52 protein-coding genes and 1 pseudogene (2 of these 53 only partly in view) are annotated in these 57,671 nt (G+C 53.7%); 17 read left to right on the top strand and 36 right to left on the bottom strand.

All coding sequences use genetic code 11. The features are described from left to right. On the bottom strand, positions 1-2,925 hold the 5' portion of the coding sequence (locus D5085_08905; GenBank protein ID QEP45112.1) for a glutamate synthase large subunit. The gene continues 1,560 nt to the left of window position 1, outside the view; the window shows 2,925 of its 4,485 coding nt (coding positions 1-2,925); its start codon is at positions 2,923-2,925; its stop codon lies beyond the left edge, outside the window. 315 nt (positions 2,926-3,240) lie between these two features. On the opposite strand from D5085_08905, the gene D5085_08910 reads away from it, so the two are divergent. The 3 genes from D5085_08910 to D5085_08920 all read left to right on the top strand — a co-directional run bounded on the left by D5085_08910 (position 3,241) and on the right by D5085_08920 (position 6,241). Further along, positions 3,241-4,968, top strand: coding sequence for a SulP family inorganic anion transporter (locus tag D5085_08910; GenBank protein QEP43224.1), 1,728 nt, complete (start codon positions 3,241-3,243; stop codon positions 4,966-4,968). 81 nt (positions 4,969-5,049) lie between these two features. Continuing rightward, positions 5,050-5,664 carry a BMC domain-containing protein gene (locus tag D5085_08915; GenBank protein ID QEP43225.1) on the top strand — a complete coding sequence of 205 codons (615 nt, stop codon included), beginning with the start codon at positions 5,050-5,052 and terminating at the stop codon, positions 5,662-5,664. A gap of 4 nt (positions 5,665-5,668) precedes the next feature. After that, the gene (locus D5085_08920) at positions 5,669-6,241 is read left to right on the top strand and encodes an NUDIX domain-containing protein (protein QEP43226.1); all 573 of its coding nucleotides are present in this window, start codon (positions 5,669-5,671) and stop codon (positions 6,239-6,241) included. On the opposite strand, the gene D5085_08925 is transcribed toward D5085_08920, so the two are convergent. The 7 genes from D5085_08925 to D5085_08955 all read right to left on the bottom strand — a co-directional run bounded on the left by D5085_08925 (position 6,234) and on the right by D5085_08955 (position 14,565). Beyond that, complete coding sequence (locus tag D5085_08925; protein ID QEP43227.1) at positions 6,234-8,585, bottom strand: VWA domain-containing protein; 2,352 nt, start codon at positions 8,583-8,585, stop codon at positions 6,234-6,236. The two genes, D5085_08920 and D5085_08925, sit on opposite strands and share 8 nt — an antisense overlap. 46 nt (positions 8,586-8,631) lie before the next feature. Next, on the bottom strand, positions 8,632-9,447 hold the full coding sequence (locus D5085_08930) for a CbbQ/NirQ/NorQ/GpvN family protein (GenBank protein ID QEP43228.1): 816 nt from the start codon (positions 9,445-9,447) through the stop codon (positions 8,632-8,634). A 31-nt stretch (positions 9,448-9,478) separates the two neighbouring features. Continuing rightward, entirely contained in the window at positions 9,479-9,787 is a 309-nt protein-coding gene (locus D5085_08935; protein QEP43229.1) for a hypothetical protein, read from the bottom strand. Between the two features lie 139 nt (positions 9,788-9,926). Then, complete coding sequence (locus D5085_08940; GenBank protein QEP43230.1) at positions 9,927-10,283, bottom strand: ribulose bisphosphate carboxylase small subunit; 357 nt, start codon at positions 10,281-10,283, stop codon at positions 9,927-9,929. Positions 10,284-10,355: 72 nt separating this feature from the next. Next, positions 10,356-11,774, bottom strand: a complete 1,419-nt coding sequence (locus D5085_08945; protein ID QEP43231.1) for a form I ribulose bisphosphate carboxylase large subunit — start codon at positions 11,772-11,774, stop codon at positions 10,356-10,358. A 282-nt stretch (positions 11,775-12,056) separates the two neighbouring features. Next, on the bottom strand, positions 12,057-13,448 hold the full coding sequence (locus tag D5085_08950; protein ID QEP43232.1) for a sigma-54-dependent Fis family transcriptional regulator: 1,392 nt from the start codon (positions 13,446-13,448) through the stop codon (positions 12,057-12,059). Further along, on the bottom strand, positions 13,441-14,565 hold the full coding sequence (locus D5085_08955) for a hypothetical protein (protein ID QEP43233.1): 1,125 nt from the start codon (positions 14,563-14,565) through the stop codon (positions 13,441-13,443). The genes D5085_08950 and D5085_08955 overlap by 8 nt, the downstream gene beginning before the upstream one ends. Before the next feature lie 204 nt (positions 14,566-14,769). On the opposite strand from D5085_08955, the gene D5085_08960 reads away from it, so the two are divergent. Next, on the top strand, positions 14,770-16,758 hold the full coding sequence (locus tag D5085_08960; protein QEP43234.1) for an SLC13 family permease: 1,989 nt from the start codon (positions 14,770-14,772) through the stop codon (positions 16,756-16,758). 18 nt (positions 16,759-16,776) lie between these two features. Then, on the top strand, positions 16,777-18,201 hold the full coding sequence (locus tag D5085_08965) for a sodium:proton antiporter (GenBank protein ID QEP43235.1): 1,425 nt from the start codon (positions 16,777-16,779) through the stop codon (positions 18,199-18,201). On the opposite strand, the gene D5085_08970 is transcribed toward D5085_08965, so the two are convergent. From D5085_08970 to D5085_09025, 12 genes are all read right to left on the bottom strand, one after another. Beyond that, positions 18,182-19,225 (bottom strand): LysR family transcriptional regulator, encoded by a 1,044-nt coding sequence (locus D5085_08970; protein ID QEP43236.1) that lies wholly within the window; start codon positions 19,223-19,225, stop codon positions 18,182-18,184. The genes D5085_08965 and D5085_08970 overlap by 20 nt on opposite strands. A 33-nt stretch (positions 19,226-19,258) precedes the next feature. After that, a complete protein-coding gene (locus D5085_08975) occupies positions 19,259-19,453 on the bottom strand; it encodes a hypothetical protein (protein ID QEP43237.1) in 195 nt (64 codons plus the stop codon). 31 nt (positions 19,454-19,484) lie between these two features. Further along, entirely contained in the window at positions 19,485-19,748 is a 264-nt protein-coding gene (locus tag D5085_08980; GenBank protein QEP43238.1) for a pterin-4-alpha-carbinolamine dehydratase, read from the bottom strand. Positions 19,749-19,823: 75 nt separating this feature from the next. Next, the gene (locus D5085_08985) at positions 19,824-20,273 is read right to left on the bottom strand and encodes a bacterioferritin (protein QEP45113.1); all 450 of its coding nucleotides are present in this window, start codon (positions 20,271-20,273) and stop codon (positions 19,824-19,826) included. 64 nt (positions 20,274-20,337) lie between these two features. Then, entirely contained in the window at positions 20,338-20,652 is a 315-nt protein-coding gene (locus D5085_08990; protein ID QEP43239.1) for a BMC domain-containing protein, read from the bottom strand. Positions 20,653-20,691: 39 nt separating this feature from the next. Next, positions 20,692-20,985, bottom strand: a complete 294-nt coding sequence (locus D5085_08995) for a BMC domain-containing protein (protein QEP43240.1) — start codon at positions 20,983-20,985, stop codon at positions 20,692-20,694. A 53-nt stretch (positions 20,986-21,038) separates the two neighbouring features. Then, the gene (locus D5085_09000) at positions 21,039-21,284 is read right to left on the bottom strand and encodes a carboxysome peptide B (GenBank protein ID QEP43241.1); all 246 of its coding nucleotides are present in this window, start codon (positions 21,282-21,284) and stop codon (positions 21,039-21,041) included. Positions 21,285-21,286: 2 nt separating this feature from the next. Beyond that, complete coding sequence (locus tag D5085_09005) at positions 21,287-21,556, bottom strand: carboxysome peptide A (GenBank protein QEP43242.1); 270 nt, start codon at positions 21,554-21,556, stop codon at positions 21,287-21,289. Further along, positions 21,557-23,029, bottom strand: coding sequence for a carboxysome shell carbonic anhydrase (locus tag D5085_09010; protein ID QEP43243.1), 1,473 nt, complete (start codon positions 23,027-23,029; stop codon positions 21,557-21,559). A gap of 11 nt (positions 23,030-23,040) precedes the next feature. Beyond that, positions 23,041-25,428: a carboxysome shell protein gene (locus D5085_09015; GenBank protein QEP43244.1), complete on the bottom strand. Its 2,388-nt coding sequence runs from the start codon at positions 25,426-25,428 to the stop codon at positions 23,041-23,043. Between the two features lie 106 nt (positions 25,429-25,534). Further along, positions 25,535-25,879, bottom strand: coding sequence for a ribulose bisphosphate carboxylase small subunit (locus tag D5085_09020; GenBank protein QEP43245.1), 345 nt, complete (start codon positions 25,877-25,879; stop codon positions 25,535-25,537). A 60-nt stretch (positions 25,880-25,939) separates the two neighbouring features. Beyond that, entirely contained in the window at positions 25,940-27,355 is a 1,416-nt protein-coding gene (locus D5085_09025; protein QEP43246.1) for a form I ribulose bisphosphate carboxylase large subunit, read from the bottom strand. A gap of 327 nt (positions 27,356-27,682) precedes the next feature. On the opposite strand from D5085_09025, the gene D5085_09030 reads away from it, so the two are divergent. Genes D5085_09030 through D5085_09040 form a run of 3 tightly spaced genes read left to right on the top strand, consistent with a single transcriptional unit; the run spans position 27,683 to position 31,610 of the window. After that, a complete protein-coding gene (locus tag D5085_09030) occupies positions 27,683-29,710 on the top strand; it encodes a methyl-accepting chemotaxis protein (GenBank protein QEP43247.1) in 2,028 nt (675 codons plus the stop codon). Between the two features lie 5 nt (positions 29,711-29,715). Next, the gene (locus tag D5085_09035; protein QEP43248.1) at positions 29,716-30,603 is read left to right on the top strand and encodes an ABC transporter ATP-binding protein; all 888 of its coding nucleotides are present in this window, start codon (positions 29,716-29,718) and stop codon (positions 30,601-30,603) included. Further along, entirely contained in the window at positions 30,603-31,610 is a 1,008-nt protein-coding gene (locus D5085_09040) for an ABC transporter permease (protein ID QEP43249.1), read from the top strand. The genes D5085_09035 and D5085_09040 overlap by 1 nt, the downstream gene beginning before the upstream one ends. Here the strand turns inward: D5085_09040 and D5085_09045 are convergent, their stop codons facing one another. Together D5085_09045 and D5085_09050 are read right to left on the bottom strand one after the other, a co-directional pair. Then, positions 31,611-32,168, bottom strand: a complete 558-nt coding sequence (locus D5085_09045; protein ID QEP43250.1) for a DUF2058 domain-containing protein — start codon at positions 32,166-32,168, stop codon at positions 31,611-31,613. Then, positions 32,138-32,566, bottom strand: a complete 429-nt coding sequence (locus D5085_09050) for a hypothetical protein (GenBank protein QEP43251.1) — start codon at positions 32,564-32,566, stop codon at positions 32,138-32,140. The genes D5085_09045 and D5085_09050 overlap by 31 nt, the downstream gene beginning before the upstream one ends. Before the next feature lie 1,118 nt (positions 32,567-33,684). Here D5085_09050 and D5085_09055 point away from each other — a divergent pair. Together D5085_09055 and D5085_09060 are read left to right on the top strand one after the other, a co-directional pair. Then, positions 33,685-33,948, top strand: coding sequence for a hypothetical protein (locus tag D5085_09055; protein ID QEP43252.1), 264 nt, complete (start codon positions 33,685-33,687; stop codon positions 33,946-33,948). Positions 33,949-34,344: 396 nt separating this feature from the next. Then, positions 34,345-34,710 carry a type II toxin-antitoxin system VapC family toxin gene (locus tag D5085_09060; protein QEP43253.1) on the top strand — a complete coding sequence of 122 codons (366 nt, stop codon included), beginning with the start codon at positions 34,345-34,347 and terminating at the stop codon, positions 34,708-34,710. A 230-nt stretch (positions 34,711-34,940) separates the two neighbouring features. On the opposite strand, the pseudogene D5085_09065 reads toward D5085_09060, so the two are convergent. Further along, a pseudogene (locus D5085_09065) lies at positions 34,941-35,603 on the bottom strand (transposase). Between the two features lie 45 nt (positions 35,604-35,648). Beyond that, positions 35,649-36,011, bottom strand: a complete 363-nt coding sequence (locus D5085_09070) for a hypothetical protein (GenBank protein QEP43254.1) — start codon at positions 36,009-36,011, stop codon at positions 35,649-35,651. Between the two features lie 5 nt (positions 36,012-36,016). Between D5085_09070 and D5085_09075 the strand changes: the two genes are divergently transcribed. Further along, positions 36,017-36,421 (top strand): hypothetical protein, encoded by a 405-nt coding sequence (locus D5085_09075; GenBank protein QEP43255.1) that lies wholly within the window; start codon positions 36,017-36,019, stop codon positions 36,419-36,421. After that, positions 36,418-37,467, top strand: a complete 1,050-nt coding sequence (locus D5085_09080) for an IS3 family transposase (GenBank protein ID QEP43256.1) — start codon at positions 36,418-36,420, stop codon at positions 37,465-37,467. Before D5085_09075 ends, D5085_09080 begins: the two co-directional genes overlap by 4 nt. 307 nt (positions 37,468-37,774) lie before the next feature. Here the strand turns inward: D5085_09080 and D5085_09085 are convergent, their stop codons facing one another. Then, positions 37,775-37,999 (bottom strand): hypothetical protein, encoded by a 225-nt coding sequence (locus D5085_09085; GenBank protein QEP43257.1) that lies wholly within the window; start codon positions 37,997-37,999, stop codon positions 37,775-37,777. A 280-nt stretch (positions 38,000-38,279) separates the two neighbouring features. Here D5085_09085 and D5085_09090 point away from each other — a divergent pair, with 280 nt between their 5' ends. Genes D5085_09090 through D5085_09100 form a run of 3 tightly spaced genes read left to right on the top strand, consistent with a single transcriptional unit; the run spans position 38,280 to position 42,877 of the window. After that, positions 38,280-40,874, top strand: a complete 2,595-nt coding sequence (locus tag D5085_09090; protein QEP43258.1) for a hypothetical protein — start codon at positions 38,280-38,282, stop codon at positions 40,872-40,874. Continuing rightward, positions 40,864-41,403: an NADP oxidoreductase gene (locus D5085_09095; GenBank protein ID QEP43259.1), complete on the top strand. Its 540-nt coding sequence runs from the start codon at positions 40,864-40,866 to the stop codon at positions 41,401-41,403. The genes D5085_09090 and D5085_09095 overlap by 11 nt, the downstream gene beginning before the upstream one ends. Before the next feature lie 28 nt (positions 41,404-41,431). Next, positions 41,432-42,877: a Ni/Fe hydrogenase subunit alpha gene (locus D5085_09100; protein QEP43260.1), complete on the top strand. Its 1,446-nt coding sequence runs from the start codon at positions 41,432-41,434 to the stop codon at positions 42,875-42,877. On the opposite strand, the gene D5085_09105 is transcribed toward D5085_09100, so the two are convergent. From D5085_09105 to D5085_09150, 10 genes are all read right to left on the bottom strand, one after another. After that, a complete protein-coding gene (locus D5085_09105) occupies positions 42,828-43,946 on the bottom strand; it encodes an undecaprenyl-phosphate alpha-N-acetylglucosaminyl 1-phosphate transferase (protein QEP43261.1) in 1,119 nt (372 codons plus the stop codon). The two genes, D5085_09100 and D5085_09105, sit on opposite strands and share 50 nt — an antisense overlap. 12 nt (positions 43,947-43,958) lie before the next feature. Continuing rightward, positions 43,959-44,699: a mechanosensitive ion channel family protein gene (locus D5085_09110; GenBank protein QEP43262.1), complete on the bottom strand. Its 741-nt coding sequence runs from the start codon at positions 44,697-44,699 to the stop codon at positions 43,959-43,961. Then, positions 44,700-46,292 carry a hypothetical protein gene (locus D5085_09115; protein ID QEP43263.1) on the bottom strand — a complete coding sequence of 531 codons (1,593 nt, stop codon included), beginning with the start codon at positions 46,290-46,292 and terminating at the stop codon, positions 44,700-44,702. It lies immediately after the preceding gene. Then, a complete protein-coding gene (locus D5085_09120; protein QEP43264.1) occupies positions 46,273-46,635 on the bottom strand; it encodes a transcriptional regulator in 363 nt (120 codons plus the stop codon). Before D5085_09120 ends, D5085_09115 begins: the two co-directional genes overlap by 20 nt. Positions 46,636-46,651: 16 nt before the next feature. Continuing rightward, complete coding sequence (locus D5085_09125) at positions 46,652-47,380, bottom strand: hypothetical protein (protein QEP43265.1); 729 nt, start codon at positions 47,378-47,380, stop codon at positions 46,652-46,654. Next, positions 47,281-48,771 (bottom strand): 4-hydroxy-3-polyprenylbenzoate decarboxylase, encoded by a 1,491-nt coding sequence (locus D5085_09130; GenBank protein QEP43266.1) that lies wholly within the window; start codon positions 48,769-48,771, stop codon positions 47,281-47,283. The genes D5085_09125 and D5085_09130 overlap by 100 nt, the downstream gene beginning before the upstream one ends. 60 nt (positions 48,772-48,831) lie before the next feature. After that, positions 48,832-49,437, bottom strand: coding sequence for a peroxiredoxin (locus D5085_09135; GenBank protein ID QEP43267.1), 606 nt, complete (start codon positions 49,435-49,437; stop codon positions 48,832-48,834). A 77-nt stretch (positions 49,438-49,514) separates the two neighbouring features. After that, complete coding sequence (gene ppk2, locus D5085_09140) at positions 49,515-50,366, bottom strand: polyphosphate kinase 2 (protein ID QEP43268.1); 852 nt, start codon at positions 50,364-50,366, stop codon at positions 49,515-49,517. A 65-nt stretch (positions 50,367-50,431) separates the two neighbouring features. Next, positions 50,432-52,465, bottom strand: a complete 2,034-nt coding sequence (locus D5085_09145) for a methyl-accepting chemotaxis protein (protein QEP43269.1) — start codon at positions 52,463-52,465, stop codon at positions 50,432-50,434. A gap of 124 nt (positions 52,466-52,589) precedes the next feature. Then, entirely contained in the window at positions 52,590-53,180 is a 591-nt protein-coding gene (locus tag D5085_09150) for a CBS domain-containing protein (GenBank protein QEP43270.1), read from the bottom strand. A 237-nt stretch (positions 53,181-53,417) separates the two neighbouring features. On the opposite strand from D5085_09150, the gene D5085_09155 reads away from it, so the two are divergent. Together D5085_09155 and D5085_09160 are read left to right on the top strand one after the other, a co-directional pair. Then, positions 53,418-55,010: a PAS domain S-box protein gene (locus D5085_09155; protein QEP43271.1), complete on the top strand. Its 1,593-nt coding sequence runs from the start codon at positions 53,418-53,420 to the stop codon at positions 55,008-55,010. A 4-nt stretch (positions 55,011-55,014) separates the two neighbouring features. After that, complete coding sequence (locus D5085_09160; protein QEP43272.1) at positions 55,015-57,183, top strand: ATP-binding cassette domain-containing protein; 2,169 nt, start codon at positions 55,015-55,017, stop codon at positions 57,181-57,183. Position 57,184: 1 nt separating this feature from the next. Here D5085_09160 and hemW read toward each other — a convergent pair whose 3' ends face one another. Then, positions 57,185-57,671 carry the 3' end of a radical SAM family heme chaperone HemW gene (hemW, locus tag D5085_09165; GenBank protein ID QEP43273.1) on the bottom strand. The gene runs 653 nt beyond the window's last position, so only the last 487 of its 1,140 coding nucleotides appear in the window; its start codon lies beyond the right edge, outside the window; its stop codon occupies positions 57,185-57,187.

Raw genomic sequence — 57,671 nt, forward strand, 5'->3', positions numbered from 1 at the left:
CAGCTTGGCGATCATATCGTTGACTTTATGACCGGGGAGCTGTCCCCCTTCGCCCGGTTTGGCCCCTTGGGCGACCTTAATCTGGAGCACTTCGGCGTTAACCAGATAGCCGGGGGTGACGCCGAAGCGGCCCGAGGCGACCTGTTTGATTTTGGAGCGGCGGCTCTTATCGATATAGCGGGCTGGATCTTCGCCGCCTTCACCGGAGTTAGAGCGCCCGCCGAGCCGGTTCATGGCAATCGCTAGCGCCTCGTGAGCCTCAGGGGAGAGGGCTCCGAGCGACATCGCCGCCGTATCAAAGCGCTTAAAGAGTTCTGTTTCAGGCTCGACCTCATCGAGTGGGATGGCGGGGAGATCTTGGCGTACTTTTAATAGATCTCGCAGTACCATCGGTGAGCGACCATTGACTAGGTTGGCAAATTTGAGATAGTCCTCCCACTCTCCGCTCTGTACTGCGGTGTGGATCGCTTTAACAACATCGGGCTCGTAGGCGTGCTGTTCGCCTCCGTGGACAAATTTGAGCAGACCGCCTTGATCGAGCGGTTTGTGTCGATTCCATGCCATGGCGACTAAGGTCGCTATATCTTGCTGTAGTTCGCTAAAGCCGGCCCCTTCGATGCGGGAGGTGGTATCTTTAAAGCAGAGCTCGACCACTTCGCTCGCAAGGCCGACTATCTCAAAGAGCTGTGCGCCGCGATAGGAGGCGACCGAGGAGATGCCCATTTTCGACATCACCTTAAACAGCCCTTTATCGATCCCCTTACGGTAGTTGGCGCTAGCGGTGACGCTATCGACTTTGGTTATCTCGCCATGAGTGACCATATCGTGTAGCACTTCATAGGCGAGATAGGGGTAGATTGCGGTGGCACCGTAACCGAGTAGTACCGCGAAGTGGTGCGGATCGCGAGCCGTGGCGGTCTCGACTACGATGTTGGCGTTACAGCGAACCCCTTTAGCAATGAGGTGATGGTGGAGTGCGCCGGTAGCAAGCGCGGCGTGGATCGGCATTTGACCTACAGCAGGGTCACGATCAGAGAGAATGAGCACTGTTTGACCACGATTGACCGCCGCTAGCCCTTGGGCGGCAATCTCGTTCACTGCCTGCTTTAGATCGCTCCCTAGCGGATAGTTAAGGCTAATTCGCTGGTGCAAAAAGGCGGGGTCTTGCTGCTGTTGTAGCTGCTCAAATTGGCTCTGTGAGATGATCGGTGAGGGGATAATCAGCCGATTGGCGTGTTCGGGAGTCTCGTCAAAGAGGTTCTTCTCTCGCCCAAGTAGGGTCTCTAGTGACATCACTACCTGTTCGCGAATCGGATCAATCGGTGGGTTGGTCACTTGGGCGAACTGTTGGCGGAAGTTATCGAACAGCGACCGAATCTGGCGTGACATCACCGGATAGGGGGCGTCATCTCCCATCGACCCTATCGCCTCTTGGCCCGCTTCAGCCATCGGCCGCAGTACCTGATCCCGCTCCTCAAACGAGAGTTGAAACAGCTTCTGGTTTCGATTCAGAGCCTCGCTCGTCATGGGGGTGAGTGTGAGTGGCTCACCCTCTTGTGGGGGGAGTTTGTGGGCAGAGGCCATCCACTGGCGATAGGGTTGGGCGACTTTGAGTCGGTTGTCGATATCATCCGGGAGAATCAGCGTACCGGTTTCGGTATCGGCCGCAATCATCTGCCCTGGCTTGAGTCGGCCTTTGCAGAGAACATCTTCGGGGGCGTAGTCCCATACTCCCATCTCTGAGGCGAGGGTAATGACACAGCCGCTGTAGTCGTTAGGTGCAGCCGTGGCCGCGCCACCTTGTTTGGTGATCAGATAACGCGCCGGACGCAGGCCGTTACGATCAAGAGTACAGGCGGCGTAGCGGCCATCGGTCAAGACGATGCCGGCGGGGCCATCCCACGGCTCCATGTGCATTGAGTTATATTCGTAAAAGGCTTTTAGGTCGGCATCCATGTGGGCGACATTTTGCCACGCGGGGGGGATGAGTAGCCGCATGGCGCGAAAGATATCGACTCCACCTGCGACCAGCGCCTCAAGCATATTGTCGAGGCTGGAGGAGTCGGAGCCCTCCATGTTAACCCACGGCCGAATCGATTCCATATCGCCAATCTGAGCGCTCTTAAAGGTGAAGGAGCGGGCGCGAGACCAGTTACGGTTGCCGCGAATGGTGTTAATTTCGCCATTATGGGCCAGATAGCGAAACGGCTGCGCCAGACGCCACTGCGGTAGGGTGTTGGTGGCAAAGCGCTGGTGGAAGACGCAGATAGAGCTCTCTAGCCGCTCATCGCCGAGATCGGGGTAGAGTTGCGGCAGAAATTGCGGCATGACCATCCCTTTGTAGGCGATCACTTTGGAGGAGAGGGTAGGAAGATAGAGCACGGTATCTCCCTGAGCCTCAGCCCACTTTTCGGTACGGCGACGGGCGATATAGAGGCCGGCTTCAAAGGCGGTTTCGCAGCTTCCATCGGGGCAGTTGACAAAAATCTGTTCAATTTGGGGTTGAGTAGCGCGAGCGGCAGCACCACAGGCGCTGCTGTCGGTCGGCACTACCCGCCAACCGGCGACGAGAAAGCCCTCCTGCTGGAGCTCCTGTTCTAGCTGCTGCCGTGCCGCCTTAGCCTGCTTATCCTCTTGGCTCAGAAAGACGACGCCCACGGCAAAGCGCTCGGCTAGCTCAATCCCCGCATCGGCCGCAACGGTGCGCATAAAGGGGGTCGGCATTTTTAGTAGCAGACCGCAGCCGTCGCCGCTCTTACCATCGGCGGCAATCGCACCGCGATGGGTCATGCGGTTAAGCGCTCCAATCGCCGTGGCCACCAGCCAATGGCTGCTAGTGCCATCCATGTGGGCCATTAATCCAAAACCGCAGTTATCCCGCTCAAATTGGGGATGATACAGACCTTGACTCTTCTCTTTCACAATATGCAATTCCACCTGAATTTTTATAAAACGGGTCAGCTTGGCGTTGCCAGAACGGACGGGCAAATGGCCAAGTAGTATATAGTCGATAGGTAGTGGCTGCAAATTTAAGTTCAGCGAAGGGGGCGGAGCGGGGGCACAAAAGCGCCCGTTTTGTGGCTCGTAGTGTGGTGACAGTGTGGCGGTGGTTTATGGATTAATGGTTTTACTATCGATAATTATCTATGGATTGCATTGAAATAATCACTTTTAAAAGAGGGGTGACTTGGTTTATAAAGCGCTATCAGCAGCTAGAGATAACTTGATAGGGCGATAGCCGTGCAGCTAATTAACGAAATACGCTTTGATAACCTTCGTGGCGATCTCTTTGGCGGAGTTACCGCCGCCATTATCGCGCTGCCGATGGCGCTCGCCTTCGGGGTCGCTTCGGGAGCGGGTCCTGCGGCCGGTCTCTATGGGGCGGTGTTGGTGGGACTCTTTGCGGCTCTGTTCGGTAGTACGCCGACGCTCATCTCTGAACCGACTGGGCCGATGACGGTGGTGATGACCGCTGTGATCGCCAGCCTGATGGCGGCTAATCCCGATAATGGCATGGCGATGGCTTTTACGGTGGTGATGTTGGCGGGGCTGTTTCAGATGCTGTTCGGGGTGTTGCGGCTCGGGCGCTATGTCACCATGATGCCCTATACGGTTGTCTCCGGCTTTATGACTGGGATCGGGATTATCTTGATTATTTTACAGTTAGGGCCACTTCTCGGACAGGCACCGCCGCCCGGCGGCGTGGTGGGGAGTGTGACCTCGCTGCCGGAGCTAATAGCGGCCATTAAGCCGGCCGAAACTCTACTGGCTGTGATGACCTTTGCACTGATTCTGTTCTTTCCTAACGCTTGGCGCCGCTATCTGCCACCGCAGCTCGTCGCCTTGGTGGCGGGGACTTTCATTGCGGTCTGGTTCCTTTCTGAGAGCGATATTCGTCAAATTGGCCCGATTCCGATGGGCTTACCGCAGCTACAGCTACCCCACTTTACTGCCGCACAGTGGCAGGCGATGGTGATGGATGGGGTGGTGTTGGCGGTGCTAGGGAGTATCGATGCGCTGTTAACTTCGGTGATTGCTGAAAATTTAACCCGCAAGCAGTGTAGCTCCGATAAGGAGCTCATTGGCCAAGGGATAGGTAATCTCGCCTCTGGCCTCTTCGGTGGGATTCCGGGGGCGGGGGCGACGATGGGCACGGTAGTCAATATTCAGACCGGTGCGAAGACAGCGCTGTCGGGGGTGACTCGGGCGCTACTGCTGCTGGTGGTCGTGTTGTGGGCCGCCGACTTAACCGCTCATATCCCGCTGGCGGTGTTAGCCGGAATTGCGATTAAGGTCGGTATCGATATTATCGACTGGTCGTTTTTGAGGCGAGCTCACCGAGTATCGACTAAAGCGGCGGTTATTATGTATGGGGTGATTCTGTTAACGGTATTTGTTGATCTGATCACGGCGGTAGTGATTGGAGTCTTTATCGCTAATCTGTTGACGATTGAGCGGATGGCGAAGATTCAGAGTCGTTCACTGGAGGCGATTCAACATGCTGATGGTTCAGGCAGCATGAGTCAGGATGAGCAGATGTTAATGGAGCGGGCTCAGGGCAAGATTTTGGTCTTTGTGCTTGGAGGGGCGCTCATCTTTGGCGTGGCCAAGGCGATTTCGAGAAAACGGGCGGTACTGGCCGATCACCAAGTGCTAGTGCTAGACTTCACTCAGGTGCCGATGTTGGGGGTCTCCTCATCCCTAGCGATAGAGCAGATGATCTTGGAAGATAGGGCCAACAATAAGCCGGTCTATCTTGTCGGTATGCAGCAGAGCATTCATAAAAGATTGGCCAATATGGGTGTGTTGCAACAGGTGGGGGAGGAGAATATTCTTCAAACTCGGCAGGAGGCGCTAGAGCGTGCTAATCGTTACCTTGATCAGAAACAGCTTGAGGATGCCGAAGTGGCGGTGGCGATAGTGGCTAAAAGTGGTCGTAGTGATATTCGGCTCTTTGGAGGGCGTTAGCGGGGAGCCATTAACAGCCTTGTTGAGCGCTATGGTTATCGTGGCGCTGTTGTTCTAATAGATGGATTAAGATAAAACGGTATGATTAGTTTGCGAACTTATGTCTATATTGATGCGTTGCAGCCGCAGTTAGCGGCCTATATCGCGACTGCCTCGCAGGGGTTTTTACCGGTACCGGGCGATGCCTGCCTCTGGGTTGAGGTCTCCCCGGGGATGGCAGTCCACCGCCTAACCGACAGGGCGCTCAAGGCGACTCGGGTCCATTTAGCGCAGCAGGTGGTTGAACGGGCCTATGGGTCGATGGTGATTCACCAACGGGATCAGAGCGATGTGATTGAGGCCGGTCGGGCTATTTTAGCCACCATGGGGGCGAAACAGAGCGATAGGCAGCAGTGCAAAATCGCTTGGCAAGAGACTATTCGCGGCATGAGCCCCGATCATACGGTACTCATTAATCGTCAAGATCGGCGCGGTAATATGATTTTGCCGGGTCAAAGTATGTTTATTCTTGAGACTGAGCCGGCGGGCTATATCGTCTATGCGGCCAATCAGGCGGAGAAGGCGGCCGATATTTCGTTAATTGATGTACGGGCGGTCGGGGCTTATGGACGATTGATCCTCTCGGGGCGGGAGGGGGCGATCGACGAGGCGGCACAGGCGGCCATTACGGCGGTTAATAATCCCTCTGGAACTTAAATAGATGCACCGACTGCAACTGTTAACGCTGTTAAGTCACTACACGACCCGCTTTATGGATGAGGCGGCCTTTGTCAAAAATACGCTCGACTTTGTCCAACAGCACGAAAACTGCTTTGACAGAGAGCTACAGATAGGCCATGTGACCGGTTCAGCTTGGGTTGTCAGTCGTGATCGGCAGCAGGTACTGCTGCTGCACCATAAAAAGCTGGATCAGTGGTTTCAACCCGGCGGCCACGCCGATGGTGAGGCTGATATCGTTCATGTCGCCTTAAAGGAGACTGCCGAGGAGAGCGGCCTGCCTGAGGAGGCGATTCACTTGGTGAGCGACGCGCTGTTTGATGTCGATATCCATACGATTGCAGCTAATTTGCATGATAATCGCCATCTTCACTTCGATATTCGTTTTCTAGTCGAGGTCGATGAGAGGCTGCCGGTGCCTGGTAATGATGAGTCGCACCAAATTCTATGGGTGCCGCTCTATCGGACACTACAATTTAACAATAACCGCTCCACCTATCGGATGCTAGAGAAGACTCGGCGACTGCAGCTACATCATTTTGCTCGGTCTATTTAGTCAAACTGGCAAATAGGAGCGGCAGCTTCTCTGGTAGCCTATCGACATGGTCGATAATGGTGTAGTTGTTATCGCCAAAAATTCGTCTGACATAGTGATCTGCGTGTGGATCAAGGGTTAGACAGTAGGTGAGGATCCCGCTGCTATAGAGCTCTTCAACCGCCTTTTTGGTGTCGTGTCGCAGGTGTTGTGGATCTCGTTCATCGATATCGGCCGGCTCGCCATCGGTCACCAATAGGATTAGTTTGCGCTGCTCTGGCTGTTTGCTTAGGTGGTAGCCTGCGTGGCGCAGAGCGGCCCCCATGCGGGTTGATAGCCCCCCTCTCATTCCTGCGAGTCGCGATTTGACCTCGTCATCAAACTTTTGGCCGATATCTTTAAAACGGTAGTAGTGGACATCGTGGCGTCCATCGGAGGCGAAGCCGTGCAGGGCGAAAGGATCGCCAATCCCCTGAATGGCGATTGAGACTAAAGTGGCCGCCTCGCGGGTTAACTGTAGTACCGTCTTATCGGTACCGGCCATCGTCTCGTTGGTCGATTCGGAGAGATCCATCAGCACCACTACCGCTAAATCGCGGCTTTTGATCACATTACGCATGGTGATACGGGGGCTCGGCTGCTCTCCCATCCGAATGGCAACCATGGCATCGACGGCGGCATTAATATCGATTTCGTCGCCATCTTCCATATTGCGCACCCGCTGTACCCCCTCTGGGGTGAGCAGATCGATAATCTGCTTAATGCGGTGGGCTATCGGCCGGTACTCCAGTAGAATTTGGTCGATATCTGCTGGGTTAGCACGCAGTGGGCGTCGCTCATAGAGGGTGACCCAGTCGGGGCGGGCGAGCTGTATCTGGTAGTCCCACTCCGGATAGTGGAATGGATCGGAGATTGGCTCTTTACCCCACATCTCATTAAAGCTTTTGGTGGTGGTGAGATCATCTTCGTAGGGGAACATCTCATCGGGACAGCTCCAGATCTCCTGCGCATCATCACCGGCGAGTTCGCAATCGACCTCGTTGGCCATCTCCATAATCGTCATGACCCGCCGAACTTGGCGTTGGCTAGCGGGAAGATAGTGGTTACCACTGCTTTGCCACATTAGCTCGTCAAACTCCCAGATATAGCGGTTATCGTCGCGATAGGGGATACGAATGCGCTCTAAAATTCTCAGGCTTGGTACCGCCTTGCGTTGACTGAAAATAGTAAATAGCTCCAGTCCCATCTGCCAAGAGAACCGATTATCATCCCGTTTTGTATCAATATTGGCATGAAAACGGGCCGCGAAGCGGTTGAGCTGCTCATCATCGCACTGCACTTCGCTATCGAGCAGCATAAGCGCCATAGACTCTAAGATTGGCATGGTTTCATGCTCTGCTCTCTCGGTCTGTGGTAGTCGTAGCAGCGTCTGCCACAGCTTTTTTAGACCGGGAAATTCGGTGGCGGCTCGATACTCAACGCGGGCATCCTCTAATAGACCGATAAAGAAGAGTTGGGCTGGGCTTAGCTGCTCTGCCGAGAGGGGGGAGGTGGTGTAGCAGAGATGCGAGGCCATGTGTGCCGCTGTGGCGCGATAGAGCTCTAGCCCTAAAATGGGGTTCTCGCTGCTACCGATATCATCTACGGCATCGGGTAGGTGCAGAATGTGGTGTTCAATGTAGGGCCTAAAGTCGGTATAGTCGGCCCCCGTTGGGCGCAGAAAGAAGTCCCGACCCCACAGTGCCCGTAGGTAGAAGTTGAGTTTGCGCTGAGTTTTGACGAACAGTACCCCGCGCCGCTCTCTTTGCAGTACGGCTTTAGAGTCGGCCGACTCTAGGTTAAAGTAGGCGGTCAGGTTGTTAAAGTCTCGTCGATAGGCTTGGGCGCCAAAATTGGCCCAGCGCCGCAGGCCGCTTAGGGTCAGTTTGGAGAGCAGCTCATCGATATGGTTTAGCATCGGCCGCACACCACGGGCGGCGGTGGAGGAGAGTTGATGCATCAGTGTGAGATAGCCGCGCAGTAACTCGGCATCCCCTAAATGTCGTGCCGCTGAAGGGAGGCTGCTTAATAGTAGGGTAATGACCTCGCCTGAGACCATGGAGGAGAGTTTCATCGCCGCTGTTAGGCAGTCGTTGATAATATCCTCGCCACACTCCTTGACAACCAGTGGCATCTCTTGCAGGTAGGTAATGACCAGATCATTCCCTCGTCCTAGCTTGCATAGCGCTTTGGCTCCCTCCAGATAGTCTCGTAGTCCGGTGGGGGACATCAGTCGTGCCGCCTCATGGAAGGTACCCTCTAGCACCTCTCTTATCGCCGGTACACTATCAAGAAACTCTCGGTACTCTTCGAGCTGAATACTCATCGAACGACTCCCCTATCACTGACTACCATCGAACCCTCATGCTGTTCTAACCAAAAAATGTCTGTACCGCAGCCTTAAGGGTATCTCGCATATCGGGATCGTCAGTGAGTGGTGTCACCATCGTCATGCTACAGGCCGAGGCCGGTTCGATACCTTTGTGAATCAGTTGACCGGCATAGACTAGCAGCCGTGTCGAAATCCCCTCATCCAGACCGTGACCCTTCAGATTTCGGGCGCGATGGGCAATTTGTACCAGTTTGGCGGCCGTTGTGCTATCAACCCCCGACTCTTTTGCAACAATCGCTACCTCTTTCTCTTCACATGGGTAGTCAAAGTCGAGACCGCCAAAGCGCTGTTTGGTGGACTGCTTCAGATCTTTCATGAGACTCTGATAGCCAGGATTGTAAGAGATGACGAGCTGAAAATCGGGGTGGGCGACGACTAACTCCCCCTTCTTATCTAATGGGAGGGTGCGGCGGTGATCGGTTAAGGGGTGGATCACCACGGTGGTATCTTGACGCGCCTCAACGATCTCATCGAGATAGCAGATAGCGCCGAGGCGAGCGGCGGTGGTGAGCGGGCCATCTTGCCATTTGGTGCCATCTTTATCGAGTAGAAAGCGACCGACCAGATCAGAGGCGGTCATATCTTCGTTACAGGCAACGGTAATGAGTGGCCGCTGCAATTTCCAAGCCATATACTCTACAAAGCGTGACTTACCACATCCGGTAGGCCCTTTTAACATCATTGGCATACGGACATTGTAGGCGGCCTCGTAGAGGGCGACCTCATCTGCGACCGACTCATAGTAGGGCTCAGTGTTGACTATATATTGCTGTGAGTCAATTGTGTGTTCCAACATAATAGATCCTTCAAATGCTACTTAAATAGTTTCAATCGCTATAGGTCTCATATTCACCGCTCCACCCCTTCTCTCTGGCAATTTTTACCGCTTCGGCGTGAATTTTTTTATGCCGCTGCTGTAGTTCAGGGGGAAGCAGGCTGACTAGGCAACCATATTTATCCCACTCTCTGTTGACTTTATCTTGTAGGTTATTGATGCCACCTAGATTCCACCCCTCACAGGTCTCATCTTCGGATAGCAGGCCGAAGACCCAAGCATCACGAATGGTTTTACCAATGGCGGTCATCCCGCCAAACATATCACTGTGGATGCCGACATATCTATCCGATCTACTCATGGTTACCTCTGCAATATAGATTAAAAAAGAGCAGTGAAATAGGTCACTGTTGTGGCTATTTTCCCAAAACGCAGTCGAATAAAAAAGCCCCTGTCCGTATCAGTCGGGCAGGGGCCACTGTGGTCGCTACCCTCGCAGCTTAAACCGCAGTGCCGTGATAGACAACCATCGAGGCACCGGGGCACTGGGCAAAGTTATCTAAGCCAAGCAGGCGGACATGGTTATTCGGGTGCGCTTGATGGCACGCATCGCACTCGGCTAAAATGGTATCGACATTGGTTTCGCCAAACATCGGTAACTTCCACATATACCAGTAACTACCACGCGCATTCTCAGGCTCGGTATGTTCAATAGATGGGTTCCAGCCTTTAGAGACAATATACTCGATCTGGCTGCGGATACGGGCACTATCCATCGGCTCCAGATAGGAAAATGTCTCAAATTTACGACTGCTGATATCGCTCAGGCTTGAGTTGTAGTCTTGCATCTCACTCATGTGAATCTCTCCAAAATGTTCGGTAGGGCATCGCTGCCCTACGGTTAAAGCGGTTGACTAGGATTAGGGTGCCTATTTGTGCGACACATCGAGCTTATCGACGGTGTCAAACTCGAATTTAATCTCTTTCCAAGTCTCCATGGCGGCACCGAGCTCAGGGCTATGCTTAGCCGCTGCGGTGAGAATCTCTTTGCCCTCTTTCTCCAGCACTCGACCTTGGTTACGCGCCTCAACACACGCCTCAACTGCAACGCGATTGGCCGCAGCGCCCGCCGCGTTACCCCAAGGGTGTCCGAGGGTACCCCCACCGAACTGTAGTACCGAGTCATCCCCAAAGATGCTCACCAGTGCCGGCATGTGCCAGACATGGATGCCGCCAGAGGCGACCGGAATCACCCCAGGCATGGAGCCCCAATCTTGATCGAAGAAGATGCCACGGGAGCGATCCTCTTTGATGAAGGAGTCACGCATAATATCGATCCAGCCTAAAGTGGCCTCACGATCACCTTCGAGTTTCCCGACAACGGTACCTGAGTGGAGATGGTCACCGCCGGAGAGGCGCAGACACTTAGTCAGGACGCGAAAGTGGATCCCGTGGTGAGGGTTACGGTCGAGCACCGCATGCATGGCGCGGTGGATGTGGAGTAGCATACCGTTATCACGACACCAGCGAGCGAGCTGGGTGTTGGCCGCAAAGCCACTGGTTAAAAAGTCGTGCATAATGATGGGGGCACCAATCTCTTTAGCATACTCAGCCCGTTTCATCATCTCATCGGCTGTCGGCGCGGTCACATTCAGATAGTGGCCTTTGCGCTCGCCGGTCTCAGCTTCCGCCTTGACGATAGCCTCCATAACGAAGTCAAAGCGGTGCTTCCAGCGCATAAAGGGCTGAGAGTTGACATTTTCGTCATCTTTAGTGAAGTCGAGGCCACCGCGCAGCCCCTCATAACAGGCGCGGCCATAGTTTTTAGCCGATAGACCGAGCTTGGGTTTAATCGTACAGCCGAGCATGGGGCGGCCATATTTGTTCATAATGTCGCGCTCAACTTGAATCCCTTGGGGCGGGCCGTTGCAGCTCATGACATAGGCGACTGGGAAGCGGATATCCTCCAGACGCAGGGCTCGTAGCGCTTTAAAACCAAAGACATTACCCACCAGTGAGGTCAGGACATTAACCACCGAGCCCTCTTCAAACAGATCGATGGGGTAGGCGATAAAGGCGTAGAAGCAGGTATCATCTCCGGGGACATCTTCGATGGCGTAGGCGCGGCCTTTATAGTAGTCAAGATCGGTTAACAGATCAGTCCAGACGGTTGTCCATGTTCCGGTAGAAGATTCAGCCGCAACGGCTGCCGCCACCTCTTCCCGAGGGACACCGGGCTGAGGCGTCACTTTAAAACATGCCAAAATATCGGTATCGACGGGAGTGTACTCCGGCATCCAATAGGTTTCGCGGTACTCTTTGACACCGGCATCATACTTCTTAGCCATACGGCCTCCTGTTGGGTTTCAGCAACAAAAAATAGGTAGTTTTAGGGGTATCCTTGGATTTCAGTCGGGAGTCTGCTGTTAGCCAGTTGATGCAATCGTTCCTGACCGAAAGTCGGCAGTATAGTGAGCTTAATTGATAAATACAACACAAAGATTTTCTCTCAATGTATAGTCAATAGGCTATTGATTAAGTAAATATATTCATTTTTAATAACTTACAGGCAATGGTAACGATAGTCTTTCTTCTATACATCGCCTTTGGCCATGGATAAATTGTGGTCTTTAGTGCTGGGTTGAAGAGGGATCGTCATGGCCGTTATCGAGTTGGTAGCGCCTCATTTTGCGCCATAGGGAGACTCTATCGATGCCGAGAATTTTGGCAGCTTGGGTGCGGTTATGGCCGACTCGCTGTAAGACTTCGGTAATATATTGCGCTTCTCGTTCGGCGAGGGTCGTTAAGGGGGGGAGGGGGGAGCGACGTAAGTGCGGTGAATTCTGCACCTCTGGCTGTAGGTGAGGGGGGAGTTCGGTGAAGCAGATCTCTCTCCCTCGGGCGAGAGCGACCGCCCGTTCGATAATATTCTCTAGTTCACGAATGTTGCCGGGGAAGGGGTAGTGGGTTAGGTAGTCGAGCACTTCTGGCGCTATTGTGTCGATATTGCGCTCCATGCGCCGAGTATGTTTGCGTAAAAAGTGGAGCGCTAGCAGTGGGATATCGCCTTGGCGCTGTCGCAGTGGCGGCAGCGTTAGCTCTACTACATTGAGACGATAGTAGAGATCTTGGCGAAATTCGCCGTTCGCGACCCTATGCGACATATTGCGATGGGTCGCCGATAAGATACGCACATCGACCGGTGTGACTGAGGTGGAGCCTAGTGGCTGTATCTCGTGCTCTTGCAGTACCCGCAGTAGCTTTACTTGCATCGATAGTGACATTTCACCAATCTCATCGAGGAGTAGGGTACTGCCGTTAGCCGCTTCAATCAGTCCGGTTTTGCGCTGTGCCGCGCCGGTAAATGCCCCTTTTTCGTGGCCGAAGAGTTCGTTCGCTAGCAGCTCCTCCTGTAGCGCACCGCAGTTAATCGCCATAAAGGGGCGGCGGTGGCGACCACTGTGGGCGTGAATATAGCGGGCTAGTAGCTCTTTACCGGTACCGCTCTCGCCACTAATGAGTACGCTGGTGGTGGCGGTGGCTAGCTGTCGTGCCATCTGTAGTAGCTGCTCCATGGTCGAATCTTGGGTGATAATGAGCGGGATAGTGTGGCGTTTTTCGAGCTGCTGTTTCAGTTGCTGGTTCTCTTGTTTGAGATCGACAACATTGAGGGCGTTACGAATAATTTGTCTAACTTCATTCAGATGAAAGGGTTTGGCGATATAGTGAAATGCGCCCGCTTTCATCGCCGCTACCGCCGATTCGAGCGTGGCAAAGCCGGTAATCATAATGACTGCACTATCGGGTTGGTAGCGACCGCTTAGCTCTAGTAGTGTCATGCCATCAGTGTGATCGATATGCAGATCGGTAAGGATGAGATCGAATCTTTGCTGCTGGATGAGCTGTTTCGCCTCTGCGCCGCTAGTGGTGGTCGTGACCCGATACCCCTCTTTACGGCAGAGGTGGGCGAGATTGGTGACTGCGTTAGGTTCGTCATCGACAATTAAGATCTCTCTACTCATTATCGAGTCGTCTCGGTGGGGGGAAGAGTAGCGTCACTGCGGTGCCGTGTCCTGGGGGGGAGTGGATGGCAATCATTCCGTCGTGCTCTTTAACTATCTCCTGCACAATCCAGAGTCCAAGCCCGCTCCCCTCTGAGGGGGGTTTGGTGGTGAAGAAGGGATCAAAGAGTTGTGGTTGGTGCTGGGGCGAGATCCCGCTGCCGTTATCGTTAACCACTATCTCGATAAAGGGGCCGCTATCGTCACTAGCTGAGGGGAGGTAACCGGCCATCGTGGCGTTGTTCGGTAGTAGCGGCCTGTCGCTGTAAGTGGCGCTAATGGAGAGGCGCTGGCTACCGGCCTGGCTTGCGTTTTGAATTAAGTTAATGAGTAGCTGTTGGAGTCGCTGTCTGTCGGCGCTTAGCTCTAGGTGTGGTGGAATATTGAGGACTAGCTCGGTACCTGTCCGTTGCAGTGTCTTGGTGATGAGTGGTCGTAGTCGCTCTATGAGCTGCTTTAGGTTTAAAGTTTGGCGCTGAAAGTGGCGCTGAGAGCCGAAGTCGAGCAGTGTCCGCACGATGTTGCGCCCCCGATCACTCTCAGCGGCAATTTGTGCTAACCATGTTTGTAGTTGCTCCGGTTCCGCTTCGGTCAGCTCCTCTTGCAGTAGCTGGTTGGCTATTGAGATGTTAGAGAGCGGGTTATTGAGTTCATGGGCGACACCTGCGGCGAGAACGCCGATGGAGGCGAGCTTCTCTGTCTGCATGATTAAGCGTTGGCGCTGCTCTAGCTCATGTATGATGCGGTTAACGGCGCTGGTGAGTGTCGCTAGCTCCCGTAGGGCAGCCGCCTCTTTCAGGGGGGTGAAGTGGCCGTTGCTCATCTGTGTAAGCTGCTCTTCTAATTGATTGAATGGCCTAAAGAGCGTGGTATGCAGCGTTCTACCGATCCTGATGAGAATAACGAGGGTCAGTAGGGTTAGGCATACTCGCTGCGCTAAGTGGGGGAGCGAGGGTACCGCGAGCAGTAACAGTAGCACGATGAGTGTGAGCAGCATGAGGTAGCAGTGGCTGATCTCTCTTTGCACACTAGGAGGGTGGCGGGGGGAGGGCATAACAGAACGCAATAGGTGTTTCATAATGCAACACTATAGCACAACGGCTTGATAAAAGCATTACTGGCCGAACTGGCGTGTGAGGGCGTTGCAAATAGCAACGGTTGCGCGCTAATGCAAAGCAGTAATGTTAGAAAAATCAACAAATTAAACTTTTGGCATACCGATTGCTTCGGCCAGTGCTCTCTATTTTTTCTCTAAATGGCAGTGATCTTGATAGGAGTTTATATGAAAAAAATGGCCGATGAAGAGCGGCAGGTGATTCAACCCGGTGTGATTAGCGTCAAACAGGCGGTTGCGGCGGTTATCTTTGCGCTAGTGGCGATATGGTTGACGACGCTCGTGCCGAGCGTTGAAATTGCGTGGGTGAGCGCGATTCTATTGCTCACCATCTACCTCTTTGCCTTTGAGGTAGTCGGCGTCGATGTGGCTGCTACGAGCATTATGGTTCTCTTAGGTCTCACCTCACTACTAGCACCGGTGATGGGGCTAGAGCAGGGGTTGGTCGATAATCGGCACCTATTCGACGGCTTTTCGTCAAATGCGGTTATCTCCATTATCGCGGTGATGATTATCGGCGCGGGGCTGGATCGAACCGGTATTATGGCTCGGGTGGCGGCATTTATTCTCAAAGTGGGGGGGACGACCGAAAAGCGGGTGATTCCGATTATCTCGGCAACGGTCGGTTTTATCTCATCGTTTATGCAAAATGTGGGGGCGGCAGCGCTGTTTCTACCGGTGGTATCGCGGATTTCGGCCCGCTCCGGCCTACCGATGTCGCGGCTGTTAATGCCGATGGGCTTTACCGCTATCTTAGGGGGAACTATGACGATGGTCGGTTCTAGCCCACTGATTTTGTTAAACGATCTTATCTTAACCTCCAATCAGGCACTCCCTACCGAACAGCAGATGGAGACCTGGGGCCTGTTTTCGGTCACCCCCATTGGGATCGCTCTAGTGGTAACGGGAATTATCTATTTTGTCCTTGCCGGGCGCTTTGTGTTGCCTAAGAGTAAAACCGAGAGTAGCACCGTCGGAACCGATTCGATGTCCTATTTTAACGAAGTCTATGGGGTCGATTACACCATTAACGAAGTCGTTATCACCGATGGTAGTGATCTTATCGGCAAAAAGCTAGACGATGTCGAGACGAGCTATCGGGTGCGAATTATCGGCTCTAAGCGTGCCGGTGATGAGGTTAGAGTTGGGCCTGGAACGGTGGCGCGAGATACCGAATTTGTTGCCGGTATGGTGCTCGGTATGGTGGCTGATCCGGCCGATTTAGCCCACTTTGTCGAAAAATACCAACTAAAACAGCGCAGTGAACTGCGAACCTTTGCCGAATCGCTCTCATCGGTTAAGTCGGGGATTGCCGAGGTAGTGATTCCGCCGGGATCGAGCCTAATCGGCAAGAGCGCCCGCGATGTCTGGATGCGCAAAACCTATGGTCTGGCGCTTATTGGTCTGCATCGTGACGGTAAAACGATGCGTGAGGGGGAGGATATTCGGAATATGCCGTTCCACCCTGGCGACACGCTCGTGGTGCATACCCCATGGAATGTCCTGGAGAGGATTGAGAAGAGTCGTGATTTTGTCGTGGTCACCACCGAATACCCACGAGAAGAGGAGCTGCGGCCACATAAAATTGTCCCCGCGCTGCTCTTTTTCGGAATAGCGCTATTTATGGTGCTCTTTACCGATATTCGCCTCTCGGTAGCGCTACTGACCGGCGCGATGGGGATGGTGCTCGCTGGGGTGCTAAAAATAGAGGAGGCGTATGAGGCGGTGAGCTGGAAAACGGTGTTTTTGCTAGCGTCACTGATCCCGTTGGGGCTGGCGGTTGAGACGAGTGGGACGGCTAAATGGATCGCAGAACAGGTGCTCTCGGTTGTGGGAGAGATGCCGATTTGGGTCATTCAAGCCTCCATCGCCGTGCTAGCGACCTTCTTTACTCTGGTCATGTCGAATGTTGGAGCGACGGTGCTGTTAGTTCCGCTTGCGGTCAATATCGCCATTGGCGCGGGAGCAAATCCAGCTGTCTTTGCTCTAACTGTCGCAATTGCTACCTCTAACTCCTTTCTCATTCCGACCCACCAGGTGAATGCGCTCATTATGGGGCCGGCGGGTTATCGAGTCGCCGACTTTATGAAGGCTGGAGGGATTATGACGATTCTGTTTTTAGTCGTCATGATGGTCATGATGTCGTTGGTCTTTTAATCAAGGAACTGAGTATATATGTCAAAGTTATTGTTATCCCTTGCGTTACTGCTCCCTAGCTTGGTGTGGGGTGCTACCGGCGGGGAGCGGCTCGATCTGACGACTCACTGGGTGGGGTTTACCGCGCTCGCTATCTTTTTTATCGCCTACTTGCTAGTGATGGCGGAGGAGTTTACCCACCTGCGGAAGTCGAAGCCGGTGATTTTAGCCGCCGGTCTGATTTGGGGACTGATCGGCTGGATCTATGTGAGCTATGGTATTGAGCATGAAGCGGAGCTGGCGGTACGCCACAATCTGCTTGAGTATGCCGAGCTGATGCTGTTTCTGCTGGTGGCGATGACCTATATTAATACCCTAGAAGAGCGGCAGGTATTTGATGCGCTACGAGCCTATCTGATTCGTAGTGGCTTCGGTTTTCGGGCGCTATTTTGGATTACCGGTATGCTCGCCTTTTTTATCTCACCTATCGCCGATAATTTGACCACCGCGCTGCTCATGTGCGCGGTAGTGATGGCAGTGGGGGGGGATAACGGTAAATTTATCCTCCTAGCGTGCATTAACATTGTGGTGGCGGCTAACGCAGGGGGAGCTTTCTCCCCCTTTGGCGATATCACCACGCTGATGGTGTGGCAGAAGGGGATGGTGGAGTTTTGGACCTTTTTTGCACTGTTTGTGCCGGCAGCGGTTAACTTTTTGGTGCCAGCTACGGTGATGCACTTTGCGGTGCCTGATGTCAAACCTCTAGCGACTAACGAAGTGGTGTCGATGCGGCGCGGTGCGAAGCGCATTTTGGTGCTCTTTTTGGCGACCATTGTGACCGCAGTCTCGTTTCATAACTTCCTCCACCTCCCCCCGGTGGTCGGGATGTTGACGGGGCTGGCCTATCTGCAGCTATTTGGTTTTTATATGAAAAAGACGGCTCATCGCAGCCCCCACTCCGCTGCTGCTGCTGCTGATGATGATGATGAGGAGCGGCACAGCGGTGAAATGGGGAGCGTGATCGCGTTTGATGTCTTTAAACCGATCGCCAAAGCGGAGTGGGATACGCTGCTTTTCTTTTATGGTGTGGTGCTCTGTGTGGGGGGGTTAGGCTTTATTGGCTATCTAACTCTAAGCTCTGAGCTGATGTATAACGGCTGGGGGGCGACGCCGGCTAATATCACCATCGGCTTCCTTTCAGCCATTGTCGATAATATTCCGGTGATGTTTGCGGTGTTAACGATGAACCCCGAGATGTCAACCGGACAGTGGCTGCTCGTTACGCTGACGGCAGGCGTGGGCGGTTCAATGCTCTCTATCGGTTCGGCGGCCGGGGTGGCGCTGATGGGGCAGGCGCGGGGGAACTATACCTTTTTTGGCCATTTAAAGTGGACTCCGGTGATCGCCTTGGGGTATCTGGCTAGTATCGTGGTTCACCTAGGGTTTAACGGTCACTACTTTTAGTATTCACCGAGGGTTGTAGGTGATGGAGGTGGTGTGCTAGCTCCGGCCAGAGCTCCAGCAGGCGCTGATTCATGCGCGGCTGGATCTCCATGGCAAATGCCAAAAAGGTGCTGGCTACTAGCGATAGCTCTTTGCCTTTAGGATAGACTAAAAACCACTGGCGCATAATCGGAAAATCTTCTACATCGAGAAGGGCTAGCGGGCCGTTCGTGCCCTCTAGTGCCAAGGTGTGTAGTGAGAGAACCGATAGACCAAGGTGGCCGACAATCGCGTGCTTAATCGCCTCATTACTGCCTAGCTCCATGCGTACATTAGGCTGTAGCCCTCTATTGGCAAAGGTTCTGATGGCGGCGTCGCGAATGCCGGAGCCTGGTTCGCGCATAATCATAGGCTCCATGACAATTCTCTCTAATGAGATATTTTTCTGCTTCACTAGGGGATGATCCCGAGGAGCCATCACCATCAGCGGATTGGCGGTAAAGGGGAACGACTCTACATCGAGTCTATCAAAGGGGACCTGCCCCATAATGTAGAGATCATCTTCATTAGCGTTAATCCGTTCGATAATGCGATCTCGGTTAGAGACCTTGAGCGAGACATCGATGCCGGGGTGGCGCTGGCAGAACTCACCGAGGACTTCAGGGGCGAAATATTTGGCGGTCGATATCACGCCTAGCCGCAATCTACCCCGTTTTAGACCTTTTAGATCGGCCACTTTCATCTCCAGATTGGCCAGATTTTCAAAAATCTTACGACACGACTGGTAGAGCTCCATCCCAGCTTCGGTCGGGCGCACATTGCGGCCCACCTGTTCGAATAGCGCAATGCCGAGCGAGTCGGAGAGCTTTTTGACCTGCATCGAGACCGTCGGCTGGGTTAAAAAGAGCTCCTCCGCTGCACGGGTAAAGTTACCATGCCGGACAATCGCCTCAAAAATCTGGAGCTGGCGCAGAGTCGTATGGCGGATGAGATAGGTCGGCATCGCCGATGGGGGGGTATAGCCAGGTTCACTAAAAGGGGGCATGGAGGGGGATTCGGGTCGAGTACAGCCGTTCGATCAGTCGGGCCAGACGCGCTTACCGTGTTTAAAGCTCTGCACCAGTGTCTGCTGCTGCTCATTGTGGCTCGGCGATTGCGGCGACGGGGAAGAGGCTTTACGCCGCGTGGTGGCCGGGCGCTTTTTCGGGGTCTGCTGCTCAGTCGTTGTGGTCGGCAGTTGTTCGGTTGGATCTGTCTTTTCCGGAGTGGTCATAGAGAGTTACCTCGATTGTCAATGGGGGGTGTCAGTGATCACTATCTTCGTTAGTAAGCAGTTGATCCATTTTATGAGCAAACGCCCACTGCGCTGCGGTGGGAGTCGCCTCAGGATGCTCGGCATGGATGGTGACATTGACATAGTTACGGCCAAAACCGAGATCAGGATAGTAGGCCTCCTGCTCAGAGAGTTCTGCGGCTAAGTCGAGAAAATCACGCAACTGTTCATAATCGGCAAACTCATAGCGTCTTTCGAGCCGATTAGGTCGTTTGCGCTCCTGCCAAGGCTTCATTGCTTACCTCGTGAATGGGTTAGGTATCGCCCCCCTATCGCGGGGGGCTCTGAAACATTATCGAGCAGCTACGCGCTATCTATAGTAACTGCGACGGTTGTCGGCTGCTGTAGGGGCGGTTAACTGGGTGTACCACTGCCCTAGTTCATGGCTGTGGTTGAGCTCCTCCTGTAGTAGCTGCTGGAAGAAGAGGGTGTCGTTGCTATAGGGGGTGGTTTGACAGTAGCTGACCGCCTCACTATAGAACCGAACCAACTCCTGCTCAAACTCAATAGCCACCAACACTAGCTCTGCTAGCTGAGTGCCGAGTCTGACCGGTCGTAGTTGAGAGGCACTAGGGGCAACCCCCACCGAGAGCATACGGGCGATAATACGCTCGATATGCTCCATCTCCTCCTTCGCTTCGGCAGCTAGGCGCTCGGCATCTTTGAGCAGACCCCATCCAGAGACTAGGCGTGCTTGAGCCGTGTAGAGCTGAACGGCAGAGAACTCTAGGCTTAGGGCTCGCCCTAGATAGCCTAAAATTCTCTGATCCGATTGATTGGTAATCACCGTTCTATCTCTTGTGCGCTAAATTCGCATTGTCGAATTAGGCGTCGCTAGAGTCAGCGCCGCCACCGGTAGGGAGTACCGGCTCAACTTCGCGGTGTGGACGGGCGATAATATGGGCGGCAACTAGGCCATCACCAACGCGCTCACAAGCATCGGCACCGGCGCGAACAGCGGCATTGACAGCTCCAGTCTCGCCTCTTACCAAGACGGTGACATAACCACCGCCGACAAACTCACGCCCGATAAGGCGCACCTCAGCAGCTTTAGTCATTGCATCAGCCGCTTCAATGGCAGGAACCAAGCCACGGGTCTCGATCATCCCCAGTGCAATACCGTAGTTATCATTTGACATTGTCATCTCTCCATTCAGATTCAGATTAAGGCTCGTGGGCTACTTATTGTTGCCTAGTACCGGCTCAACTTCGCGGTGTGGGCGAGCGATAATATGGGCGGCAACTAGGCCGTCACCGACTCGCTCACAGGCATCAGCGCCAGCACGAACCGCCGCATTAACCGCACCGGTCTCGCCACGAACTAGCACGGTAACATAGCCGCCACCGACAAATTCACGCCCTATCAGTCTGACCTCTGCCGCTTTAGTCATGGCGTCGGCTGCTTCAATAGCCGGTACCAGACCGCGAGTTTCAATCATGCCTAGTGCGATACCATAGTTTTCAGTTGCCATTTTCGTCTCCTGTTGACTTATTAAATAAATAGACTCTGGTGGCCTGAGGGTAATCAGGCTTCCCAGTTATCGATAATGCCGCCGATGGTTAAATCGGTCAGAATTTCAAAATCACCTACGGCGTATCTTGCCGCAGAACCGTTGACGGTAAAGACCCAGTTGCCGTTACGAACGCCGACAGGATCAACCGCGACTTGGCGCTTACCTTGAGCGTCGCGCAGCACCCGTAGCCCAATCTGTTTTAGCCCCTCAATGCGACGGGTACAGAAGAGCGATCGTTCTACTTGAAAAATATCCATACCTACTCGCCCACCGCCGACTCATCTTCTGCAGGAGGCCAGTGGTCGATAATACCGACGATAGTTAAATCGCTAGGGTACTCTTTGCTCCCGGCCGCCTCTCGCGCGGCCGAGCTGCCGACACAGATCACCCAATCCCCCGGCACACAGCCGACGGCATCGACGGCGACCATTTTTGAGGAGCCATCCTTAACCACCAGCAGATGCTTATGTTCAAAGCCTGCGATGCGGTTGGTGGCGACTAGCGGTTTCTCTACCTGACAGATTTTCATTTAGTGGGCTCCCACCTTTAGAGAGGCCTTCACGCTGCAGTGGAGAGTCTCCAACGGCGCATCGTGAGTGTTACAATCGCGGATGACCTGTAGCGTATGCAGCAGCCCCTGTGTGGCTAGTTCGGCGTAACGGCTGTTAATGGCTGCTGCCACTCGCTGACACTTCTCTACGGCTCGCTCCCTAGCGCCGGGGACTCGACTGTGGTAGTCGAACCGAATCACAATCGGAATAGGCAGCGAACGCGACACATTAAGGCCGGTAAATATCTTAATCCCAACATCGAGATCTTGAGTCGCCTCCTCAACTGTATTGAGGTAGGCAAAGTACATTAAGTTGCGTAGCTGAATCTCTTCAAAGCCGACTCCGGCACCGATAAAGCGCTCGGCATGGCCGATATCGTGATAGTGGCTGCCGTGGTGCTGTTTAACATAGTCGATTTGGGAGAGATTGTTGATCGCAATGGCCTGAATAAAACGCGCCATCCCAGGGTCAATATCGGGGCTAGCGTAGCCAATTGCACTCTCAATCGTCTGCTCTGCCTGCTGCGGATGGTCGCTATAGCTCTGCTGGTAGAGCTGTAGCGTATCGACATAGCGATTTAAGGCTAGCTCCCCCTTCCCATCGGGCAGATGGATGCGAATGGCATCGGTATCGGTATCGAGCCCTAGCAGCAGTAGATCGATCGAGGCACCACAGCAGAAGCTATTCTCTATCGCCTGTTGAAAGGCTAAGAGGCGCTCTAAGCCAGCCTTAGCAGCCTTTTCGGTATCAGAGCCGTGAGCTGCGCACCCCTCATGTTCAGGATCAACCGAACTGAAGTGGTAGGCGACCACTTTTAGGTAGCGGGTCGGCTCATCGGCTAGATTAGGACGCCCTTCGCGATAGCGCAGCATCTCGACCTCAACCCATTTTTGGAGGCTATCTTCGATATCAAATAGCGAACCGGCATACGATTTGCGCCGCACTGCGCGGTGGGGCAGACGCAGCACATAGCGAATGAGATGGGCTAGACGACCATCGGCGCAGGGAGAGATATCAAGGGTATGAAAACCGCACGACTGTAACCATGGCTCAAATTCGGCGTCACTCATCGCCCCGAGTGGATTGTCGCTATAGAAGCGATCAGCGAACTGGCGATAGGTCGAAAAAGTTGCCATCGCATAGAGTTTGCGCATATCTAGCTGAGTCACCCACGCCGCGGCGAGGAGCTCCTCAGGGAGAGCAAATCCAAGCTGTTGCTGAACGAGCTGTTGTGCCACTGTCTCGAAGTTAGGCTCATGCTGGCGTGCCGAAAGCTGCTTTAACACCGGGATGATGGCGTCAAAAGTGCCCTTAACCCCCGTTTCATAGTGGGCTAGACGAGCGTTCGCTCGGCTATCTGTCAGCGAGTGGCCCTGCCTAGAGGTTACCGCGCCGGGACGGCGCAGCGGCGCTCTAGCTGGCTGTGGATATTGGCGAGAGTTGCGGATCATGCGGCTTTAACCTAGCCTCTAGCCCCACCGGAGTAGGTGACTAGCGCCCCTTTATCGGTATTGCCACTGCTGCCGGTAACTCGACTAACCGGTGCGGCAAGCTCCTCTTTACAGCTGTTTTGCTGCAAAGGTGCCATCACCGATACTGGGCCGCCACGGCGAGTCGGATTGCGACTGAGTACCGACCGACCTTCGGTGCCGGTGACCCGTTCGCCGCGATCCCAATCATCGCCGGTAATACGCCTGCCTGAGGCGTTGCCCTCACCTGTGACTCGCTGCTTTGGGGCAGCCTCACGCGGTTTAGCGGCAGTGTGGCCAAAACGGGCCTCTTCGGTGCCAGTGACCTTGCCAGCAGCCATCCCGAACGGGCCGGTAATTTGGCTATTTTCGTAACCGGCACCGGTGACAGCACTGGTTCGGGCGGGGGGGGCTGTGTCTGTTAGACTAGTCGCGCTCTCTAGCGGCGCTGGCGGCTGTAGTGGTTGCGGAAAGTCGGGACTGTCGGGCGCTGCGGCTGTGGCGGCACACGCTTGAACAATCTGCTCACTCCCTAGGTAGGGGGTGCCACTGATCGCTTCACAGGCCCCGCGGCTATCCCCAGTCATTTTGTCGCCGACAGCCGGTTGCAGCCCCGTTAGGGAGGCACCGCCTAGAGGGCGTTGCGGGGGCATACGCCGCGCGACCTCGCGGCTCGCTTCAGGAGGGCAGAAGTCACGATACTGTTCGATACCAGCATAGGGGGTGCCGGTAATCGATTGACAGGTGCCGGGCTCATCGCCGGTGACTTGGTTCGCGCGACCGGTCATGGTGCCGGTCACGGGACGACCTTTGGGGGTCACTGAGGTACCGACCTTCTCATCTCCCGCTGCCGGTACTGTGTCGCAGAAGGTTGTGAACTGCTCTTGACCGATATAGTCATCTCCGGTCACATGACGGCAGCTCCCCGACTCATCGCCTGTCATTTTAGTCGAACGACCGAGCATGGTGCCGGTGACCCCTCGACCCTTGAGGGTCTGGCTACTGCCGACCTTGGCCGGAACCGTCAGCTCGACATCGCTAGCCGGCATATATTGGGTTCCGGAGAGGCGACGGTTAGCGCCGGTTTCGGTACCGGTAACGCGGCGGGCGTGGGTTTCGGGATTACCGCTAACGCGACTCCCTCTGGCGGTGTGGCTGGTGGTAATTTTGGTCGGTGCCGGCACCGGTTCGGTACCACAATACTCTACCTGCTGTTCTGCGGCGAGATACTCAGAGCCGGTAATCTTTTGACAGGTACCTGGCTCATCGCCGGTCACCTTCTGACTACGGCCGACCCGATTACCGGTGACCTGGTTGCCTCGACTAGTCGAGGTGACGCTACTGCGACTGGGACTCATCGGGGGGTCGCTTTGACAGAAATCTCGGAAGATATCCGCGCCCATATACTCAGTACCCGTGACCGTACGACAGGTACTCTCATCGTTACCGGTCATCTTTTCGGTGCGATCGACCATGGTGCCTGTGAGTCTCTGTCCTCTCGCGGTCTCGCTCATGCCGACCTTCCAAGTCGCATCGCTAGCTGCTGCCCTCTGGCGGCTGCTTCGCTGCTTACCGGTCGGTTCGCTCTTTTTTTGCCCTACCTTGCCGCGGCGACTCTGCTGTTCACGAACTGCCATGGCTAGTTCGCGACTGGTGAGTTGCGGATTGCGCACTCGGGCGGTCTGCGCGGTTGTCATGCCTGAGGCACTAATACCCGCTTTGCCACGAGTCGATTGCGCTTGGCGTCTGGCTAGCGCAATGGTGCGGCAGGAGCTGGTTGCGCTGACCGGCGGCTGTTTGGGTTTGATCTTAGAACGCGAGGCGCTGCTGCGCACGGGCGTACGGCTCTCAGAGGCGGCGGGTCTGTGGCTGCTCTTGCCGCCACAACCACAGCTAGGCTCTGTCGCCTTGGTTAATTCGGAACTCTCCGCTACCGTCGCTGTACGGTGCGAGGCCGCATCGCGAGTTCTATCCGCGCTACGGTCGGCCGACTTACCCCGGGTGGAGAGGGCACGGCGCCGCTCGCGCGAGGCTTGGCGGGCTGTGCTGGAGCCCCCCCCGACTGCGGGGGAGATGATATAGCGAGTTCTGGCGCTGCTAGCTCTCTCAGGCGCTTTAGCAGCGACAGGTTGAGCGACAGTTTCATTAACAGCAGCCGGCGGTGGCGCTGGGACAGAACGAGTTCTGTCGCCACCACGCTGTGCTAACTTGCCACGGCTAGAGAGAGCCTTTCTGCGGGCCAGAGAGGCAGTTCGGGCCGAACCGGTGCATTGGGCGGCTTGGACACGAGCCGGTGCGGCAGTTGAGGTTACCGAGGCGCTGTTTTGTTGAGCCGTCGCGGCAGTTCTACCTGAAGTTGACAATGCTCTGCGCCTCTCCATTGCCAACGCTCGGACACTTTGTGCATTCGCGGTTTGTGCCATTACTATTCCCCGTTGTGTTTGATTGACCCTGACAGAAAGACTCTGTTGCCTTTAGGTGCCCGAATTAGGCACGACCTTCGAAGACAACGAAGGCTAATCCCTGACTCTGGGTGTAGTTATCGTAGCCGAGTAGGCGGACATGGTGGTCGGGATAGGCGCGACGACAAGCCTCTAACTCGTTGACAACGCTCTCTAGATCTTGCTCCCCAAAGAAGGGTAGCTTCCACATCGTCCAGTAGTGGTTAGTTGAGCGCGAGGGGTGTTCATGCTCGATTGCTGGCGTCCAGCCTTGAGAGATCAGGTAGGCGATCTGATCATAGATCTCCTCCTGAGTCAGCTTAGGCAGAAAGCCGAAGGTTTCCAGCGTCTGTGCGGTTTGAAAATCACCCATTTGGTTACTCATTGACATGGTAGTTCCTCTTTAAATCTTTAAAGTAGTTAAGACTGATGAATTTGATTAGGCTGAGGATTAGGAGAGATCCAGCTTGTCAACCGTATCAAACTCGAACTTAATCTCTTTCCAAGTCTCCATAGCAATGGCGAGTTCAGGGCTGTGGCGTGCAGCTTCAGAGAGAATATCTCGTGCCTCTTTCTCGATTTCGCGCCCTTCGTTACGCGCCTTGATGCTCGCCTCTAGCGCGACACGGTTCGCCGCCGCCCCAGCTGCATTACCCCATGGATGCCCTTGAGTACCGCCGCCGAACTGTAGCATGGAGTCATCACCGAAGATGGTCACCAGCGCCGGCATGTGCCAGACATGGATACCGCCTGAGGCGACAGCCATCACGCCGGGCAGTGAACCCCAATCTTGATCGAAGAAGACCCCGCGAGAGCGATCTTCGGGGACATACGATTCCCGTAGCTGATCGACAAAGCCGAGTGTCGATTGACGGTCGCCCTCAAGTTTACCGACGACGGTGCCGGTGTGGAGGTGGTCACCCCCAGAGAGGCGCAGACACTTAGCGAGGACGCGAAAGTGGATACCATGCTTCGGATGGCGGTCGATAACGGCGTGCATCGCGCGGTGAATGTGGAGCAGCATACCGTTTTCACGGCACCAGTTAGCTAGACCGGTATTGGCGGTAAAACCGCCAGTCAAAAAGTCGTGCATAATGATAGGGGAGCCAACCTCTTTAGCAAACTCGGCCCGCTTATACATCTCTTCAGGGGTTGAGGCGGTCACATTGAGGTAGTGCCCCTTGCGCTCGCCGGTCTCCTGCTGCGCCTTCTGAATCGCCTCGCCGACGAACTCAAACCGGTCGCGCCAGCGCATAAAGGGCTGCGAGTTGACATTCTCATCATCTTTGGTCATATCCAGACCGCCGCGCAGACACTCATAGACGGCACGGCCATAGTTTTTAGCCGAGAGACCGAGCTTAGGCTTAATGGTCGCGCCTAGCATTGGACGACCATATTTATTCAGACGGTCTCGTTCTAGCTGAATACCGGCAGGAGGGCCACCGCAGGTCTTAATGTAGGCGATTGGGAAGCGAATATCTTCCAGCCGCAGATGGCGCAGCGCTTTAAAGCCAAAGACATTGCCGACGAGTGAGGTCAGCACATTAACGACTGAGCCCTCTTCGAATAGATCGATAGGGTAGGCGATAAAGGCGTAGAAGGACTCTGAATCGCCCGGAACATCTTCGATACGATAGGCGCGGCCTTTGTAGTACTCCATATCGGTCAATAGTTCAGACCATACCGTACTCCAAGTACCGGTCGAAGACTCGGCAGCGACGGCGGCCGCGACCTCTTCGCGGGGAACGCCGGGCTGCCCGGTGCACTTAAAGCACGCGAGTAGATCGGTATCTAAGGGGACATAGTCCGGCGTCCAGTACATATCACGGTACTCTTTAACGCCTGCATCGTAAGTTTGTTTTGCCATGTTCAACTCCTGTTTATGCCGGATTGGCCAGTTGGTTAAAACCTTTTCGTCCTAGATGATAGGAAGAAAGGGGAGGGTTTATCCAATAAATGGTTTCTTTAAAAATCATAGACCATAATCTATAGGTAATTTTTTTCAGTGGTTTAATAGCTGTTTAAATATCAATTAACGGTTCAAAATGCCAAAAACTGTCGGGGTTTAGCGCACAGAGGTGACAGTCTGTTGCAGTTAGCGGTCTATCTTAACCTAAAAGTTGGCCCGTGTGTCAACTTAAAGTAGAGTCGCTTTAGCGGGCAAGCTATTGCATAATGGCTTGAGGATCTAACAATGGAGAGGGGGCTGACTGTGCAGTTGACAATTAACCAAAAAGTGATTTTTGCGATGGTGGGTATGGTGTTGCTGCTGCTATTTAGCAGCGCAGCCGGCATTATGGGGGTGCAGAACCTCGGCAGTAGCCTGCGCTTTGTCACCGGTCCGGCGTGGGATGCCGCTGATGGCGCAATGGAGGGGACTATCGGGATTCAGAGTGAACTTCTCGCTATCGGTCGGTTATTGCGTCAAGAGGTGAGCTATGAGCAGATGCGTACCGAGCTAGCACAGGCGGAGAGTTTTGCTGGCGAGGCGCTAGAGAGGATGTTCGCCTCTGGCTTAATGAGCGCGGATGAGCAGCGTTCGAGTCGGCAATTTTTGCAAGATTATCGTAAAAAGCGCGATCTGTTTCTCGCGCTCTATCGCGATTATGCTCAATCGCAGCAGCGGTTAAGCGAGATCGTCAATGATCTAGATAGGCTGTTAGAGGGGGCTGAAGCGGTGGTCGAGCAGAACATGGATGGGGCTAAGCTAGTGACAAACGACCCGCTTACCATCACTCGGCTGTGGGCGTTTGCAGATGGCTTGATGGAGAGCCGTATTGCGATCCTCAAACGGGCGAAAATTTTTGAAGATGCCATTTTGCAGGGCGAGTTGACCTCTGCACAGCAGCAGCAGCTACAGGCGTATCAGCAGGAGCTAGGTGACCTTATCGATGTTGTCTCGCTCTCCCCCTACGCTAATCAGCGGCTCGATGGCTATTCGCAGACAGTGAGTGAACTGATGCTATCGCTATTAGATGACTATCAGCAGCAGTTTGAGCGGAGTGTGGCTCACTTTAAGGCGTTTCGGCAGCAAGAGTTGCAGATGCAGGAGACCATCTCGCAGCTATTAGCGCTAATTGAGGCGTTAGAGGCGAGCGGCGATAGCCAAGTGGAGGGGGCGATAGAGAGGGTTGCGCCCCAAATTGTGCAGGCGGAGCTTTTGCTCCTGCTCGCCCTAGGTATCGGGGTGGGGGTTGCGATTGTGGTGATTGTGGTGATGCGTGTAACGATATTAACGCCACTGAGGGCGGTGGTCGAAAGGATGCACGATATTGCCGCTGGCGAGGGGGATTTGACCGTGACCTTGAGTGAGCAGGGTCGAGATGAGTTGGCGCAGCTAGGCCATTGGTTTAACCAATTTTTGCAGAAATTGCGCCAGATGGTGGCTGAGATCGATCAGACCTTGAGCCGTTTAAATCGGCTGACCGGATCGATGGCGACTATCTCTGAGCAGACGATCCACTCGATCCAAAATCAGAGTAGCGAAACCGATATGGCAGCGACGGCGATGACTCAGATGTCGGCTACCGTTGCTGAAGTGGCAAACAATGCCGCTAGAGCGGCCGAGGCGACTCATGAGGCTGAGCGGGAAGCGACAACCGGCTTTGAGGTGGTCGCCTGTACCATTCGTTCCATTGAACAGCTAGCGGTTAGAGTGGGTGAAGCGGCGGAGGTGGTCCATCAACTGGAGCAAGATAGCGAAAATATCGGCACGGTACTAGATGTCATTCGCGGCATTGCTGAGCAGACCAATCTGTTGGCGCTGAATGCCGCGATTGAGGCGGCTAGAGCCGGAGAGCAGGGGCGAGGCTTTGCGGTGGTTGCCGATGAGGTGCGGACGCTCGCTGGGCGCACCCAGCAGTCAACGCAGGAGATTCAGCAGATGATTGAGAGGCTACAGAGCGGAGCGAATAGTGCGGTGGTGATGATGAATAGCTCCCATCAACAGGTCGGTGAGACGGTCACGCAGGCGCGTCAGGCCGGCAGCGCTCTGGAGGCGATTACCCACTCAGCCCAACTGGTGACCGATATGTCAACTCAGATCGCCTCGGCGGCGGAGCAGCAGGCGGCGGTGGCAGACGATGTGAGTCGTAATGTGACTAACATTCAGGACATTGGCCACCAGACTAGCGATAGCGCCAATGAGATTGGCCGCACCAGCCAAGAGCTTAATCAGCTGGCGCAAAAGCTGGAGGCGCTGTTAAATCAGTTCAAGATTTAATCTGTATGAGCGATGTGATTGCCCTTGAGGTTAGAGAGTTAATTAAATGTTACGGTAGCCACACTGCGGTCGATGGTATCGATTTAGCGGTGCCTGAGGGGAGCTGTTTTGGTCTGTTAGGGCCAAATGGTGCCGGAAAAAGTACTACCATGGAGATGATGGAGGGGATGATCGAGCCGACTGCGGGGGAGATCTTCTATCGTGGTAAACCGCGTGATCACACTTTTCGCTTCAAGGCGGGCATTCAGTTTCAGCATACTGCGCTGCAGGAGTTTTTATCGGTTAAGGAGACTCTACAGCTCTTCTCAGGTCTCTACCCCGATCCACTACCACTGCCGCAGCTCATTGAGCTCTGTTCGCTGCAGAGCTTTCTCTATCAGGACAATCGGCATATTTCGGGGGGGCAGCGACAGCGGCTGCTGCTAGCGCTAGCGCTAGTGGGGCGACCGGAGATCCTATTTTTAGATGAGCCGACTACCGGGCTCGATCCACAGTCAAGACGCCACTTTTGGCAGCTACTACGCCATATTCAGCAGCAGCAGACGACGATTATCCTCTCCACTCACTATATGGAGGAGGCCTCAGAGCTGTGTGATCAAGTGGCAATTATTGACCACGGTAAAGTGATCGCCCTTGGCACGCCTAGGGCGCTGCTCAAAGAGCATTTTGAGGGCCAAATCGTGCAGCTACCGCAGAGCGATTTTGTGGCGAACTGGGAAGGGAGTGAGCTTATCACCGAGCAGCAGGGGTGGGTCGAATTGACCACGACTGATGTCGGGCAGACTCTGACGCGACTGCTACACAGAGGGGTCGATTTGAGTCGGGTACAGGTGAGGCAGCGCAATTTAGAAGATCTCTTTTTGCATATTACCGGTAAGGAGTTGCGGCAGTGATGAGTTGGCGGCGCTTTATGGCGCTGGTGCGGGCGAGTACTTTGGAGTTTGTGCGGGATCGGGCGGCGTTAGGGTGGAATATTCTGTTTCCGGTGATGATTATGTTGGCCTTTGCGCTACTCTTTAGCGAGTCGGAGCAGGCCCTCTATAAGGTCGGCATGGTGGGGGAGGTGCCGGTTGATCACCCCTTTTTAGCGCAGCGCTATATCGATTTTCTGCCCGAAGAGGGGGTGGCCGAGGCGGTGGTTAAAGTGGAGCGCCACCAGCTTGATATGGTGATAGATTGGCAGCTACGGCGTTACTGGGTCAATGAGAGCTCCCCTAACGGCTATATTGTCGAGCAGCTACTCTATGCCGCTGCGGGCGATTCAATACTACAGCGCCAGCCGGTGAGTGGCCGAGCCGAGCGCTATATCGACTGGCTGGTGGTGGGATTGTTGGGTATGAACGCGATGTTTAATGCCCTGTATGGCATCGGCTTTGTGATTGTGCGCTATCGTAAAAACGGGGTGTTAAAAAGGTTACGAGCCACCCCGCTGACGGTGGCTGAGTTTTTGGGGGCACAAATTGTCTCGCGCATCTTGCTCATTTTAGGGGTGACTTCGCTGGTCTATTGGGGCTGTGATCTGCTGCTCAATTTTACTATGCACGGCAGTTATCTCACGCTGCTGCTGGTGCTCTTTTGTGGAGCCTTGGCGATGATTGCGATGGGGCTACTTATTGCCTCACGGCTCTATAATGAGGAGTTGGCCGGCGGCCTAGCTAACGGGATCGCCTGGCCGATGATGCTGCTATCAGGGGTCTGGTTTTCGCTCGAAGGCTCTCCTGTTTGGGTGATGACTTTGGCGCAGCTCTTACCGTTAACTCATGCGATTGAGGCGGGGCGGGCGGTGATGTTACGCGGGGCGGGGGTGATCGATATTGCGCCACAGCTAGGAGCGCTGCTGCTAATGACACTGCTCTTTTTGGCCATCGGGGTTAAGTTGTTTCGGTGGCAGTCGTGTTAGTTACCATAGTAGATCATCCGGCACGACATAGTCGGCATAGGGATCATCGGCAACAGCAGGGGGGGGCTCACTCTCCGGCTGCAGTTGTAGCACTAGGCTCGCGGGGCGGCGCTCGGCAATTTTTGCGGCGATATCACATTTGACTAGCTCATAGAGACCATCGATTTTGACGATGGCTAGCTTACCGGCGACAATGCTGTCGCGCAGTGCGGTTGTAATATGGAATCGCTTTACCTTGCCCTTATCGACAAAGTTGTAGCAGCACTCGCCCACCTCTTTCTCTATTTTGTGGCGGGCAATTAGCTGGCGCACCTCGGCGAGTTTCGCCTTTTGCTCGGCCTGTTGGCGGCGCTGCTCATTGAGCTGCTGCTCCCGCTGACGGCGCATCGCCTCCTCTTCGGCTAACTGTCGCTGCAACTCACTCTGCTCTGGAGTGGCGCGCTTTTTCGCTTTTGGCTGCTGTTTGCGCTCTTTTTTTAGCGCCTTTTGACTCTGCTGTAGTCTTTTTTCATCAACTAATCCGGTTTTCAGTAGTTGATCCTGAAGTGAATTTCCCATGGTGGCCTCGTTTCGCTCCGCTGTTGTGAGTGGTAATGATATGGGCTCACAGCGGCGATGAACAGCGATTTTGTGGCGAAAGCCATATTAGTTGACAGTAGCCGCGCGAAATTCCATAAAACCAGCCGCTGTTGGATCGTGTGGTTGAGAGTGTGTGCGGTAGCCACCGGCTGTTCAAGCTGCTGTTGATACGCTTCGGCCTGCTCCCGCTCAATCAGCAGGCTGTACTCATCGAGTGTTATGCCGTTGCCACTGCCAAACTGAAAGCCAGGGGATCGAGATGGCGACCAATAGCGCGTGATCCTGCAATTTGCTGATATTGATTTTTGGTGATTGTGCGCAAAATCGCCACTGCCATTGGCACCGACTACCACACAAAATGTTGGGATATCGTCCATCACTGCATTTTGAAATCGGTAACCTTACGCCACCATAGCGTAAAAAACGCCGCAACATTTGTTTCACTACTCCCCTGATGAACCACAGAGGAGAACAGAGAGGCCGAACCCCACCCTAGCAGCCGTATCGCAGGCCTTTAAAGATTGGCGGGAGACGCCTGTTCATAGCGGCGGATTAGCTCATCTGGTAATTTCAGCATCAAACACGCCCTGGTCAGTGAACATGACAAAAAGGAGGATAACCCGTTAGAAAATCGCCAAAACAGGTACCATTTCGCAAGATTAAATCACTCATTGCCGCACATCAAGAGTCTTTTTGTACCCAAAAACCGCAAACTGATGGGAAAAACGATAGAATCGTCATGGATTTTTTGATATGCTCACTCCATACCTGATCGACGGGGAAGATAACCCGTTTTCTGTTTATCCTGCCAAATGGAAGGATCACTCGTTAGGAAATCGCTGTTTTCGACTGGATTCAGGGAGGTTAATGAGGGTCTGTTGGGAAGATATACGGATCTGTTTAATAACTTGTTATGCCTGTCAGTTTTTTAGCTGTCGATAGCACGCTGTTGATTTCTGCTTGAATGGTTTTTCGGGGTTTTAGCCCAGGGGTTATGCTTAACAATTTCGGATGATCAAGTACTAAAAGGAAAATACATGTCAAATCGTAATGAAGGAATGCAAATCATGTGGAAGAGTGACCCAACATACTCAGCCAAGCACTTCTCATCTTCTGCATCTTGTATTGACAGTGTTCACAGCCGGGTTCTGGGTTATTCTTTGGATATTAACAGCAATAAGTAACTCAAGTCAGGCGCAATGCACTGTATGTGGAAGAACTAAAGGACTATTTGGTTAAAATTTAGTTATGTATAGCTTTCCAGATAAATATTCTGGTAAAAACACTGTTCATACCCTCATTTTTCCTAGTAGTCATTCCAAAATGTTTTTCTGGAAAGCTATAGTTTCGACGATTGGTAGGATTGGCTTTTTGGCATAACTTGTTGCTCAAGGCCGACCACCTGCCGTCGGGCTTTTTTGGTTTAGTTTTGGGCTAAGTGCCGGTGGGTGTCGTCTTAGCTCGGGCGTTAGCACACATATATAGAGGCTAAATTATGAAAGAGAAATTAATATTAATATTTTTTGCGTTTTTTGTTGCTTTTACAACTCAATACGGTCTAAAAGAAATCGAAAACATGGAGATTATTTCTTTTGCTCACGCAGGTGATGGCAAGTGTTATTCCTCATTTGAAAATAATCAATATACTCATGATAAGGAGCTTAATAAAGCTTATAACAAAGGTTATAAAATTGTTGCTGCTAACATGGCTATTTATGATACTGAAGCTCAACCTCACTTCTATTTTGTTGCCTGCTGAACCGTTTGTTGGACGAGTCCGGGGTAATTGGAAAGACTTTATTAAGAAGATGGCTTTTTTGCCTTTCGCTAGTTTCCACGCGCCTTGGCGTGGGAATCAGTTCGTAGGCTGAGTTGTAGCTTGCGGAACCCCAGTTTTTCAGGCACAAGTTAATTAGAAGGATAAAATGACAATGCAAATTGAATTACCAGAACCTCAAGCTGAAATATTGCGACAATATTGTCATAAAGTAAACATCAGTGAAGCAGAGGTTATACGTCAAGCTTTAGTTCAATTTTTATCAACAAAAGTAAAATCTCAACGTAAATTATCTGAGCATGCTGCTTTTGGATGTTGGCGTAATAAACAACAAGATGGCTTAACATATCAATACCATTTACGAGATGAATGGTCATCATGAATATTGCGGTATTTGATACTAATATTGTCATTGATGCTTTAAATGGTACTAATAAAGCAGATGTGGAATATCAACGTTATCAACAAGTTTATATAAGCCTAATTACTTGGATGGAAGTTATGGTTGGTACGGACGAAAATGATACTTTAACCGAAAATTTTTTACAGGATTACTTTATTACCTTACCGATTACCCAAGATGTTGCAGAAAAAGCGGTAATTATCCGCAAACAGCAAAAAATTAAATTGCCAGATGCAATAATTAAGGCTACTGCACAAGCACATAATGCATTATTGGTTACACGTAATACTCGTGATTTTCCAGAAAATTCTGAAGGCATACGAATTCCTTATCAATTATAAAATAACGACGATTAAAACCTAACAAAACCATCCACTTGACCGTTTTTCGCTACGCTCCAAACGGCAAATGATGGTAATTGTTATGTGCTGAAAACAGGAAATAGAGAATGAAAGCAAACGAAACTAAAATAGAAGACTTTTTATCTTCAAATAAAACTCAATTTATAATTCCTGTATATCGAGGAATTATGATTGAGAATTACGGTAACACTTTACCAATTACACTAATTTTAACTGTCCATCCCCTTACTCTGTGATGGCGGGCGATCACGCTTGCCCGGTCTCAATGAGCAACCCAATGTCTTTTCAAGTTTCGCCAACGCTTGATCTCCCATCAACGGGTACCCAATACTTTGCCCCTTTGCTAGGGCGGCTTCAAGTTCTGCATTCGCCGGCATGTCGAGAAATTCATCAAGTCGTTCGACCCGATCTAAAAGCGGCTTGACGACGACTAAGCCATTATCCTTTCCCCTAAAGTGGGTAAAAGTACTGGATCACTTCCAATCTACGGCAGTGGCCGAAAGCTTTGCTTTAACAGGGTTCATTGCGACATAGCGAAAGGCGGCCATCAAGTGAGCTTCAGCCATGGCAACTGAGCCGAAGCGCCCCTGAAACAGATGACCTGTAACGTGAAGTCTTGCATTGATATAGGCGCTGTAACGACGATGCGTTTCCCTCACAGCCCGAGACAATCCGGTTTCGTCTGACGGTACCAGAATCAGGTGTGTATGGTTCGGCATCAAACAATAGGGCCAAACCATCACGGCTGCTGCCAGCCAATCTTTGTAGAGCGCGTGGTTGTTCTCTTCAAAGAACACTTTCTGACGCCGGTTGCCCCGCTGAGTCACATGATGCGGAACACCGGGCACGATGATTCTTGGAAGTCTTGCCATGTCGCGATATTACCGGACGAGATAATTAGTGTAAATGGTAAGGTGTCACCGTAATTTCCGTAATTTACCGTAATTTCCCAAATAGCAAGTGGCGACCAGAGAGAGAATGACATCGGCGACAGCGGCTCCGCCGAGCGTTCTGAAGAAGAGGCTGTTACGCCGTCCCCGAATCACCAGCTTGAGCATACTCTCCATCCGGTTATTATCGATTTGTGCCCTCTCAATGCGGCAAAATCCGGTCAACTTATTGTAGTGGTTGAGCAGATAGCGGATCGCTTTGCCTAGCGGACTGTTTTCCTCGACATCGCCACTCTCAATCTGCGCCTCGCCCCCCCTGAGTGTCAAGATACCCTGAGACCACCCCTGATGAGAAATGAATGTAGAATCAGGGGGGGCAACAGAGGAGATACACGATGCCCAAAGATACTACCGTTTTACCCTCCAACGAGGTTACCGACCCCGATGAAGAGAAGCGCTCCTACCGCAAATTTAGTGAGGAAGAGAAGCTTCGGATCCTAGCAGAAGCAGAGCAGTGCAAGGAGCCGGGTCAGCTAGGCGAGCTGCTGCGCAAAGAGCAGATCTACAGCTCCCATCTGACCAAATGGCGCCGACAACTGCAAGCACAGGGGCAGGCTGGCCTGAAAGGGAAACAGAGTGGTCGCAAACCGAGCCTAGACAAGCGAGATAAGGAGATAGAGCGTTTAAAGAAGGAAATTCAGCGTCTTAGCCAACGGTTACAGCAGACCGAAGGGGTGATTGCGCTCCAAAAAAAAGCCTTCAGCTTATTGGAGCAGATGAACACAGAGATAAGCTTATGAGATTAGTTGAAAAAGAGTGCCCCAGTTCGGTGAGCATAAGAGCCGCTTGCGATAGCCTAGCGCTCTCGCGTGCAGGCTACTACCGCCGACAGGCTCCGGTTGTCTCCCCCCGAGCGAGCCTTCCAAGACCCGTCGCAGCCAATGCGCTGAGTGAGGCAGAGAGGCAAGCCGTTCTGGGGCTTTTGAACAGCGAACGATTCTATGACCAACCTCCGGCAGAGATCTATGCTAGCCTGCTGGATGAAGGGAAATATTACTGTTCAATCAGTACGATGTATCGGATCCTTCGTGCTAATCAACAGACGGGAGAGCGGCGAGCTCAAAAACCGGCCAAATCACACGCTATCCCCCGATTACGGGCGACCCGCCCGAATGATGTTTGGACATGGGATATCACTAAGCTTCCCACCACAGAGCAGGGTAACTTCTTGAATCTCTATGTGGTGATGGATCTCTACAGCCGTTTTATTGTGGCTTGGATGGTCTCAAGGAAGGAGAATAGTGAGCTCTCCAAGCTGTTAATCAGTGACGCAGCGGCTCGCTATCGGGTCGCGCTCAGTGGCTTAACACTGCATCAGGATAGAGGTGTGCCGATGACCGCCAGAGGCTATCTCGACTTGATGGCCGAACTGGGGATCACCTGCTCCCACAGCCGTCCACGAGTCAGTAACGACAATCCGTTTAGCGAGAGTCAATTTAAAACACTCAAGCAACAACCCGATTATCCTCAACGATTGACAGGAGTTGACCATGCCAGAATATGGTTTAGTGACTATGTTGACTGGTACTGTTTCCACCACCACCATCGAGGGATTGCGTGGTTCACTCCAGAGCAGGTATTTACCGGTCGTTACAAGGAGGTTAGCGAGCAGCGTGAACAGGCGCTGAAGCAGGCCTATCAGCAGCATCCGAAACGCTTTATTCATGGTGAGCCCAAGGTTAAGCAACCCCCTACTGAGGTATGGATTAACCCCGCTCTACCGGAGGAGGGGGTGGGGTCGCTGGAGGTCAACTATCCAACCCTGAATAGAGCGAAGGAGAGATGAGTGACGGTGCCGCTAGTGGGTCTATCGTCGATGGCTTTAGCCGGTTGTGGTGGCTGAATGACAGAGCGTTATCCATAGCCCGCCCCCCGGAGACCCCCTTATTATCGTAGGGGGGCGGGCTGTGGGTAACGCGGTGCAGGAGGGAGGTTCCTAGATTAGGGGTTGCAGTTCGCCTTGCAGCTCCCCCTTGCTGAAGGGCTTGGCTCTTGCGGCAAAGGGCCATGAGGGTCATGTTCGCTCCTTGTTGCGTCATGACTCAACATAGGCGAAATTTACCGGTGAGGGCAGTGGCAATCACCGGCTAGATTTAGAGCTTTATTTTTTTAACAACTGGTCTCAAATTGCTTGACAGCTTCCGCCCCACTGTTTCAGGCTTCAGAATCGTGCCCTGATTCAAAATCCGGTTGGGTGTGTCATCCAGATTGAAGTGGGGCGCATCAGCAGTCAGTTGTTTGAGTGCCTTAAATACCACGAAGCCATCATTGGCGACAGACTCGGTTTGGTCATAGAGTGACGACGCAGTCAGTGGCACCCCTAATATCTGCTGCAGCGTCTGCCGCCATCTTGCTGAAAATCGTCTGTAGGGGTCGCGGTAAAGTAGGTGCCACAGCTATTGCAGCGCAGCTACTCGAAAATATGTTCGACCGCACTTAAAGGGGGCTCGCCCTGAATCCGTATGTAAATGGTAAAGTGTCACCGTAATTCCCAATTCCCATATTAGTGAGTTATTTTATTATAAACTACTGAATTTTAATGATTATTTTTTTAGATTTCGTTGCGTTGTGGCTGCAATTGAGCTATACCTATCGCTAATGGGGGCGTTTTTTAGGGGGAAATCTATGTTACAGCGACTGGTTGCATTGCAGCAGCGCGACGGTTATATCTCCAAAGGTGCCGCAGCGGCGCTGGCGCAGCAGCTTGATATCAGCATCGCCGAGATCGATGCGGTTATCGACTTCTACGACTTTTTGCATCATGACTATCGCGGTCAGTTTGAGATTCGCTTTAGCGATAATATTACCGATCAGTTTGCCGGTAGCCGAGAGTTGATGGCGCAGCTATGCCAGCGATTGGGTGTCGAGGTGGGGAGGGTGCGTGGCGATGGGCGGGTGTTGGTCGATACCACCTCCTGTACCGGCATGAGTGATCAGGGGCCGGCGCTACTGGTCAATGGCTTCGCGATAGCTCGTTTGAACTCAATGCGTATTGAGCGTGTGGCCGAGCTAATTGAGCAGGGTACTGAGTTATCAACATGGCCGGCAGAGCTATTCGATATTCAGACAAACATTCGTCGTACCGATAGTCAGTTGCAATCCCCTCTGCCTGAGGGAGCCGCACTGACCGCGTTACAGCAGCAGGGAGGGGAGGCGCTGTTGGCCGATATTGAGGCCTCAGGCGTTCGTGGCCGCGGCGGGGCTGGGTTTCCTACCGGTCGTAAGTGGCGCTACTGTCGTCAGAGTGAGGCGCTAGAGCGGATCGTGGTCTGTAATGCCGATGAGGGGGAGCCGGGAACTTTTAAAGATAGGGTGTTACTGCAGCGCTATGCTGCGGATGTGATTGAGGGGATGACGCTCGCTGGGGCGATTGTCGGCGCTAGGCGAGGTTTTATCTATCTGCGGGGGGAGTACCGCTTTTTACTCTCCCCTTTAGAGTCGCTGTTAATGAAGAGACGAGCTGCCGGGTTACTAGGCGAATCGATTTTAGGCGATTTAAACTGGCGGTTTGAGATTGAGATCCACCTCGGAGCCGGTGCCTATATCTGTGGCGAGGAGTCGGCACTGATTGAGTCGCTGGAGGGGAAGCGGGGTATTCCGCGTAAGCGGCCACCCTTTCCGGTGAGCGCCGGTTATCGGGGGTTGCCGACGGTGGTGAATAATGTGGAGACCTTTTTTGCCGCCGCCCGTATTGCTCACTATGGGAGTGAGTGGTTTCGTCGTCGCGGCTCTAGCCACTCTACCGGAACTAAATTGCTAAGCATCAGTGGTGATTGTGAGCTGCCTGGTCTCTATGAGTATCCGTTCGGTGTCTCCATCGCCCAGGTCTTGGCCGATTGCGGCGCGACCGAGGTGCAGGCGGTACAGATAGCCGGTGCTGCTGGGCAGACGCTCGCACCGATCGAGTTTGAGCGGGCGATCGATTGTGAGGATGCCTCCACCGGTGGTTCGTTGATGATCTTTAATCGCCAGCGCGATATGGTGCAGGTCGCGCGTAACTTTAGCCACTTTTTTGCCCACGAGAGCTGTGGTTTCTGTACTCCTTGCCGTGTCGGCACCGCGCTGCTACGGGATGGTATCGATAAGCTCGAACGGGGTGAGGCTAGCTGTCACGATCTACGGCAGCTAGATCAAATCGCTACGCTGTTACATAAGGGGAGCCACTGCGGTCTAGGGCAGACAGCGGCTAATCCGGTGCTCGATCTACTCAATAACTTCCCTGCAAGTTATCAGCAGCGGCTGCGAGCTAGTGACTATGAGCCGGCTTTTAATCTACAGGCGGCACTGTCGGAGTCGGGGCGACTACGGCATCAGCCGCCACCTCCGATTGCGACGACGCTCAGTGCCGAGGGTGGTTGCTGGATTGAGGCGCGTTCGCTGCCGCCGATTCGGATCGATAGCGCTGTGGTGGAGACGGTAACTGACTCGTCGGGGGCGGATTCGGTGACCTCGTTTAATCAGGGTGAGGGGCGCTTTACCCTCGATGGTGAGGCGGTACCCTTTCGGGCCGGGGAGACGATTATGGCCGCAGCGGCGCGGGCGGGGCACTATATTCCCCACCTCTGCTACCACCCCGACCTCCCGGCTAGTGGTAGTTGTCGCCTCTGCCTAGTGAAGATGGATGGCCGAGTCGTGAGTAGCTGTACCCAGCCGGCACTCAACGGTGCGGTAGTCGAACATCGTAGTGGCGACATGATGGCTTGGCGGCGTCAACTGCTACAGCTACTCTTTGTCGAGGGGAACCACTACTGTCCCGGCTGTGAGCAGAGTGGTCGTTGTCAACTGCAGGCGGTCGCCTATAGTGTGGGGATGATCTCTTCGAGCTACCCCCACTTCTACCCGCGACGACTGCTCGACGCTAGCCACCCCGATGTGGTTCTCGACTTTAACCGCTGTATTTTGTGTGGTCTCTGCGTGGCGGCGAGTCGTGAGCTAGATCATAAACGGCTGTTTACTCTGCGCGGACGCGGGATAGCTACCCGTGTGGCGATCAACTCTGAGAGCGGGCAGCTAGCCGAGAGTGGCTTTGAGATAAGCGATCGCGCAGCTCAACTCTGTCCGGTTGGGGTCTTTTTGGAGCGCCATCGCGGTTACGATACGCCGATAGGGGAGCGGCTTTACGATAGGGAGCCGATTGCGATGGTGGGCGATATCGCGCCATTTAGAGCGCGGGAGGTGCGCTATGAGTCGTAAAACGAAAGTGGCTACCGCTTCACTGTGTGGCTGTTTTGGCTGCCATATGTCGCTGCTCGATATCGATGAGCGGATTTTCGATCTGGTCGAATTGATTGAGCTAGAGCGATCGCCGTTAAACGATCTGAAAGAGGTTAGCGAAGTCGATGTGGTGCTTATTGAGGGTGGCGTGGCTAATAGTGATAATGTTGAGCTACTGCTACAGTTTCGGGCTAAGAGTCAGATTTTAGTTGCTGTCGGAGCGTGTGCGATTAATGGCGGTATTCCGGCGATGCGTAATCAGTTCAGTGTCAGTGAGTCTCTGCAAGAGTCCTATCTCAATGGCCTTGGTGTGACTGAGGGGCAGATTCCGGACGATGATGAGATCCCGTGGCTACTCAATCAGGTACACCCTCTGCATGAGGTGGTGCGGGTCGATTACGCGCTGCCAGGCTGTCCGCCCGGAGGGGAGACGCTCTGGCGCTTTTTAAGTGCGCTACTTCGGGGGGAGCCGATCATACTCCCCTATACCCAGCTACACTACGATTAAAGACTCAATTGCGGAGAGGGGGATAGGTATGTCGGTAACTAAAAAACGGACTGTTATTGAGCCGTTAACCCGAGTCGAAGGGCACGGTAAGGTGACGCTATGGCAGGATGAGCAGAACCAAATTACTCAGGTGCGGCTCCATATCGTTGAGTTTCGTGGCTTTGAGAAGTTTATTCAGGGGCGACCCTACTGGGAGCTGCCGGTGTTGGTGCAGCGGCTCTGTGGCATCTGCCCTGTCAGCCACCATTTAGCGGCCGCGAAAGCGTGCGATCAACTGATTGGTGTGACAGAACTGCCGCCGACCGCGATCCAGCTTCGCCGCTTAATGCACTTCGGTCAGGTGCTGCAGTCGCATGCGCTACACTTTTTTCATCTCGCCTCGCCCGATCTGCTCTTTGGGTTTGAGGATGCGATCAGACACCGAAATATTGTGGGGGTGATTAACGACCATCCCGAATTGGCGCGACGCGGCGTACTGCTGCGCAAATTTGGGCAAGAGATTATCCGTCTGACCTCAGGGAGACGGGTGCACGGTACCGGTGCGGTGCCCGGTGGCGTTAATCGTAACCTCTCTGTTGAGGATAGGGCGTCGTTATTGTCGCAGTGTGGCGAGATAATCGACTGGGCAGAGCAGGCGGTGGCACTAATAGCCGATATCTACCGTTCGGAGCTAGCGTATCAGCGCGACTTTGCGACGATTGATACCACGATGTTGAGTCTGATTGGCGCACACGGCGAGCTGGAGCTCTATGACGGTAAACTACGCATTCGCCAAGCCGATGGTTCGCTGCTGCACGATCAATATCGGGTTGAGGCGTATCCACAACTGCTGCGGGAGCAGGTGAAGTCGTGGAGCTATATGAAGTTTCCCTACTTAGCCGAGCTGGGGCCGGAGCGTGGTTGGTATCGAGTTGGACCGCTAGCACGGCTCAATAACTGTCACACCATTACCACCCCGCTCGCCGAAGCGGCCAGAGTGGCGTTTATGGCGCAGCGAAGTGGGGTGCTACAGCAGGCGACGCTGGCGACCCACTGGGCTAGACTCATCGAACTACTCCATTGCGCCGAGTCGATTGCCGAGCTGCTGCAAGATGATCTACTCTCCCAGCACACTTTACGCACCGAGGTGCAGCAGATGCAGCTAGAGGGGTTTGGCGTGATTGAGGCGCCTAGAGGGACACTCATTCACCACTACCAGATCGATGAGCAGGGGTTGGTCACTCGCGCCAATCTCATCGTCTCGACCACCCATAACAATCAGGCGATGAACGAGTCGATTCGTCAAGTCGCTAACCGCTATCTACAGGGTCAGCAGCTCACCGAGCCGCTGTTAAATCGGATTGAGGTGGCGATTCGCGCCTATGATCCCTGCCTCTCTTGTGCTACCCATGCGCTAGGCAAAATGCCGCTGCTAGTCGAGCTAGTTAATCGTGACGGCGAGCAGGTGTCGAGCTGTTATCGGGGCGGGGGTTAGAGCGGTGCAGTAGCCGTCTGATCGTCTTTAAGACCACCCATGCGTGGGTAATTGTTAACAGATAGAGGCCAAACAGGGCTAAAAAGGTGATCAATAGCAGCCACTCAGGCAGACCGTAGTAGTAGGCGCTGCTACCAAAGGTAGCCAACAGAATCGCAATCGCGCTAATAATAAGCAGCGTCTGGGGCGGAGTAAACCCGGCCCGAAGAAAGAGGTGGTGCAAGTGCTCTCTATCGGGCAGAAAGGGGGATTGCCCCTTAAGCAGTCGGCGAATCATAATCGCAACCGTATCGATAAGCGGTACCGCAAAGAGCCACAGCGCGACCACCGGCGGGATTAGCCGCTGCTCCCCCTGTGTCGCCTCAATGAGAAACCAAGCGAGAGCGAAACCGAGAAACATACTCCCCGCATCGCCCAAAAATATCTTATCGCGGCTAAAGAGGTTAAACCATAAGAAGCCGATAATCGTGCCGCTGATAATGAGCGCTTCGATGTGCACCGTACCGTTCATTAGAGCAAGTAGCTGAATCGCTATGAGGGTGACCAAGGCAAGAGAGCCGGCCAGACCATCGATGCCATCGACCATGTTGAGGGCGTTAATCACGCCGATAACGGCGATAACACTAAAGGGGGCGGCCCAGATGGCCAGAGTAACGGGGGTATCGGTACCCAATAGCAGACCGAGATCGTAGAGCACTACGCCAGCCATTGAGGTCATAATAATGCCGGCGAGAATTTGGAACAGAAAGCGAACTTTAACTGAAATCTCATGGTGATCATCTAGCACACCGATAGTAATTAACAGCGAACCGGCGAGAATAAAGCCGCGAATTGTGTTTAAATCGGCGTGAAATAGCAGCACTGAGAGCGAAAAGGCGATATAGATCGCAATCCCCCCAATGAGCGGAATATTGCCGCTATGAGTTTTACGACCGGCGGGGATATCCACTAGGCCGATATGGAGCGCAAAGGGGCGAATTAGGCGCACCGCCGCAGCGGTAAGGATAACGCTGCTTAGCCAAATTATAAGTTCAAAAGGCACTAATGGCTCCTTAAAGGATAACACGATCGATAACGGCGGCTATTCTACCCCAACTTTATGCCCAAGCGGTAAGAGTGCACTCTCGCTCTGCGCTGTTCGAATGTGGATATCGCGCTGCGGAAAGGGGATCTCTACCCCTGCCTCTTTAAAACGGCGGTAGATTTCGAAGTAGATATCGCTCATGAGTAGCAGGCGGGTATCGATATCCTCGACAAAAAAGCGCAGCTCCATATTTAGCGCACTATCGCCAAAGCCGATAAACAGCACTTGCGGTGGTGCGGTTGAGCCGTCGCGTATCACCTCAGGGCGGTTAGCGATAATATCTAGCAGAATCTGCTTAACCTGCTCGACATCGCTGCCGTAGGCGACTCCTACCGGAATCTTCACCCGCGCACGAAGATCTTTTAACATCCAGTTAGTCACCTGTCCCGAAATCAGTTCCGAATTAGGCACAATCACATCGGCACGATCAAAAGTACGAATGAGGGTGGAGCGAATGTTAATATTCTGTACCGTCCCCTCGGTACCGTTGACAATCACCCAGTCACCACGCCGAATCGGGCGCTCAAATAGCAGAATGAGCCCTGAGACAAAGTTATTGACAATATTTTGCAGCCCAAAGCCGATACCCACTGAGAGAGCACCGGCAATAAGGGCCAAATTGGTCAGATCGACTCCGGCTAGACTTAGGGCGATTAGAATCGCCAAAGTGCCGCCAATATAGCCGCTAATGGCAACAATGGAGTTACGAGCACCACTATCGATACGGGAGCGGCGCAGCTAGTTCTCCTCTAGTTGGCGCTTAAACCAAGCGATAGCCGAGAGCAGAATTGCCAGCACTCCGATAGCGATCAAAATGCGTCCTGGCACGATAGTCACACTGCCGAGGGTAAAGCCGTCGCTAAGATAGCTAAAGAGCTTCGCCTGCTCTGAGTGGGAGATCTGCCAAATCTGTAGCAGCAAGAAGGCGACAAAGAGCCACAGCAGCAGATTGAGTCCTAGACGAAACCAGAATAACCCCGGTAGCCATGTATCGGTACCGATGTCGAGTCGCTGCTGTAGCTGCTGTTGCCAGCGGTAGCGACTGTTTTCCAAGCCGTCGATAAAGTCGCTGATAAGATAGCTGCCGAGCCACCCTAATGCCGTTAGCGCAAGTGAGGCACTCATTCCCAACAGCATATAGCTACTAAGGTGGCGATAGCCGACAATTTCGGCACTAGCGGTGCCGATGAGAACCAAGATAGTCGCCATGCGAATAAGCCCTGGGCCACTGCGAGCTTTGAGGGAGAAGATAAGCCAGACTAGCCAGATTAATCCAGTAATGAGAGTGATGGCCATGGCGATACGAACACTCACCTCAAGTAGCTCCGGTACCGGCACTTGATAGGGGAGAAACAGCAGCCCGGCCCAGAGCGCCACAATCACTCCGGTTAGATGGAGTGCTCGCCCTAAATTAGTGACTGAACGGGTGGGGAAGGGAAGATAACCGGAGAGCGGTGGTAGGGGCGTGAGCAGGGTATGAATCGTCGTTAGCAGTATAAAATAGCCTAAAATCACCCCGTTAAGGCCGGCGAGCGGCAGCCACTTTGGCTCCAGATAGCTTAAGGTGAGCCAGAACAGAAACCAACCGAGAAAGAGCAGTAGCGGTAGGCGGTAGCGGCTGAGTGCGAGTGTGAGCGCCTCTCGTCCCCGCTGGGTTAGCGTTGCTGTGTCGGCATCGAGAGGCGGGGGGTGAGGGCGTGAGCGCCAGTATAGATAGAGCAGTAGCGCTAACAGGGAGAGGGCTGTGAGGGTCGCGGTGGCCGTTATCGAGAGCTCATCGAGCCGTAGCTGCTGCCACTGAATCGGCTGTGCTAGCAGATAGTGGCGTAGCTGGCTGATCTGCTCTAGGGTGAGCAGCTCAAAGATATTGGCCTGGCGCTGTAGCAGGGTCTCGGTCTGATTTTCGTTCAGCCACGCTTCACTCTGCTGCTGTATCGTTTCGCTCTTGACTAGGATTAGGCGACAGCCGGTGAGCCGCTGTTCCACACTCTTCTGGCGCCGTTCTAGATCGCGTCTGGCGCGACGCAGAGTCAGCTCCTCATCGACGCTAGCGCTGCCTAGTAGCGTTAAATCGGCCTCTATCTGCTGTTGTTGGGTGCTATGTTGACTCACGCAGTCGGTGGCTTGGCGGCGAATGGTCTCGCTCTCCTGCCAGAGTCGGGTAAAGTTCTCTGGCGTCTTAGGAGCCGACTGAAGCTGCTGTTCGAGCTGATTGAGCTCGCTATAGAGCTGTTCGAAGTTAAGCTCAGTGTTAGCTAGGATCGCGCCGCTGCTAGCGCTGAGGAGCAGCAGTAGCCAATAGCACAAAAAGTTAACTCTCGCCGGTGGCATTACACTCTCCCGGTAGCATCATGAGCTGCTGAATGAGCAGGCGATCGGCGTTAAACGGCTCTAGCGAGCCGATGTCACGGGTGGCGGTATTGACAATAGTGGTTACCCAGTTCGGTAACTCAGGATTGAGTTGATACTGATGGCAGTTTCGATCCTGATGGCAGATGAGGAGCTGCTCTGACTGCAGCGCCTCCAGTAAGAGCCTCAGCTCATCTCCATCGGTCGTGTGTATAATCTGCTGTAGGTGGCAAAAGCAGACCGGTTCCCCATCAACCATGAGGGCTAGTATGCGCAGCTTCTCTTGGTTAGTTAGGGTGGCAAAGAGTGCTTCAGTGGTAAACACGGCGAACCTCCTTAGGTTAAATTTTGGCACCGGGCAGGCTGTCACGACTGCCGAGCCAGTCGATAACAGGACGCCACTCGCGCCAGTCGTTGCCGGCATCACGCGCCTTTAACTCAAAAATAGAGAGGCCATTGTCGGCGGCACGAATATAGTTTTGGCTATCTCGTAGCGCCGTTAGGTAGGGGATATCGAGCATTCGCAGATACTTTTGCAGTGCGGTAAAGCCGTGGGTTCGCTGTTTAATTCGGTTGGCGATAACGGCCACCTTCACCCGCTCTTTAAGCACCCGTCGTTGCTCTAGCAGCAGCTCAATAAAGTGGTTAGCGGCTCGAATATCGATAGCCGATGGCAAGACTGGCACCAGGATGGTGTGGGCTAATTTAAGATAACTGCCTAGCGCCTCATCGGCGATGGCGGCAGGGGTGTCGATGAGCATAATCCCCCTCTGCTTAGGTAGATCGAGGGTGAGTGGGTTGGCACTGACCCCCTCAATCGTCGGGAGTGTCTCGGGGCGAAGGGCGAGCCACTCGCTAGCGCTCTGTTGTGGATCGAGATCGGCTAGCACCACCTGTTGGCGAAATTTGCTGCAGTAGCCGGCCAGATTGGTCGCGATCGAGCTCTTGCCGCAGCCCCCTTTAGGATTCATTACAACGATTCGGCGCATAGGGTATCCAGATTGAGTTGTTGCCACAGGGTATCGATTCGTTGACGAACTTTGGCATCCATCTGAATCGGGGTACCCCATTCGCGTTGGGTCTCGCCGGGCCACTTATGGGTCGCATCGAGCCCCATTTTGGAGCCGAGCCCCGATACCGGCGAAGCGAAGTCGAGGTAGTCGATAGGGGTATTGTCGATGAGAGTCGTATCGCGCAGGGGATCCATACGGGTGGTCATCGCCCAGATGACATCGCGCCATTGACGAATATCGATATCGTCATCGACCACAATCACAAATTTAGTGTACATAAATTGGCGTAAAAAAGACCAAATTCCGAGCATCACCCGTTTGGCGTGGCCGGGGTACTGCTTATTGATGCTCACGACCGCTAGCCGATAGGAGCACCCCTCAGGAGGGAGATAGAAGTCGTGAATTTCGGGAAACTGTTTTTGCAGAATCGGTACAAACACCTCATTGAGCGCCACCCCTAGCATCGCCGGCTCATCGGGAGGGCGACCGGTATAGGTCGAGTGGTAGATGGGATTGTCTCGTAGAGTGATGCGTTCAATGGTCATTACCGGAAAGTGATCGGCTTCGTTATAGTAGCCGGTATGGTCGCCAAACGGCCCCTCTAGGGCCATATCATCAGGGTAGATAAACCCTTCGAGGACAATCTCCGCTGAGGCGGGAACCTGTAGTTGGCGATGGAGTCGGCTCGCTACTAGCTCGGTACGACTGCCGCGCAAAAGTCCGGCAAAGGCGTATTCCGAGAGGGTATCGGGAATCGGTGTCACCGCAGCTAACAGGGTGGCTGGATCGGCCCCTAAGACGGTGATAATAGGAAACGGCTCTCTAGGATGGCGCTGCTGCCACGCCTTAAAGTCGAGCGCTCCGCCACGATGGGAGAGCCAGCGCATAATGACTCGGTTACTATCGATAAGCTGCTGGCGATAGATGCCCATATTCTGTCGCGGTCGATCAGGACCACGAGTCACCACTAGTCCCCAAGTAATTAACGGGGCGGCATCGCCGGGCCAGCAGGTCTGAATCGGTAGTTTGGTCAGATCAATATCGCTACCGCTCCACTCAATCTGCTGGCAGGGGGCCTTTTTGACCGTTTTGGGTGCCATGGAGACGATCTTTTTGAGTAGCGGTAGGCTCTCCCAAGCCTCTCTTATCCCTTTGGGGGGATCGGGCTCTTTGAGGTAGGCGAGCGTTTTGCCAATGTCGCGTAACTGCTGTAGCGACTCAGCTCCCATGCCTAGAGCGACCCGCTCGGTCGTACCAAATAGGTTGGCTAACAGGGGGATATCGCTCTGTTTAGGATGGGTAAATAGCAGTGCTGGGCCACCTTTGCGTAGCACTCTGTCGGCGATGTCGGTTATCTCTAGCGCAGGATCGATGGGGATATCGATAGTGTGTAGTAGCTGGCGCTTTTTTAGCTGCGCCATAAAGTCACGCAGATCGCGGTATTGCATGGGACCCCCAAAAATAGAAAAAGCCGGTAAGAACCGGCTTTAATTATAGCAGAAGGAGAGCTAAAGTTTATCGGCATTTTCGGCCAGATAGGCAGCGACTCCTTCGCTGTCGGCTCGCATCCCCTTATCGCCCTTGTTCCAGCCGGCAGGGCAGACCTCGCCATGCTCTTCGGTAAATTGGAGGGCATCGATCATGCGTAACATTTCATCGATATTGCGCCCTAGCGGCAGATCATTAACCACTTGGTGGCGCACGACCCCCTCTTTATCGATTAGGAATGAACCACGGAAGGCGACCCCAGCCTCTGGATGCTCGACATCATAGGCTTGGCAAATGTCATGCTTAATATCGGCGACTAGGGGGTATTTGACCGCCCCGATACCGCCTTTATTAATCGCAGTATTGCGCCAGGCAAGGTGAGTGAAGTGGGAGTCGATAGAGACGCCGATAACCTCGACATTGCGCTGTTTGAACTCCTCAAGGCGGTGATCAAAGGCGATCAGTTCGGAGGGGCAGACAAAGGTAAAGTCGAGCGGATAGAAGAAGATAACCGCATAGTGGCCGGCGATGTGGCTAGCAAGATTGAAGCCTTCGTTAATAGACCCATCCCCCATTACGGTGGGGGCTGTAAAATCGGGGGCTTGACGACCTACAAGTACAGACACGATAGAACTCCTTTGGTGGGTAAAACCAGCACAGTTGTGGCGTTGTGAACGATTTTCAAGTCACGGCTGGTGAGCGGTTAGGGGTAAATTTCCGGAATAAAGGTCTGATCCGACATCGGTGGGCGGACATACCCCTCGTCTTGATTACGGTGGGGCAGCTCTATCGGCTCTGGAGTAAGATCTTCATAGGGGATCTGGTTTAAAAAGTGGGCGATGCAGTTGAGGCGGGCGTGCTTTTTAAGATCGGAGTTGACCACATACCACGGAGCCTGTTTGATATCGGTGTGGGCGAACATAACATCTTTGGCTCTGGAGTATTCGACCCAGCGCGAGCGAGATTCGAGATCCATCGGGCTTAGCTTCCACCGTTTATGGGGCTCGTTAAGCCGACTCTGGAAGCGGCGCTCCTGCTCCTCATCAGAGACCGAGAACCAATATTTGATTAAAATAATGCCTGAACGGACCAACATGCGCTCAAATTCGGGGCAGGAGCGCAGAAACTCGTTATACTCCTCTTCACTACAGAAGCCCATCACCTTCTCCACCCCTGCGCGGTTATACCAGCTACGGTCAAATAGCACGATCTCACCTGCGGCGGGCAGGTGGGGAACATAGCGCTGAAAGTACCACTGGGTCTTTTCGCGATCATTCGGAGCCGGCAGGGCGACCACGCGGGCGATGCGAGGATTCAGGTGTTGGGTAATTCGTTTAATCACCCCCCCCTTGCCCGCTGCATCGCGCCCCTCAAAGAGGGCTACGACTTTTAGGCCCCGAGTTTTGACCCACTCTTGCAGTTTGACTAGCTCTAGTTGTAGCCGGAACAGCTCCTCCTCGTAGTGCTTATTGGAGATCTTTTTCGACTTTGGCGCTTCAGTTTGCGTTTTAACGGTCTGTTTCGAGGGTTTATCTGCTTTGGCTTTTTTGGCCATGATGACATTCTCCTTGCGGTTTGGTTGCGTCACAATTATCTCACGGTAGGCTATCTATCCTGCCACTATACCCGAAAGTGCTCCACCTTGCTCTGTAACATCTTGCCTAGTTGCGAGAGTTGGTGGCCGGCATCGTGGGTGCGCTTGGCCCCATCGACAGTCTGATCGGCCATGGAGTTAATTGACTTAATCTGATCGGCTAGGTGATCAACTCGGTGCGATTGCGAGCTAATTGAGTCGTTAATTTGTGAGTTAATGTGACTGATCTTAGCGGTCATATCGGAGATGGTCTGTAGCGCTTCAGAGACCTGTTCGACCACCTCGGCACTATTTTTGGCTTGGTTAACCGCTTTGTCGATGGCAATGACCGCCCCTTCGGTCTCCTGCTGTAAGTTTGCGATCATCCCTTCGATCTCTCCGGTTGACTCTTGGGTGCGGGTCGCTAGGGTACGCACCTCATCGGCCACAACCGCAAAACCGCGTCCGTGTTCACCCGCACGGGCAGCCTCAATCGCCGCATTGAGCGCTAATAGATTGGTCTGTTGCGAGATGGCCTTAATCACATCAAGAACATTGGAGATGGAGCTCGACTCCTGCTGTACTCTGTCTATGACCCTAGCGACCGACTGTACCTCTTGCGCGAGGTTATTCATATTTTCGCGAGCGTTGCTAGCTAATCCTGAGCCTTGGTTGGCGCTCTCAAGGGCACTGCGGGTGGTGAGATCGGCCTCGCTGCTGGTGCGGGAGATTTCGTCAAAGACGACATTAAAGGCATTGACCTCAGCGGCGGCGGTATCGAGTCGCTGTTTCTGTTCATGGGTCGCTGAGGAGCAGGTCTCGGCGATAGAGACCGCCTCAACCGCCGCTTGGCTGATTCTACCGGTGACGAGGGTAAACTCGGCGATGGTCTCCTGTAGTCGCTCTGCCATGTGGTTAAAGTAGTTGGCTATCTGCTGGCACTCCCCTTGATGGCGGCTCACCATTCGGTAGGTTAGGTTCCCGCCGACGAGCTCATTGACGCTATGGCTAACCGAGCCGATGAGTTGAAAGATGGAGCTGCCAGCGAGATAGCCACTTAGAACGGTAATGACAAGGCTGATAGCGGCTAGGATGAGCAAAATTTGGCCCATTCCACTGAGGCTCTCTGTCACCGCCTCTGAGCTCTGCCGCTGTCGCTGGTTACTGTCGGCCACTAGCGCATCGATGGTGTCGCTTAGCTGTTGCAGGGCGGGATTTAGCTCATCGGTAATAATCGCTGCATCAGCGCGCCACTTCTCCCCACCATGGATGGTGCGTAGCTGCTCGGTCATCTTAAAAAAGTTCTCTAGTTTTGCCTCGATCTGGGTTAGATTCTCAATCTGTTCGCTATCGAGATGCTCGGCGCTATCGAGCATGGAGGCGACTCCGCCTACCATCATCTGCTCAAACATCTTTAGGTTGATAAACAGGTTTTCGTTCCGAAAAGCGAGATAGCCGCGAATGGTGCTAGCGACATTGACCCAAATAAAGCGCATCTCCTGTAGCGTATTGACAAGCTCCATCTGAATTAGATGGTTATCAATCGACTCCTCGCTCTCAAAGTCGGTGTACTCATCGGCCATTTCACGCCCGATATCGAGTGTTAGGCTGATTAAGCTGTGAATGTGATCCACCTCAGGGGTCAGCTTTTGTAGAGCGAACTGCTGACCGGGGTAGTTGCGGGTTGCGTCAATCGCAAGTGGAATCAGCCGCCCATAGATGGCATAGAGCTGCTGTAGCTGCGGTTTAAGCGTTGTTAGATCGACACGGTCGTTGGAACGGTCAAGGTCGTTTAGCGCCTGATCTATCTGCTGCTGACCCTGTTTGAAGCGCTGCAGATTATCGGGCACCTTGTCGAGCAGATAGGTCATTAGGATACTGTTAGTGGCGATGAGCTCATATTTCAGCGCCTGGAGCTGATTATTGCCCACATTGACCTCTAGCAGAGTATCGACTTGGCCGGAGACATTATCGACCCGACTCAACGAGACGGCGATCATAATGGCGATAATGGCAATAATTAGCCCAAAACCGAGCCGAATCGTTGCCTTAACTGAGAGTTGTGAGAGTAGCCGTTTCATCGTAGTTTTCCTTTGGTGTGTGGCTGCATACTCAAGTATGCAGTCCCGATTTAGTTATCTGCTGCTATCTCAGCTATGCTACTGGATGGCGATAGTCTGGTGGCTAATCTGCCGCGAGAGGCGATTAGTTCAGAAAGGCCTCAAGTTCGGCAAAGATGGCCATAGGATCCTTAGCGCGGTAATCGAGCCCTAACTGGGCGCTAATCTGTTTGGTGGAGAAGATGCCGCGAACTTGCTGTTTGCCCTCCTCATCGGTCTCAACCACAATCGCGTGTTGGCGATAGGCGAGCTTCATGGTGTCGATAATATCGCCCACGCGAGCCATGGTGACCCGTTTCATCTCTAATGCCTGTAGCTTGTTCTGCTCGGTCATGATGTCGCGCAAAAAGATCTCGTCGCGGTTACCGCCCCCCCGCTCTTGCAGGTAGAGCATCGGCCGCTCTCCCTGTAGATCGGTTAAGGTTACGACCCCGAGGATATGGTTCGCTTGATCGACCACTAATAGCATGCGTACACCGGTAGCTATCATCCGCTTCTCTGCCGCTTCAAGCGTAGCGCAAGGCCCCATGGTGATAGCGGCGACTTTGGTAAAGTCGGTCATGACATCGGTGGCGGGGCTATCGGCGGTGACATTGTCGGGTAGGATTTGGGGCGGGCGCAAAAAGGTGACTTCGTCATCTAGTGGGACATAGTTTAAGGGTTGGTAGTTGGCCATTTCTCTCTCCTTTGGGGACGGTATTTAAGTTCTAATCTGCAGCGACGATTCAAGTTCCGGCAGACAGTTGTCGATTAATAATGGACACCGTTAACCGATTCTGTCAATAGTTTGGTGAAGAGTTTGATTAAGAACTTGGTGGCGAAAGGTGTTTGGGGGGCATTGGCCGCTGTTCTTTGCCAAAATAGTGGCGTTATAATGGAGACTGTAATTTTTTAAGCAGGAGCGTGATGACTGATGAAAAAAAATCTGCCCGTCACCCATCGGGAGCAGCACTTTTCCGGTGGTGACAATATCTTTTCGACCACCAATTTGAAGGGGGCGATTAGCTATGTCAACGAAGATTTTATTCGCGTTAGCGGTTTTGAGGCGTCGGAGCTACTCGGCAAAAACCACAATGTGGTGCGCCACCCCGAGATGCCGCCAGAGGCGTTCAAAAATCTGTGGGATGAGGTCAAACAGGGCCACTCATGGATGGGAATGGTTAAAAATCGTTGCAAAAATGGGGATCACTACTGGGTCGATGCCTTCGTTACCCCCATCAGTCATCAGGGGCAGACAGAGGAGTATCAGTCGGTGCGGCGCAAGCCGAGAGCGGAGTTTGTGCAGCGGGCAGAGGCGCTCTATGCTGAGCTTTTGGCCGGTAAGCAGCCGGCAAAGATCAAAAATAGCTGGCTAGGTCTTCGCGGCAAGATGATCGGGGCGGCGGTGAGCGCCTCGCTGCTAGTCTTTGTGGTGCTACTGCTCTTTAGCGAGATGGCGTGGATAGAGGGCCTCTTAGGGTGGGTAGCTATGTCGCTACTCTCAAGTGCGATTATCCTCTACTTTTTACGACCGCTTGAGCTGATTGTCGCTAGGGCGCGTGCGGTGGCCAATGATCCGCTCGCTCGCTACATCTATACCGGCCGTAATGACGATATCGGTATGGTGCTACTTGCGTTTAAAAAGTTGGAGTCAGAGAGCGCCGGTATCATCGGTAGGCTGGCTGATGCCTCATCGCTGTTAAATAGAAACGCCACCGATCTGCATACCAATCTGAACCAGACTAATCAGGGGGTGCAGCAGCAGTATGCTGAGACTGATCAGGTGGCGACGGCTATCAATCAGATGACGGTCAGTATTCAGGAGGTGGCCCATAACGCACAGCTAACATCAGGTGCAGCGATTGCTGCTAATGAGAAGGCCGCTGACGGTATGAAAATTGTTCAAGCAACGATGCAAACGATTGAGTCGCTAGAGCAGGGGGTCGAGCAGGCGGCGAGGGTGATGCAGGTCGTCGAAAAAAATAGTGGTGAAATTAGCACCATTGTCGATGTGATTCAGAGTATTTCAGAACAGACTAATCTGTTAGCGCTCAATGCGGCGATTGAGGCGGCTCGCGCCGGTGAGCACGGACGCGGTTTTGCGGTTGTGGCCGATGAGGTGCGGGGGTTAGCCAATCGCACCAATCAGGCGACACAGGAGATTCAGGCGATGATTGAGAAGCTACAAAGCGGTACTCGCGAAGCGGTTGTGGTGATGCATAACAGTAAAGAGCAGGCCGGTTTAAGCGTACAGCAGTCCACTGAGGCGGTCGCCTCGTTAAATGATATTACCGCAGGGATTGGTCAGATAACCGATATGAGCGCCCAAATTGCCACCGCCGTTGAGCAGCAGCGCACCGTGGCCGATGAGATTAACCACAGCATTGTGACGATTCGAGGCGTGGCGGAACAGACGATGGAGCGGGCTAATATCAGCCTCGCCTCTAGTATTAGCGTGCGCGATTTGGCGGGGAATCTTAGTCATCTCTCTGAGGAGTTCTGGACGCGGCGAATTCAGGTTAGCTAAGGCGATGCAGCGACCTCTCTCTCCGGGGGCAGGCTCCTTGTGGCGAGCCTTGATGTCGGTACAGTGGTGGGCCGGTGTCGGGGTGAGTCTCTGGGTGGCCGCGCTGTTGGTTCTGCTGCCGCTGGCCGCAGGTGCTCTGATGGCGAGTATCGACACTATCACGCCGCTACAGTGGTTTGCCGTCCTCTTCGGCCTAGTGATGACCACTTTTTGGAGCGCAGTGGCGCAGCGGGCGCTGTTTCTTCGCTTGGCAGAGTCGTTAACCGAGCAGCTATCTACGGCGCTGTTTGAGCGTCTGTTACGGCTTGAGATCGGAGAGCGGCTGGCGCGTATCGAAGCGCAGCTAAACAGCTTTAACCGCGATCTGCCCGAGCTGCAGCAGTGGCTAGGTCGAGTCGCCCCGCAACTCCTACTACAGTTACCCCTGCTACTGCTGACACTGGCGTTGATGCTAGTCATCTCTTGGGAGAGCGCTTTAACGCTGGCGCTGCTGTTAGCGGCGCTGGAGCTGCTACTACCTTGGCTCGATACCCTAGCACAGCGGCAACAGCAGCAGCAACAGCACTATCAGCAGCAGTTGAACGACGCCCTATTGCAGCCGTTACGACGACAGCCGCTGTTGCGTCTCTATCGGCTACAGGGGGGGGCGAGGCGTGAGTTTGAGCAGCTATTGCAGCAGAGGGGACAAAGCTTCCGCTCTGTCGGCTCGCAGCTACTACAGTTGCAGCCGCTGCTGCTATGGCTGCGCTCTATGTTGCTGCTAGGGGTGGCGATTTGGGTTGCGCACCGCTATCAGAGCCAGCAGCTCTCGGTGGCTGAGCTTACCTCACTGCTGCTACTGATGCCGCTATTGAGCTACTCGCTCTCAAATCTCCCTCAGCAGTGGCGTCGGTGGCGTCAAGTAGAGGCCCTCTGGCGGCGGATGGCACCGCTGTGGCAGCTCTCACTAAGAGAGGAGCCTGAGGAGGGGCAGCGGCCAGTCGGGGCGTTGCAGCAGGGGATTTGGTTAAACGAGGTCACTTTTCGGCCAGCAGAGGGGGAGCTGTCGCTGTTACTGGAGCTCTACATCAAGCGGGGTGAGCATCTAGCAATAGTGGGCGAGCAGCTAAGTGGCAAAAGCTACTTTATGCGCCTGCTAGCGGCACTAGAGCGGCCTAGCAGTGGGCAGATCTATTTTGATGAGACCCCCTATAGCCATCTTGCACCCGGTGTGCTGCAACAGCAGATGGGCTGCCTGTTTAAAGAGCCGCTGCTGTTGCGCGATACCATTTTTAATAACATTCGCGCCGCTAGGGCCGATGCGAATGAGAGTGAGGTGGTACGAGCGGCGCAAGAGGCGGAGTGCCACGAGCTGATTCAACAGCTACCGCAGCGCTATCAGACTCTCTGCGATGAGCACAGCTCCCCACTCGACCTTGAGTTACAGCAGCGGATTGCCCTTGCAAGAGCGCTGCTAACTCGACCCCAAATTCTGCTGCTCGATGGCAGTTTAAGTCAGTTTGACCCAGTCGCCGAGCACCGTTTTGTCGATACCCTGCACCGCATTATGGTCGGTCGCACGGTGGTGGTAGCTAGCCAGCGACTATCGATTATCGCCACAATGGCGCGTATTGTGGTGCTACACCGAGGGCAGATTGTCGAGCAGGGGAGCCATGATCTACTGCTACAGCGCAACGGCCACTACGCTCGTATCTGGCTAAAGCAGAGTCTGACCCAGACCAATGGTAGGGGCGAGGCCGAAATCAATATGGAGCGGCTGCTAGCACTGCCACCGCTAGCGGTACTCCATCTGCGCCAGCGTCTGGGGCTAGAGGGGGTGGAGCGGCTACGGCGCAGCTTTATTACCGAACACTATCCGGCCGGTCATCTAGTCTTTGCCGATGGCGCGGCGGCCGATCGATTTCGGATTATTGCCAGAGGCTCGGTTGAGGTCTTCAAACCGGCCGAACTCGATAGCCCAGAGCGCCATATTGCCTATCTCACCGAAGGGGACTACTTTGGCGAGGGGGCGCTACTGTTAGATAGACCGCGTTCGGCATCGGTGCGAACCGTGAGCGCCACCACCTGTCTATCGGTAGGGCGGCAGCAGTTTGTGGCCTTAATGGAGGCGCAACCGGAGCTAAATGAGGATCTACGCAGCGTCTTTGAGGCGCGGTGGGCACAGTTACAGTAACTTAACAGAACAGTTGCAGTACCTCATTGAGAAACAGATAGCCGGTAGGGGTGGCGGCGATGCGCTGGCGCTGCTGTTGCAACAGCCCCCGTTGTCTAGCCGCGTTAATAGCCGGTTCAGCTAGGGCCTCAACGGCGTAGCGCGATAGCTGTGTGCTCTCGATTCCCTCGACTAACCGGAGCCCGTTCAACATCAGCTCGCACAAAATATCGGCCTGAGTGAGGCGAGTATGGCGACTAAGAGGCTGCGCCGCAGAGGGCTGCATATAGCGCTGTGGTAGCCGCTGCTTACTGGTTCGTACCACTGTGGCATCGCTATGGGTATATTTACCGTGGGCACCGGCCCCGACGGCGAGATAGTCGCCAAAATTCCAGTAGTTTAGGTTGTGTTGGCAGCGGCCGGAGGGGCGGGCGAAAGCGGAGATCTCATAACGCTCATAACCGTGCTGTTGTAGCAGCTCAATGCCCTGCTGCTGCACCTCGACTAGC

Source organism: Ectothiorhodospiraceae bacterium BW-2 (assembly GCA_008375315.1).
Taxonomy (GTDB): Bacteria; Pseudomonadota; Gammaproteobacteria; order Thiohalomonadales; family Thiohalomonadaceae; genus BW-2.

Coding starts and splice junctions, on each gene's coding strand:
- D5085_08915 (QEP43225.1), top strand. CDS start 5,050: ATGATTAGTTTGCGAACTTATGTCTATATTGATGCGTTGCAGCCGCAG.
- D5085_08920 (QEP43226.1), top strand. CDS start 5,669: ATGCACCGACTGCAACTGTTAACGCTGTTAAGTCACTACACGACCCGC.
- D5085_08925 (QEP43227.1), bottom strand. CDS start 8,585: ATGAGTATTCAGCTCGAAGAGTACCGAGAGTTTCTTGATAGTGTACCG.
- D5085_08930 (QEP43228.1), bottom strand. CDS start 9,447: ATGTTGGAACACACAATTGACTCACAGCAATATATAGTCAACACTGAG.
- D5085_08935 (QEP43229.1), bottom strand. CDS start 9,787: ATGAGTAGATCGGATAGATATGTCGGCATCCACAGTGATATGTTTGGC.
- D5085_08940 (QEP43230.1), bottom strand. CDS start 10,283: ATGAGTGAGATGCAAGACTACAACTCAAGCCTGAGCGATATCAGCAGT.
- D5085_08945 (QEP43231.1), bottom strand. CDS start 11,774: ATGGCTAAGAAGTATGATGCCGGTGTCAAAGAGTACCGCGAAACCTAT.
- D5085_08950 (QEP43232.1), bottom strand. CDS start 13,448: ATGAGTAGAGAGATCTTAATTGTCGATGACGAACCTAACGCAGTCACC.
- D5085_08955 (QEP43233.1), bottom strand. CDS start 14,565: ATGAAACACCTATTGCGTTCTGTTATGCCCTCCCCCCGCCACCCTCCT.
- D5085_08960 (QEP43234.1), top strand. CDS start 14,770: ATGAAAAAAATGGCCGATGAAGAGCGGCAGGTGATTCAACCCGGTGTG.
- D5085_08965 (QEP43235.1), top strand. CDS start 16,777: ATGTCAAAGTTATTGTTATCCCTTGCGTTACTGCTCCCTAGCTTGGTG.
- D5085_08970 (QEP43236.1), bottom strand. CDS start 19,225: ATGCCCCCTTTTAGTGAACCTGGCTATACCCCCCCATCGGCGATGCCG.
- D5085_08975 (QEP43237.1), bottom strand. CDS start 19,453: ATGACCACTCCGGAAAAGACAGATCCAACCGAACAACTGCCGACCACA.
- D5085_08980 (QEP43238.1), bottom strand. CDS start 19,748: ATGAAGCCTTGGCAGGAGCGCAAACGACCTAATCGGCTCGAAAGACGC.
- D5085_08990 (QEP43239.1), bottom strand. CDS start 20,652: ATGTCAAATGATAACTACGGTATTGCACTGGGGATGATCGAGACCCGT.
- D5085_08995 (QEP43240.1), bottom strand. CDS start 20,985: ATGGCAACTGAAAACTATGGTATCGCACTAGGCATGATTGAAACTCGC.
- D5085_09000 (QEP43241.1), bottom strand. CDS start 21,284: ATGGATATTTTTCAAGTAGAACGATCGCTCTTCTGTACCCGTCGCATT.
- D5085_09005 (QEP43242.1), bottom strand. CDS start 21,556: ATGAAAATCTGTCAGGTAGAGAAACCGCTAGTCGCCACCAACCGCATC.
- D5085_09010 (QEP43243.1), bottom strand. CDS start 23,029: ATGATCCGCAACTCTCGCCAATATCCACAGCCAGCTAGAGCGCCGCTG.
- D5085_09015 (QEP43244.1), bottom strand. CDS start 25,428: ATGGAGAGGCGCAGAGCATTGTCAACTTCAGGTAGAACTGCCGCGACG.
- D5085_09020 (QEP43245.1), bottom strand. CDS start 25,879: ATGTCAATGAGTAACCAAATGGGTGATTTTCAAACCGCACAGACGCTG.
- D5085_09025 (QEP43246.1), bottom strand. CDS start 27,355: ATGGCAAAACAAACTTACGATGCAGGCGTTAAAGAGTACCGTGATATG.
- D5085_09030 (QEP43247.1), top strand. CDS start 27,683: ATGGAGAGGGGGCTGACTGTGCAGTTGACAATTAACCAAAAAGTGATT.
- D5085_09035 (QEP43248.1), top strand. CDS start 29,716: ATGAGCGATGTGATTGCCCTTGAGGTTAGAGAGTTAATTAAATGTTAC.
- D5085_09040 (QEP43249.1), top strand. CDS start 30,603: ATGAGTTGGCGGCGCTTTATGGCGCTGGTGCGGGCGAGTACTTTGGAG.
- D5085_09045 (QEP43250.1), bottom strand. CDS start 32,168: ATGGGAAATTCACTTCAGGATCAACTACTGAAAACCGGATTAGTTGAT.
- D5085_09050 (QEP43251.1), bottom strand. CDS start 32,566: ATGGACGATATCCCAACATTTTGTGTGGTAGTCGGTGCCAATGGCAGT.
- D5085_09055 (QEP43252.1), top strand. CDS start 33,685: ATGAAAGAGAAATTAATATTAATATTTTTTGCGTTTTTTGTTGCTTTT.
- D5085_09060 (QEP43253.1), top strand. CDS start 34,345: ATGAATATTGCGGTATTTGATACTAATATTGTCATTGATGCTTTAAAT.
- D5085_09075 (QEP43255.1), top strand. CDS start 36,017: ATGCCCAAAGATACTACCGTTTTACCCTCCAACGAGGTTACCGACCCC.
- D5085_09080 (QEP43256.1), top strand. CDS start 36,418: ATGAGATTAGTTGAAAAAGAGTGCCCCAGTTCGGTGAGCATAAGAGCC.
- D5085_09090 (QEP43258.1), top strand. CDS start 38,280: ATGGGGGCGTTTTTTAGGGGGAAATCTATGTTACAGCGACTGGTTGCA.
- D5085_09095 (QEP43259.1), top strand. CDS start 40,864: ATGAGTCGTAAAACGAAAGTGGCTACCGCTTCACTGTGTGGCTGTTTT.
- D5085_09100 (QEP43260.1), top strand. CDS start 41,432: ATGTCGGTAACTAAAAAACGGACTGTTATTGAGCCGTTAACCCGAGTC.
- D5085_09115 (QEP43263.1), bottom strand. CDS start 46,292: ATGCCACCGGCGAGAGTTAACTTTTTGTGCTATTGGCTACTGCTGCTC.
- D5085_09125 (QEP43265.1), bottom strand. CDS start 47,380: ATGGGGTACCCCGATTCAGATGGATGCCAAAGTTCGTCAACGAATCGA.
- D5085_09130 (QEP43266.1), bottom strand. CDS start 48,771: ATGCAATACCGCGATCTGCGTGACTTTATGGCGCAGCTAAAAAAGCGC.
- ppk2 (QEP43268.1), bottom strand. CDS start 50,366: ATGGCCAAAAAAGCCAAAGCAGATAAACCCTCGAAACAGACCGTTAAA.
- D5085_09145 (QEP43269.1), bottom strand. CDS start 52,465: ATGAAACGGCTACTCTCACAACTCTCAGTTAAGGCAACGATTCGGCTC.
- D5085_09150 (QEP43270.1), bottom strand. CDS start 53,180: ATGGCCAACTACCAACCCTTAAACTATGTCCCACTAGATGACGAAGTC.
- D5085_09155 (QEP43271.1), top strand. CDS start 53,418: ATGAAAAAAAATCTGCCCGTCACCCATCGGGAGCAGCACTTTTCCGGT.
- D5085_09160 (QEP43272.1), top strand. CDS start 55,015: ATGCAGCGACCTCTCTCTCCGGGGGCAGGCTCCTTGTGGCGAGCCTTG.